Source organism: Mesorhizobium sp. SARCC-RB16n, from assembly GCF_008520305.1.
Lineage (GTDB): Bacteria > Pseudomonadota > Alphaproteobacteria > Rhizobiales > Rhizobiaceae > Mesorhizobium.
The window spans coordinates 114100-169062 of the sequence record NZ_ML703271.1 but is presented as its reverse complement, the minus strand read 5'-3'; the positions used below and the strand labels follow the sequence as shown (position 1 = coordinate 169062).

Here is a 54963-nt window from a genome sequence, read left to right as displayed (position 1 = left end):
ACCATGGCGCAATGATCCTCGCGGGGTCGATGATTTTCATCGGCGGCCGCTCGCAGACCGCCAGCACAATTGCCGCGTTCACGGCACCGAGCGGTTTTCAGTTCTCACTGACAATGGACTTCACCTGGCTGAACTGTCTGCTGGCGGTCATCGGGCTGACGGCGTGCGCCTATTGCCATTTTGCCTATATCCGTGAACTCGGCATGCGCGTCGAATCGCGGCGTGTCCGGATCATGGCGCTGCAGAGAGATTTCTAGCGCTGCGCGGCCGTGCCCGGGACCTGACCTAATTTATCTTGTGATAGGTGACCTTGCCTTCCGGGGATACGATCCGCTGGTAGTTGGAGCTTGGCACGGGAGGCACTGCCGGAGCCGGCCTCCTTCGCGTTATGCGCGGCATTTCCTCGATGGCAGGCTGGCTGCTCTCGGCTGCGCTGGCAACCGCCGTCGTATCTTCGGCGGGCGAGGGGACCTCCACGACGCGCGGCTCGTCGCCACCGTGATTTCCCGACACTTCAGGTGCCTGCCGTGCGATGGTGGCGTTGACCTCGCCGAAGCTCGCCCGCAACCGGTCGTCGAGCGCCTCGAACCGGCTTTGAAATCCGTTGTTGACGGTGTCCAGCCGCGCGCTCATTCGCTGCTCGAACTGGCCGAGGTCCTCCAGCCGCGCCTCGATCGCGCGCAGGTCGTTGATGCCACGGTAGAGATACACGGCCGCGGTGGCGTTCAGAAGGGCAAACAGCGCCAGGCCGACACAGATGGCAACGGCGAGCCTGAACCGGCTCTTCTCCTTGTCGAGCAATGGCGGTTCGACCGCCGCCACCAGTTCGTCGGGATCGCTGATCGTTGTCATTGGACCACCACCTTGGTGCCGACAGGCACGCGCCTGAAAAGATCGATGACATCGGTATTGGTCAGGCGAAAACAGCCCGACGTGCCGTCGAAACCCACGCCCGACGGATCGTTGGTGCCGTGGATGCGGTAGAGCGTGTCGCGGCCATCCCGAAGCAGATAGAGCGCCCTTGCGCCGAGCGGGTTGTACGGCCCCGAGGGCACCATGTCAGGCAATTCCGGCCGGCGGGCGCGCATTTCCCTGGGTGGGCGCCACGCCGGCCATTCCGTCTTTGCCCCCACCTGGACCGTGCCCGTCCAGCCAAATCCATCGCGCCCGACACTGATCTGGTAGCGCAGGGCCTCGCCCTTGCCGGTCACCAGATAGAGCGCCTTTTCCTGCTTGCGGATGATGATGGTTCCAATCTTCTCGGCCGTGGAAAACGCCACTGTCTTGCGCAGGCTGGGACCCATGGCCGGCAGAGGCGGGCGGCTGTCCGCCCACGCGGTCTGTGCGGCCGCGGGCGCCAGCGCCAGGCCGATGAGGCAGGCGGCCGTCAGTCGAAGGCGATGGCCGCTAGCGGGCCGCATCGTCGAGCCGCTCGCGGAACATCTTCTTCAGATCCTTGTTGAAGCGCGCCCGCCCATCCACTTCGGACGGCAGCATCGCGCGGTTCAGGGCGTCGGCCAGCAGGGCGTTGTCGAGGCTGACCGATTTGATGTGCGGCGCCTTGAAGATCTTCTCCAGCTCGCTGCGCGAGAAGTGGTTGCCGAACCATTTGCGCTTGTGCTTGTTGGCCACCAGTGTGATCGAGACGGCATTGCCGCGCAGCTCGCGGATCTTCTTGTAGAGCCGTTTGCCTTGCCGCAGCGAAGCGACGTTGAGCTCGAAGATGATGAAGATCTCGTCGCTCGTCGACAGCACGGAATTGTGCCAGGGCGTTTCGATGTTCGGCAGGTCGATGACGATGTCGTCGAAACGGTAGGCGACGAGGTCGAGCAGCCGGAAGACGAAATCGGCGCCCTGCGGCTCGAACGGCAGCTGCGGCCGCTCGAAGGCATAGAGCGTCAGGCCGGACGGCCGCGACAGCTTGATGACGTCCATCAGCTCGACATCGAGCCGTTCCGGCTGGCCGATGATGCCGGCAAGATCGAACTGGTTGAACAGGTTGAGATAGGCGCCGCAATTGGCGCTCTGGAAATCGAGATCGACCAGGCAGGTCGAAGCCGCGCGCTCAGTCGATTTCGAGGCCAGGAATTCAGCCGCCGACACCGCCAGCGTCGTGGCGCCGGCGCCGCCGCTGGCGCTGATGAAGGTGATGATGCGGCTTTTGGCGCCCTGGTTGCCGCTGTCGTGGAAGGTGACGGCGTTGAGCAGCTCCTTGCCGTCGAGCGGCTTGTGCAGCCAGTCCGAAGCATTCATGCGCACCAGGACGCGCGTCCGTTCCGACGTCAGCTCGTCCGAAACCGCGATCAGCGGCACGGTCGCCCACAGCGCGCGCGCCTCGACGATGCCCGGGCTGGCGAGCAATTCGCCGCTGCCGAGATCGAGAATGACGATGCCGGGGCGCGTGTCGGCGGGCGGCCCTTTGAGGAAATCACCTGTCTCCGAAATCCGCACATCATAGATCGCCAGCGCATCGAGCCGCGTCGCCACCTCGCGCTTGAAATTCGGATCGGAGGAAAACAGCGCGACCTGCTTTCGCTTGGTGGGCAGAACCTTGGTGTTGATGGCATTCATGGATACGTGCTCTTCATGTCTTCGCCCGTGACCGTGCTCAGCATGGAGGGCATGGTGATGTTCCCGAATCCGAGCAGTCCGCCCAGAAAGAAGAATTGGAAGGGATGATTGGTGATGCTGACCGTGACGGTCGGCACCGGCCCACTTGGGCGTGTCCAGTAGCCGAGGCCGGAGGCGGCGTATTCGATCCGCACCTCGGATTTCTGCAGCGTGGGCAGAAGAGAGACCATGCCGGCACGGCCGCCACTACCGTTATAGATGGCATCGAACGAGGTCTGGTCCGCGTTCGCCGGTTGGCACGTGCCTCCTCCGATACTGCAACAAGCGACACCTGCTGTGCTTGCGGTGCAGACATAGTCATACGTGCCGGCCGGCACGGCATTACCGACATCCAGAGAGTTGGCGGGGGTTTTTCCTTCGGAAGGCAGCCCGATGGCGATCGGTGTGGAAACCTGCGCCAGTCTGGCGCCCGTCTGCACTGCCTTGTTGCCGGCGTTCCACTGGTAGAAGAGGTAGCCGAAATCGACAAAGCCGAGCAGAAGGGTCAGTAGCAACGGCATGGCAACGGCCATTTCGACCATCGTAGCGCCGGACTGGTCCGCACAGAATTTTCGCTTTGCCGTCACCATCCGAAGACTCGCTCCTGATGTGACACGGTTATTGTGAGCGCTCCGAACCCCAGATAGCTCCAAAGCCCGAGATCGGCGTAGGGGAATGAGGTGCTGACCTCAACGACATCCACATTGGCGGTGCTGCTGAGATAGAGCTCAGTGCCGGTAACGGGGTCGACAGCAAGCGTATGGGTCGGGGTGACTGTGACCTGCGTAGTGAGCCAGCCCTTCACCCTCTGGCTTCCGCCGGTCACCGCGCCATTTACCGCCAGGTTCGTTCCAAGGGTAACGCAATTGTTCCAGTTGCTGTCGTTGCAGCGGGCGATGTAACGCGCGCCGTCCTCAACGCCGGCCTCAAGCAGCAAACGCGTGTTCAGGATGTTGGAGAGTTCGAACACACCCGCCGACAACAGCAGGAGGAAGGGGACGATAATTGCCACCTCGACCAGAGCCGCCCCATTCTCTTCACCTTTGAAACGCCGGATGATTTCGCTGAGCCTGATCATCGCTGCATCTACCGGTAGAGCTGGGCTTCATTGCGCTGAAGCTTCTTCAGCGTGTTTTGACCGACGACCGTACTGATGTCCTGCATCTCGCCGTAGATGTCGGCATTAGGTGGCCCACCCGCCGGTTCGGTCACGAACACGCTGGCGAAGGCCTGCACCGGCAAGGTCTGCCCGCCGCCCTTGACGGAGTTCGCAGTGCAGTCGATGATTGCGACGTAGAGCAGCCGCCTGTCGGCGGTTTGGGTCGTCGTGTTGCATTGCGGCGCCGTCGCTTCCGAACCGCTCGCCAAGCCTGGATTGTTGATCTCGAAGTTGTAGACGCAGTACCGGCTTGGATTTGCGCCACATGCGGTTTTGACGCCGGTGGTGCTGGCGCCCGGATGGTTGACGTTCCAGTAGCCCGTGAAGTTCCAGCTTCCGTCGCCAAGGACGCCGGCCTGTGTGCAGCCGCCCGAATAAAAGCAGTTGTCCCTCGGCAGTGCCATGTAGTTGCTTGCCTGACCGTTGCTGGGCGCCGAGTAGCTGCAATTGTTCTTGCCTGGGTTCTTCGCGACCATGCCCTTCCGCACATTCGGTGCGGGCGGATTGACGGACGGGTCGGTCTTGTAGGGGCCGCCATTCGAAAATATGTCGAAACGGGTGTTGATGCCGTCGTTGACCGGGGGAATGTTGCCCGGACGGGTGGTCACCCCGTTCTGACTATAGCAGGCGGGTGGACTGGTGACCGCGAACATTTCGGTAATCGCACCCGTATTCTTGTCCCCCTCCGGCGATGACAGGAAACCATAGTTTCCCGGGCCATACTGGGCGCTGGCCCCGCCCTGCTGCTCCTTCAGCCAGATCATCGGCTTCGTGGTTCCCGACAAGGCGGTCTGCAGCGCTCCGATAGACGCATAGGGGTTGCAGATGAACATCGGCGTGAATTGACAAAGCGCATTGTTGAACCCTGCCACCGACTGCGTCTGCAGGTTCATCGTGTCATTGCTTCCGACAAAGCTCGCCGGGAAGATCGTCGCAAACGCAGTGGAGTTGACCGTGACTTCTGCAAATTTCGCCACCTTCGGATCGGTGGTGCTCCAGTCGTGGCTGTTGGCGTCCATGCCGGCGGCGTTGAGTGCAATGCTGTCGGCGGCGGGAATGCCGGACAGATAGGTCACGGTCAGGTCGGCGGCGACCAGCGTATGGTAGCCCGAGGTCGAAAATTTCGTCGCGTTGGTCGTCAGAAGATTCGCAACCGCCCTGTTGGCCCTGCTGATCGCGTCCGTATTGCCATCCAATTCGGCCGCTGCCGCCAGCGCATAGGCGTCGGCGCCCTTCTGCATATCGTTGTGGAGGCCATTGGCCCGGCTCATATCGAGGGCCAGAAGCGACAAGCCGACGAGAACCGGCACCAAGATTGCGGCGAACAGCATCGCTACGCCGCGTTGATCGTTCCAGAAGGCACGAATGGTCCCCAACATGACCTTACTCTCTGCTCTCTTGCACGCCCAGGCCTCCTCGTATGACCGGCGCTCTCCGCATCCTTCCGTTCAATTCGACTGCGTTGTCACACCCGACCCGCCGACATTGACCGTGATGGCTGGTGGTGGCGGCGGTGGCGGCGGAAATTTGTAGTTGTGCGCAATGGCGGCGGCGCGCGTGCCGTCGCCTTCGATATGCGTGTTCCTGGATGCCGGATTGAGCGGGTCGACCGTCTGAAGCATCGAGTTGAACTTCTGCGTGTCGCCGGCGGCCAAGGTCACCGTGTCGTAATGGTTCAGATAATCGGCGGCACAGCCTGATAGCGCGCCGGCGCACAGAATGAGGATCAAGGCGCTATTTCTTGACATAGAGCATCTTGTCCTTCGATTTGAAGTCCAGCATGTGGCCGTAGGGGCCGGTGACGCCGTCGCCCGTTTCATATTTTCGGATCATGTCCTTGTTCACCTCGAGCTGCCCGAGCAGGAAGAGTTCCGGGTCGTTGGCCGGCCGCGTCTTGTCGAAGGGCGTCGCCAGTTGCTCGCCGGGCTTCACCGGCCGCACGAGGTGCGGCGTGACGATGACGACCAGTTCGGTCTCCTCCTTCTGGCTGCTCGAATTGCGGAACAGCGTGCCGATGACCGGCACCTGGCCGAGCCACGGCACCTGGTTCTGCAGCCTGGTGGTCTTGCTGGACAGCAGCCCGCCGACGGCAAAGCTCTGACCGTCGCGCAACTCGACCACGGTTGACAGTTTGCGGTTGGTGAAGATCGGATCGCCGGCGCTGGTGAAGCCGGTCAGGTCGCTGACCTCAGGCGCTAAGCTGATATGGATTTTGTCGTCGTCGAGCACGACCGGCGTGAACAGCAGGTTGACGCCGAATTGCTTGTACTCGATCTGGACCTCGCCATTCTTGTCGACACTGCGGATGGGGACCTGGCCGCCGGCGTTGAAGCTGGCCTGCTCACCGGAAAGCGTGGTGAGGTTCGGATTAGCGAGCGTCCTCACGACCCCCTTGGCTTCGAGCGCTTCAATGATCAGGTCGACCTTCAGGTGGCTGTCGATCACCTGGGTGATCAGGGCAGCGAAGGGATTCGACTTTGACAGAAGGCCACTGACCAAGCTGCCGGCTCCGAGTTCCTCTCCGTTCTTGTCGACCGTACCGATGCCAGTCCCAAGCCGAGTCGAGCCACTGCCGTTGGTGCCGCTGAAAGACACGCCGAGATCGCGGCCGGCGTTGCGCTTGGCCTCCAGCACACGCACTTCGAGATTGACCTGTTGGCTTTCATCCACGGTGACGGCATTGATGATGGCGTCGGGACCATATTGCTGGGCCACTTCCATGATCGCCGCCAGCGTGGCGCCGTCCTTGACATGGCCGCCAAGCCGCACCCTGCCGTTGACCGAGCCGATCTCGATGCGCGACCGTGGCGACACTTGACGGATCGCCGCCGCCATGTCGCTGACGTCGACGCCGACTTCGATCTGGATAACGCCGAGCGAACGCTTTTCAGGGGAGAACAGATTGACCGTGGTGGTGCCGGCGCCCTTGCCGATGACATAGAGCGTGCGGTCGGTCATCGGCTGGGCATCGGCTATCTTCTCGTCGCCAACGACAATGTCGCCGAGATTGGCATTCACCTGAATGGTCACCGATTGCGACATCGGCAGGAAAACACGATGGACGCTGGGATTCGACACGTCGATGAAGCGGTCGGTCGCCTCGGCCGCAAGGCTCGCTAGCAACAACGCCGCCAGACAGGACAACGCGGCCGCAGCTATCCTTACGCAAAACCCCTGCATCCCCGTCTCCCCACTGCTGCTACCGCTGGCAGCCCCACTTCATTAGCTGCATCTTATCATGGTTGTCGCGGCACGTCATATGTATCGAGCTTCACGCCACGAAATACGCCCACTGTTACAGTCTTCGTCGGTTCCGGCTGCACATATTTGACCACTTCCTTGACAACCTCGCGCACTTCCGGGGCCGACGCCACGGCCGGAGTGGGTTTGACCTTGCCCAACTCGTCAAGGCGGCTTCCCACCCTCTCCACAGCCTGGGCGAGACCGGCAATCTTGTCGTCGGCACGCTTCCGCTCAGCATCCGCCAATGCGTCCGCGGCCGCTTTCTTGTCGAGTTCGGCCTGTCGCTTGGCGACGTCTTCGGGCGTTTCGCCGGTCAGATCCGACAGCGTCACACGTTCGGTCGACTCGCCCTTGCTGGCCGCGGCCTGGCGAAGCGCCAGCGAGAGCTGGCCGGCGCCGGCGGCGAGTGTAAGCTTCTGTGCGTCCTTGGTGCTGGCCTCGAGCGTTACCGCCTTGACGACCGTCGGGCTGTCCTTGCTTTCGTCGGCAACCTGGTCGACGGCGAGCACCTTCATGCTTTGCAGCAGGACGTCGACGAAACTCTTGTCCGCGCCATCGCTGTCACGAACCGTGCGGGTCAAAAGTACGTCGACGCGATCGCCGGGGAAAACAAACCCCGCAACGCCCAGCACGTCATTGACTCGTATGGAAACGGCTTTCATCCCTTCGCCCAGCACTGCCGAAAGCGTGGCGCGCTGGCCAGGGCCGGTGATCTTGTTGGCAAGCACGGGTTCGTTGGGACCAATCGTCTGCAGCGCCTGCTTTGCCCCTTCACCGGCCAGTGCGTCCTTCGTTGTCTTGAAGGCGCCGGCCGGAACCGCGCCCGCCGGCCAGGCAATTTCACGCAGCTTTTCTGATGTCAGCGTGTCGCCGAACTTCAATGGCACCGCCGCCACCACGACCGTGTCGCGTTGGACGCCGTTGGCCTCGGCCATCGCATTACGCTGGCTGGCCAGCCAGATGTTGACAAGCACCACCGCGAGCACGCCGAACACGCCGGCGAGGACGATCATGATAAACGTATTGGCGCGCATTAGACCCAAGCCCCTAGGTCATACCGCGGGAACTCGCCCGCCGCGATTTAGGATCAGGCCCGGATTTTACGATCCGGGCCTGAGGTACTATTGATCAGGTCCCCACACCGGTGCCGGAGACGCAGGTTCCACCAGCCTTGCCATCGAGCAAACCGCAGAGACCGGTAAAGCGCCCTGTGACCCAGCCGCCTATTGCAAGGATAGCGAGGATCGCAGCGCCGGCGATGATGCCGACCAGAATGGAGTATTCTACCATGGCAGCGCCGTTTTCATCGTCGCGGAACTGCCGGGTCACGCCAAGAAGTTTTCTCATCCGAGCATTCCCTTCATTAGGGTGAGCAAAAAGAGATCGAAAAAATCGCACCCCTTCATGCCCAACTGGGTCAGGTGCCTACACCGGTACCGGCGACGCATGTTCCGCCAGCCTTGCCGTTCAAGGTCGTGCAGAGACCGGTGAAACGGCCGGAGACCCAGCCGCCGATGGCAAGGATTGCCAGGATGGCCGCGCCGGCGATGATGCCGACCAGGATAGAGTATTCGACCATGGCAGCGCCGTTTTCGTCGTCGCGGAACTGCCGGGTCATCGTCATGAGCTTCTTCATGTCAATTTCTCCCCTTGGAGGTTTGAACCCGACGAGACAGAGCCAAGGATGAACTCCATACCCAAGCATCCCCCGTCATCTCGATCCTAGGTCCCGAGAAATTGCAGAGTCAAACGGGATTAACGGTTCCTTAACTTCCCAATACATGAACTTTCACGTTGAGAGCGACCTTAAATTTGAGCAAGAGCTTGATTCGTCTAATTTTTCAAGCTTCCTTAACCATTCGTTCACAATTATGCGGTGGAGCTAATCAAGTCATACCTACTTTAGCGGTATGGCATATTCCTTTATATCTAAGGGGTTATAGCCAGATATGGGGCAGGCACCGACGCCAGAGCACGCAGGAGGCACGGATACCCCAAAGCTTAGTGTACCACTCATGTTTGGCAGCGCGGAGACCCAAAATAAAAACGATATTTTTCCGGTACACTCTTAACTATGTTGAAAGTATTGGCTTGGCGTGAGGCGTCCCGGCGCTTGTGCGTCGCTTGGTTAACGTTTAGTTTCCTCTAATATGCGCTGGAGGGGAGTATAGGGGATTATGCTGGGGCGGTTTATCAAGGGACCAAGCGAACAGCAGGTTGCGACAAAGGCGGAGCCGTTGGCTGTACCCCTGGCCGCACCGTCCCTTTCGCCTGCCGCTGATATTGAATCGAACGGCGACGATTTTCTGACACTCAAGGTCGAACTTCATCGCCACCTTATCGACCGGTTCAATCTGACCGCTCTGGAAAATGCCACGAAGGACGAAATCCTGAATGAGATCCGTCCGATCGTTCGCGAGTTCGTTCGAAATCGAAGTGTGCCGCTGAACGCCCGCGAGCTCGACCAACTGACCAGCGATACCGCTGACGAAATGCTGGGCCTTGGGCCTATCGAGCCCCTGCTCAAGGATGACTCGATCACAGACATCCTGATCAACACCCACAAGCGCGTCTTTATCGAACGGCGTGGCATCGTTGAAGAGACGGCAATCCGGTTTCGTGACGAGGCGCATCTGCTGCGAGTCGTCAACAAGATCGTCTCGAACATCGGCAGGCGCGTCGATGAATCGTCGCCGATGGTCGATGCCCGGCTCGATGACGGCTCCCGCGTCAACATCGCGGTGCGACCGATCTCCGTGGACGGGCCGCTGGTCTCGATCCGCAAATTCTCCAAGAATCCGTACTCGCTCGAACGCCTGATGGCCCTCAACTCGATCAGGCAGCCGATGATCGATCTGTTGCGGATCGCCGTGCAATCGCGCAAATCGATCCTGGTTTCCGGCGGCACCGGCAGCGGCAAGACAACCTTGCTCAACGCGCTGTCGAGCTACATTCCGTCGAGGGAGCGCCTGATCACCATCGAGGACGCGGCGGAACTGCAATTGCAGCAGCCGCATGTCGGCCGGCTGGAGACACGCCCGCCCAATGTCGAGGGCAAGGGCGAGGTACGCCAGCGCGAACTGGTCAAGAACGCGCTGCGCATGCGGCCCGACCGCATCATCGTCGGCGAGGTGCGTGGCGAGGAAGCCTTCGACATGCTGCAGGCCATGAACACCGGCCATGAAGGCTCGATGACCACCATCCATGCCAACACACCGCGAGACGCAATCTCGCGCCTTGAGCAGATGGTCGGTATGGCGGGCATGCCGATGACACACGACTCCATCAGAGCGCAGATTGCCTCCGCCATCGACATCATTGTGCAGACCCAGCGTCTTTCCGATGGGGGCAGGCGGGTCGTTTCGATATCGGAACTGACGGGCATGGAAGGCAACGTGGTGCAGCTTCAGGAAATTTATCACTTCGTCCGACGCGACGTCACTGCTGAAGGCACCATCATCGGCGAATTTCGCGCAACTGGTGTCCGTCCTCGTTTCTCATCTGAAGCGGCGACGCTCGGACATCATTTTGGCAAGGACGCCTTCAATCCGCAGGTTCCGCTCTGATGCTGTCCGGCCAATCCCTGCTTTATTTCATTTACACGGTGGCAGCGGCGTCTGTCATTCTTGCCGCCGAGGCCCTGTATCTTTCTTATGCCGGTCGCCGCTCGCGCGCCGGAGTGGTCAATCGCCGCTTGAAGCGCCTTGCTGACGAAGCTCCGGCCGAGCAGACCTTGCAACGACTGTTGCGCGAGCGCGGGCTGACAAACTCCGGTGACTTCCTTTTTGGTCTGGTGGGCCTGAATAGGCTCTACACGCAATCCGGCATTACGGGGAATCCCCTGACGTTCGCGGCGACATTTCTTGTCGTTGGGGTTGTCCTGGCAATGATTCTCTCATTCTTCATGGGTGTCTCGACCCTGGCGTCGCTCATCGTTTTCTTCGTGACCGGGTTTGTGCTGCCACTCCTCGTTCTACGACGCGCCCGCAACAAGCGCATCCGGAGATTTGCCAAGCAACTCCCCGATGCGCTGGACATGATCGTACGCTCGCTGCGGGCTGGACATCCCGCGACTGTGGCAGTTGGTCTCGTGGCTCGGGAGATGCCCGATCCTCTAGGCACCGAATTTGGCATCGTGTCCGACGAAATCACATTTGGCCTCAGCATGGAGCAGGCCGTGCGAAAACTATCACAACGAGTAGGTTTCGACGGCCTCAACCTTCTGTCCGTATCGCTGTCTATCCAGGCCAAGACAGGCGGAAATCTGACCGGCATCTTGCACAATCTTTCGTCGGTACTGCGTGAAAGACATAAGCTGGGGATGAAGATCAGAGCACTTTCAGCGGAAGGTAGAGTATCAGCGTGGATCATATCGCTATTCCCGATCGTGATGTTCTTGATTCTTCTGCTTCTTGCGCCGTCTTACTATGGAGCCGTTTGGGGAAATCCGATTATCATGCCCGTGTTTGTGATTTTCGGGACGTGGGCGCTTCTGGGTGACTTTATCATGTATAAAATGGTTAATTTCGACTTCTGACGGGAGGAAAGAATAAACGTACTCCTAAATATACAGGACTTAGGCCTCCTTGTTTCCGTCGCGGTCTTTATGGCGGCGGTAGCGATTTTCCTTTTCGGCGCTCTTGTTTTCTTGCCCGCGTTGCAGACACGAAAGCTGGTCGCGCAAACCCTGATAGCCGAGGGGAGCGCCGATCCCCGGTCAATGCTCGGCCTTGAGCAGCAGGCTAAAGTTTTGGCTCAGCGGCCGATCGAGGCATATTTTCGGTCCGTCGAGAAAGAGCGGGACGAGCCCAATGCCCTTGAGGCGAAACTTTTTCGCGCAGGTTTTTATCAAGCAAGCGCTCCCTTGATTTATACATTGTCACGATTTGGAGCGGTTTGTGCCGGCTTCTCGTTGATGTACGCGCTTCTGTCTCAAGTGCTGCCACCAGCTTTGCCCGCCTTCGTGACCCTTGCCGGATCCGCCTTGTTTGGGCTCGCTTGCATCGTCATTCCCAGTATTATGCTCGATCGGTTCGAAAATTCGCAGAAGCGAATTTATCGTCGTGGCTTCCCCGATTTCATGGACATGATGATTACCTGTGCCGATGCCGGTATGAGCCTGGAGGCTGCTGTCGAACGGGTAAGCCAGGAACTGGTCGCGACCCACAAATGGCTGGGGATACAGCTTTCGATCATGACTTTGCAGCTGCGCGCCGGCAAACCGTTGCGGGAGGCCTTGCGTGAACTAGCGGACCGCATCGGCCTGGATGAGGCGCGGGCGTTGGCCGTGTTATTCCGTCAATCGGAAGAACTCGGCACCAGCCTGACGGATGCGCTGCGCGTATACAGCGACGAAATGCGGTCTCAGAGAATTCTCCAAGCGGAAGAGCGTGCGAACGCGCTGCCGGTCAAGATGATGATCCCCCTGGGTATCTGTATTTTCCCGGTGGTGCTAATGATCGTCCTTTTACCGGTTGTCATTCGGATGCAGGCCATTTTCAACCACTAAGCAATATGCTTTGGTCCTAATGAAACGACTCGATGGAACCGTGGGGAACGAAATGACGGGGCCAATACGCCTCACCGCCGCAGCCAGCGTGCTGCTTTTCGTACTTGCTGGTTGCCAGTCGACCGATAGCGGCATGGGCGTCGTACGCACCAACGAACCCTCGAAAGGCGATGTAACGTCTTTTGGCGATGCTTTCGACGGGCTGAAGACGGTCAGCGACGTCGAATATTACGCCTCGGACCAGGCGGTGGCCGAAGCCAAAAACCAGTTTCGTGCAGAAAACTACGGCAATGCCGGCGCCTTGTTCTTCAAGGCGACGCAACTCGCACCCAATGATGGTGGCGCCTGGATGGGTTTGGCCGCCTCATGTGATCGTATCCACCGCTTCGACCTTGCTGACCGCGCCTATGGCCGCGCCTTCAAGCTGATGGGGCCGTCGCCCGAATATTACAACAATGTCGGCTATTCCGACCTGCTGCGCGGCAAGCTGCAGGATGCACGCAGCAATTTTCTCAAGGCTTACGAGCTGGCACCCAACGATCCGACGGTAGCCAACAATCTGAAGCTGCTGTCGTCGAGCGTGCAGAATATCGAGCGCTAGCATGCTGCTTGTCGAAGCGCTGCTGCTGAAGGCCCTCGCCATCCCTCTGCTCGCGTGGATTGCGTGGGTCGACTTCACCACCCAGAAGATAGCCAATCGCGATGTGTTGTTGTTGCTCTGCATGGGGGGAGGGTCGCTGCTGCTACTGTCGCTGCAGTCCGGATCGTGGTGGGATATGGGCCTCAGCGCGATCGGCGGCCTCGTGCTGTTCCTCGCGCTCTTTCCGTTCTGGGTCCTGCGCAAGATCGGCGCCGGGGACGTAAAGCTGTTGGCTGTCATGCCATTGCTGATCGGAGGAAACAGTCTCGTCGTTTTTACCGTGTTGCTCCTGTTTTTCGCCGTCGCTACCGCAGTGCTTGTGAAAAACCCGTTCATGCTGCCGGCGGGAGCGTTTCGCCTCTACGTGGAGCATATGGACCGGAAAGGCATCGTGCCATTCGGCGTACCGATAGCGGCAGCAGCGATCTGCGGAATAGTGTACCTGATCTACGAAAGTCTGGTGCTGGCCAACAGCTCTGGAATTCTCGGCCAGCTCAACTAGCCCGCTCGTCGCTGCGTAGATACCGCTCAGCGCAACGGTCTGACAATCCTGTATCAGCTCATCAGTCGACCGCCCACGGGCCCCGTCAACGTCCCTGCCCGAAGCAGACAGGACGGCACGAGCTGGGTCGGAAATCGGCGCGGTTCACGAAATATTACGTGAGGGAACGTCCGAGCCGCCAGTTTCTTTGACCTTCGAGGCGGCCGTTCGCCTCGATAACCTCAAAGGAGAAGAAGAATGCCCAATCAAGGTGGTAGCCATGAGCAACACGGGAAGGCAGGCCAGCAAAGCCACAAGAACATGGACGACAAGAACCGCCAGCAGCAAGCCGGTGACAACCAGCGCCAGCAAGGCGACAACTCCGGCAATACGCGCGGCGGGACCCATGAACAGCATGTGAAAGCTGGCGAGCAAAGCCACAAGAATCGTTAGCCAACCCGCGTGGCACGGAGCCCGTCCCGAGCGCTCGGGACGGGCTCTGCATGCACCCGGCGCTGCGGCAGCGCCAGGCCGCCCGTCCGCGAAAGCCCACCGAACGAGAGACAGATTTGATGCCCGATCCGAGAGAACCCGACCCCAACCGCGACGTGCCCATGCCTGCTCCCAACTGGAAGCCCAAGCCGATCGGCGAACCGGAGCCGGACAGGTTACCCGATGAGGCGCCGTTGCCCAATCCCGACGAGAATGAAGAGCCCCCGATGCATGCGGCCGGCTGACCGGACTTGGATCACTCCTCGTCGAAACGGCCGCCTTGCCTTGAAGGATCGCGTGAAATGACCGCCTCCTCGACATCGTCGGGCAATGCCTCGTCGCTTTCCTGGTAGGCGTTGTCGTCATCTTCCTCAGGCAAGTCGCCCTCAGCTTCGTCTTCCACCGCGACGCTGTCGGGAAGGACTTTCGCGCCTTCGAGCGCGTCCCAGTCCTGCTGCTCGATCGCGGGACCTTCGGTTTCAGCCGGGCCTTCGGCCGGCTCTGCGGGTTGCTTTGTCTTGCGGGGGTCCATCGTCATTCTCCGAAATCCTGTTGCCCCGGTCGCCTGCGCGCCGGGGCCAACAGTTCGCCAGCTAGGCGGCCTGTTCCAGGGCACGCTCGTTGACGCCGCTCTCGCCAAGGCTGGAAAGTGCCTCGTCGGTCGCCGTCTCTTCCTCGAGGGTCTCGTTGAGGAGTTTGACCACGTCGCTCTTGCCGAGCTGTTCGGCCCAGGCGATCAATGTGCCGTAGCGCGCGATCTCGTAGTGCTCCACGGCCTGCGCCGCCCCCACCAGCCCGGCGTCCAGCGCGGGGTCGCCCTTGTATTCCTGGAGGATTTCCGAACCCTCCTCGATGATGCCGTCGATGGCCGGACAGGTCTTGCCTCGGGCCGGTTTGTCGAGAAGCTCGAAGATCTGTTCGAGACGGTCGACCTGGCCCTCGGTCTCCTGCAGATGTTTCTCGAACGCCGCCGAAACATCTTCGGATTCGGCACCCTTTGCCATTTTCGGCAGTGCCTTCAGGATTTTCTTCTCGGCATAGTAAATGTCCTTCAGCCCGTCGAGGAACAGGGCTTCAAGGCCCTTCGTTGCCGCTTTCTTAGCAGTCGCCATGATTGTCATCTCCGATTGTCGTGAAGCCCACCGGCGGTGTAGCTGGGGCACAACTTGCTATGCTGGCGGTTGTTCCAGCCACTTCGCAAAGAGGCGCCCGTGGCGCGAAATCCGTCATTCGATCTGCCGCATGGTGCACTGGCGCGGCGCCTTGTCCGGCCGCCAGCGCAACAGTTTGGTGCCATGCCGGAACCTGTCGCCGGTGACGTGGTCGAAGCGGACCTCGACCACCAGTTCCGGCCGCAGTGGCTCCCATTCACTGCTGCGTTGCGTGCTCCAGCGGCTCGGACCGCCTGGCGCCTTGCCCGTGAAGCCGGGTCCGCCACGCAGCTTTTCCAGTTTTCGGGTGACGCTGGCCCGGTCATCCCTGCCGATGGTCGAGGTAAAGCCGACATGGTCGAGTTCGCCGCTCTCGTCGTAGAGGCCGAGCAGCAGCGAGCCGACCTCCTTGCTGCCGGTCAGATAGCGGAATCCTCCAACCACGCAGTCGGCCGTACGCAACCGTTTGACCTTGACCATCGCGCGTTCCCCCGGCCGGTAGGGGTCGGCGAGCAGTTTGGCGACCACGCCGTCGGTGGGACCATGGCCGGCGCCTTCCAGCCAGCGCCTGGCGGCGGCCGGATCGGTCGCGCTCGCCGAGAGCCGCAAGCCGGGCCTGGCGCAAGCCTGAACGAAGTCCTCGATCGCCCGGCGGCGTCGCGACAACGGCTCGCCAAGCAGGATCGTCCCGCCCGGCGCGGCCGGTATGTCGAACAGGATCAGCCGGGCAGGCGTTTGCACGCTCAGCTTGCGGATGCGGCTTTCGGCCGGGTGAAGCCGCATCTGCAGCGCATCGAAGGAAAGCTGGCCTTCGAGCTCGATGACGATCTCGCCATCGACGACAAAATTTCGGGCCTCGACCTGCTGCAGCATGGTGACGAGTTCCGGGAAGTAGCGGCCGAGAGGTTTGCCGGATTTGGCGCGCAACTCGACATCCCTATCGCCCTTGAAGGCGAGGCAGCGAAACCCGTCCCATTTGGGCTCGTATTGCCAAAGGCCTTCCCCTTCCGGCAGGGCATCGGCGGCCCTGGCCTCCATGGGAGGCGTGTCCAGGGGGAGGGCAAACCTGTCCGTCATTGCCTGTACCATCGCTCTCCGCGCGTTGCGCCGCCCGGGGCGAAGTGCCCGCGAGGGTACCCTCAGGCACCGAGATCGATCAAAGCCACGCCGAACTCGGCACGCTTGCGGCGGCACAGGTGACCCGGCGCTTTTGTCTGGTCAGTGGGCGTGGTGTTCGGCGTTCCTCTTGCGGGTCGCCGCCGCCTTCTTTGCCGATTCGGACCGGCTCGCGGCTGATCGGGAAGCGGACGCCTTTCCGCCGCTTTTGCCGCCCTTGTGCGCTGCTGGATGACCGGTGTGCTTGCCACGCCCGGAACCGCCTTCTTTCTTGCCGCCGCCATCGTCCTTGTTGACCGTCGCCCATGCGCGTCGCTCGGCTTCCTTGTCGGAGACGCCACGCTTCTCATAGCCTTCGGCAATATGGTCGGCCTTGCGTTCCTGCTTGTCGGTGTATTTGGATTTCTCGCCTCTTGGCATGATCGCTTCTCCTTCTCGATGGAGGTTGAACGTCAACTGGGTCACCCGGTTCCAACCGCGGTCGGCGAACCGGCCGGTCTCGACATCGCCCATGACCGCCTCCTGTCGGGCTGCTACTCCTCAGGCGCCGTCGCGGGTGCCGTGTAGCGCCGCCGGACGGCATCGAGCACCCGTTTGCGGCTCTCTTCGGCCGAAAGCTTCCTGTCCTTTTCCGCCTCGGCGGTTTCGCGGGCGAGGTCCTTGTCCCTGATCTGGTGGCGGAACCATTTCGAATAGTCGCCCGCGCGCAGATGGAACTCCCAGGTCTTGTCGTCTATGCCTTCGGCCATCTGAGCAAAGATCATCAGATTATGGGCCCTGAGGTTCATCGCGTCGTCGGGACCGCGGAAATAGAAGCTGCCGGTCTCATCGAGCTGGCCCTCGGCATATTTGCGGCTGTGGCGCCTGAGAGACTGGCGAGGTTCGATCACCTTGATAGTCGTGGCCTTTTTGCGCACCTGCGGCCGCCAGAACAGAACCCTGTCGCCCTTGGGTGTGGGAATGTCCTTCGGCGGCTCGATACCGGTCTCGCCGCAGAAGGCCTTCACCACGTCCCTCGCCGTCGGGCCAAGGGCGATGACGGCCGTAACCAGGCGCAGGGCGACGGTCGAGATCGCTTCGGGATGGACGGTGATCAGGATGGTGCCCGGCAGCTCCAGGGAGAGCACGGAGCGCGTGTCGTCGCGCCGCTTCGGAAGAAGATGGTGCGCTTCGTCGATGACCAGCCAATGCGGTCTTGCGGTGCGGCGGCGGAAGCTGCCAAGGCCAGGCAGCAGGTCGGCAAAGAAGTCGGGCCGTTCGTTGACACGCAGCGCCAGCCCGTTGACGACGACATTGCTGTCGGCCTTGGCGATGAGATCCAGCACCTGTGCCTTTGTCGGCGCGCTCGACCCGTCCCCCAGCCGAACGGCATCCTCGAGGCCATCATAGTCGCCCTCCGGGTCGAAGACGCAAAACTGGAATCGGCTCTCGACGAAGCGTTCGGTGAGCGCGGTGGCCAGGGTGGATTTGCCGATGCCCGAACTGCCGGCGATGAGCACGCTTTCGGTCGGCGACAGATAGATGTCGTCGCCACCTGCCGATCCCAGAACAATGCCGTCATGACGCTTCGGCACGATCCCGTGATCGTGTTTGATCAGCTTGGCGATCAGTTCCTCGACGCCTTTGCCGCGTGCGCCGCGCGTGACCAGGTTCGCGGTGCCTTTGACCGCGGGAATGGCATTGTCGACCGCAACGCTGCAGCCGCAGGCCTGCAGGAAGGCATGATCGTTCTCGGCGTCGCCGATACCCACCACATTGTGCGGCGACAGGCGAAGGTCATCGAGTGCGGCCGCCAGCCCGGTGGCTTTGTTGACGCCGCTCGGCAGGACCATCACCGCGCCCTTGTTGAAGATGATCTCGAGTTCGAGCCCCATTTTCTTGATGACTTCGAGCACGGTCGCCTGATGTGGCTCCCAGGTGGCGACGATCGACCGTCCCACCGAAAGTGGCTTCACTCCCTGCTTTTTCAGTCTGGTGACGAATTCGGGATCCGGCGATGGCGAGATCACCCGCTCCTCCTCGCTCGCCGGCGTGTAGATCAGGGCGCCGTTCTCGGCGACGACCTTGTCGAACAGGCCGACATCGGGAAACACGCGCTTGAGGTCGGGCAGTTCGCGTCCGGTGACCAGAAGCAGTTTGCGGCCACTTTTCTTGAACCGCTCCAGCGCGGCGAGCGTCTTCTTGGAGACCGTCCCCTCATGGGCGAGCGTCCCGTCATAGTCGGTCGCCAAGGCAATGAAATACATTGCGATGACCTCAGTAGCCGCCGACGATCGGCAGGATCTCGCCGGTGATGTAACTCGAGCAGTGTGGGGAGGCGAGGAACACATAGGCCGGAGCCAGTTCCTCCGGTTGTGCGGGCCGTTTCATCGGCGTGTCCGCGCCGAATTTCGAGACGTCGTCGGCTTCCTTGTCGGACGGATTGAGCGGCGTCCACACCGGGCCAGGCGCGACCGCGTTCACCCTGATGCCCTTGGCGATGAGGTTGCCCGAAAGCGCGCGCGTGAAGGCATGGATGCCGCCCTTGGTCATTGAATAGTCGACCAGCTGCTTCGAGCCGTCTATGCCGGTCACCGAACCGGTGTTGACGATCGCCGAGCCCGGTTTCATGTGCGGCACCGCTTCCTGCGCCATATGGAAATAGCCGTAGAGATTGGTCTTCAGCGTCGTGTCGAAATGTTCTTCGGTCAGGTCGCTGAAGTCGCTGGAATGGATCTGGAAGGCGGCGTTGTTGACCAGCACGTCGATGCGACCGAATTTTTCGACCACGGCCGCCACGGCGTCATGACAATCCTGCCGGTTGCTGACGTCGCCCTTTATCAGGATGCAGCGTCGGCCTTCTTTTTCGACAGCGGATTTCGTCTCTTCGGCGTCCCTGTCCTCGGCCAGGTAGACGATCGCGATATCGGCGCCTTCGCGGGCGAACAATACCGCAACGGCGCGACCGATGCCGGAATCGCCGCCTGTGATGAGAGCCACTTTCTCGTCGAGTTTCCTTGATCCGAGATAATAGGGTGCATCGTAGAGCGGGGCAGGTTCGATCGCCGCTTCATGTCCGGGCTTCGCCTGATGTTGCTTGGGGAAGGGCGGCTCGGGATAGGTGCGCGCGCCTGCCTGCATGGCGTGCTGCGCCTTGCCGTTGCGCTTCGATTTGTCCTTGGCATCGATGCCGCGCTGGATATGGCGCTGCTTGGCGGCTTCACCGCCGGTCTGGGATTTCGTCTCCATGGCTGTCTCCTCGGCTGAAGAAAATTCAACGCGCGGCAGACCAAAAGGTTTGCGCGACGCAAAAAGCTTGTCTAAGGTGTCGCCTTCCGTCCGCGTCAGTCCTTGACATAGGCGCCGGGTTGGCGACCCGATCTTGGAGATTTCGCGTCCTTCGAGTGTTCGGAGACCGCCGGGCCCGCGCCGGATGTCTTTTCGGTTGCGGGGCTGGGCGTTGCCTTGCCAAGCGGATTCTGGTCCTCGGACTGATGTGTTTCTTCATTTGTCTGATCAGCCGGCCGCGTAAGCCCCATTCCGCCTGTCGGCGGCTTGTTGCCGGCCGCATCGGGCGAGAAATCATCGCTCGGATCCGGGCCGGTCCTCGCGGGATACTTCCGCGCGCCGGTTTCATATTCGGTCCTGTCGCGTGCCATGGCTTCCTCCGTGTTTGCCTGAATGGAAAACCGTCGCTGGCCGATCAGGTTCCGAACAAACGGTGATGGTTGTCCCTTTTCGCCATGGGCGCATGGCGTTCGCGTGCGACGGCCGCAGCCTGTTACCTGACGCCAGCGGCGTTGCCGGGATGATGCGGGCTACCGATTTCCATGGCGAGGCGGACGCTTGATCCGACCTGGCGCGGGATTCAAACCCCAATCCGCCGAGGTTGCCGTGGTCCCGGCCGATGCCGCCGCTTCCCGGAGCTTTTCGTCGACCAAGGGACGTCGGATGGATTTCTCGATGACGGGTGAGGCTCTGGCTTCTGGAAGCGGCATGCGCCAAGGCCGGCATCGCGCCGACGCTGCGCATGCGGGACGGCTACGATCACTCCTATTTCTTCATCTCGAAATTCATGGACGACCATCTGAGATGGCACGCCCGAAGACTGTCCGACGCTGAAGCCGGAGCATAGCGGCGGGCCCTTCTCATCAAAGGCCGAACCGGTCCTTCACCCGGCCCGAAAGGATCGCCGCCTTGACACCAAGCGGCCAGAAGCGATGGAACCGTATCGGCTTCAGCGGCGATATCGGCATCGGGAAGGGAGTGGTCTCGTCGCCGCGAAGGCGATTTGCCAGCGCATTGCCTATCGCCGAGGCCATGGCAATACCGCGGCCGTTGTAGCCAAGGCAGATCAGCACGCCGTCTTCCGGCTCATGAACGTGCAGGAGATGATCCTTGGTGATTGCGACCCGGCCGTTCCAGCCATGTGTCCACCCGGTTCCAGCAAGCGCCGGCCAGAGCCGTAGCGCATAATCGGTGAGGTAGCGGATGGCGGAAGTATCGCCGATGGGGTTCATCGGTCCTCGCCCGCCCATGAGAAGCCGGTTCTGGGCGTCGATGCGATAGTACACGGTGATATTGCCGGCTTCGTAGACGACCGGCCTTTCGGGGAGGATTGTGGCGGCGACCGCTGGTGACAGCGGTTCGGTCGCCGCGATGGCGCTGAACACCGGAACGAGCGACCGCTCCAGGCCCGGCCACAGGGTTCCGGTATAGCCGTTGGTCGCGACAAGGACCTTCTCGGCGCTGACGGAGCCGCCTGCCGTCTTGAGGAGCCAGCGCCCGGCCTGTCTGCTCAGCGAGAGGACTTCACTGCCGCCGAATATCCGCGCGCCGGCTTTCTGCGCGGCGGCGGCAAGCCCAAGTGTATATTTCAAGGGGTGGAGGTCGCCGCCGCGGGCATCGAACATGCCGGCGATGTATCTGTCCGTGCCGGTTCGCGCCGCCATGGCCTTCGCGTCCAACATGTTGACCGGCATCCCCCGCCGCTCGCATTGCGCGGCCGTGGCCCGCACCGCGGCTGCCGGCTTCGGGCGGATGGCCGCGCGTAGGGTGCCGTTCTGTCGGGCCTCGCAATCGATCGACAGGCGCCTGATGAGACCGAAGGTGAAATCCGGCGCGCCGTAGGAGAACTCGATCATGCGCGACCCGAGATCGGGGCCGAACATCGCCTCGATCGTGTCGGGATCGTATTTGAGACCGGGATTGACCTGGCCGCCATTCCTGCCCGACGCTCCCCAGCCCGGCTGTTGGGCCTCGAGCACGCAGACGTCGTCGCCGGCTTCCGCCAGGTGCAAGGCGGTTGACAGCCCCGTGAAGCCGCCGCCAACGATGGCGACCCTTGCCCGCTGCGCGCCGGCAAGGGCGGGATAGTTGGCGGTGCCGCCGGCCGTTTCGCGATAGAGGCTGCTGGGCGGGCTGCTTTCGGGCATGGACGAGGCTCTTACGACCGATGATGGGCTTGGTGGGTGGAGTGACTACGCCCCGTGAGAAATTCCATGAGGGCAGACCCACGAATATCGAGCCGGTTGCGCGCCAGGCAATTCAGCATGGCTCTCGGGAAATCACAACAATTGCGTCAGAGTTGCCGTGAAGTGGCGTTTCATGATGGCGAACCGACGCTGGCGCCCAGATAGGTGTGGAGGCCTTTCGGCTACGCAATCGCGCGTGCGGCGGACGACGTCACCAGCATCGCACTTGTTTGTACGTGCTTGTATATGCAAGTCGATCTGATAGTCTCTCCGCCACGCAACCGGAGCGGCCAAGGAGGATCATATGCGCGACGCTTCTCTTTTTGACCTCTCGGGCAGGAAGGCGCTCGTCACTGGCGCCAGCCGTGGCATTGGGCGCAGCATCGCCGAGGCGCTGAGCGCCGCCGGCGCCGACGTCGCGGTCACGGCGCGCAGCCTGGCTTCCCTCGAGGAGACGATAGAGGCCATCCGCGCGGCCGGCGGGGTTGCGCATGCCGTTGCTCTCGACGTGACCGATGTCGGCCAGTGCCGCGCGGCTGCCGCCGAGGCAGCCCGCCTGCTTGGCGGCCTCGACATTCTCGTCAACAATGCCGGGGTGGAAGAGGTCCGGCCCTCACTCGAGGTCGACGAGGCGCTGTGGGACCGGATCGTCGACACCAACCTCAAAGGGGCGTTCTTCTGCGCCCAGGCGGCGGCGAGGCAGATGCGGGACGCCGGGCGTCCCGGCGCCATCATCAACCTCTGCTCGTTGACTTCAGAGGTCGGCATTCCAACGGCGGTGCCATATGGGTCGTCTAAGTCCGGACTTCTGGGCATGACGAGGGCGCTGGCAGCGGAGTGGGCGGAGCTTGGCATCCGGGTCAACGCCATCGCCCCGGGCTATTTCAGGACGGCGATGACGGAGGTGTTCTACGGCAACGAGGCGTGGCGGCAATCCATGCTGGCCAAGATCCCGCAGCACCGCTTCGGCGATCTCGGCGACCTGCACGGCATTGCTGTGTTCCTCGCCTCGGATGCCGCGGCCTACATAACCGGCCAGTCCATTCCAGTGGACGGCGGTTTCCTTGCATCGATCTGAGCCGGCTCGCTAGGTTCGAAAACAAAGTCTTCCGCAATGTGACCGGCTGGCACATTGCGTTCCAACCGAAGGGAATACCATGTCCGACATCAGCTTCCACGATCTGTCATCCCTCAATGCCACCCGGCGGGCCGGTCTGCTGAAACGGGCCGAGGGCGATCTGTCGGTCTTCGTCGAAAAGGTCCGTCCGATCATCCAGGCGGTGAGGGACGAGGGCGACGCCGCGCTGATCCGGTTTGCCAGGGACCTCGACAAGGCCAATGTTGCCGAAGGTGGGCTGAAGGTGTCGGAAGCGGAGTTCGATGCGGCATTCGACAAGGTCGAGAAGGATGTCGTGGAGAGCATCAGGTTCGGCATCGAAAACATCCGGCATTTTCATGAAGAGCAGAAACCGGAAACCATGTGGCTCAAGGAAGTCCGCCCGGGCGCCTATGCCGGCGACAGGTATACGCCGATCGCGTCGGTCGCGCTCTACGTGCCGCGCGGCAAGGGCGCCTTTCCGTCGGTGACCATGATGACGTCGGTACCAGCCGTCATTGCCGGCGTGCCGCAGGTTGCCATCGTGACGCCGCCAACCTCGGATGGCTCGGTGGACGCGGCCACGCTGGTCGCCGCTCGTCTCGCCGGGGTGAACACCGTCTACAAATGCGGCGGCGCCCAGGCCGTTGCCGCCGTTGCCTACGGCACTGAGACGGTGAAGCCGGCGCTCAAGATCGTCGGCCCGGGCAGCCCCTGGGTGGTGGCGGCCAAGAGCGTGCTGTCCTCGATCATCAACACGGGTCTGCCTGCCGGGCCTTCCGAAGCCATCATCTTTGCCGATGACAGCGTCGATGGAGGCCTTGCCGCGCTTGACCTTTTGATCGAGGCCGAGCACGGGCCGGATTCTTCGGCCTATCTGGTGACGCACAGCCGCGAGGTGGCGGAGGCCGCCCTGGCCGCGATCCCGCAGCACTGGTCGCGCATGACCGAGCAACGTGTGGAATTCTCGCGCGCGGTGCTGACGGGAGAGCGCGGCGGCATCGTGCTGACCGGATCGCTGGAGGAAAGCTATCGCTTCATCAACGACTATGCGCCCGAACATCTGGAAATCCTGTCGAAGGAGCCGTTCGCGCATCTCGGCCAAATCACCGAGGCGGCCGAAATCCTGATGGGTCCGCATACGCCGGTGACCCTTGCCAATTTCGTCCTCGGGCCGAATGCCGTGCTGCCGACCAGCCGCTGGGCGCGAACTTATGGGCCGCTCTCGGTGACGGATTTCGTCAAGCGCTCGTCGGTCGGCTACGTTACCTCTGCCGCCTATCCGGAACTGGCGCTGCACGCCCGCAGGCTCGCCCGCTACGAGGGCTTCAGCTCGCATGAAAATGCGGTTTCGGAGATCCGCGACCGCTATCTCGCTGGCTGAGCGGAGACGATCGCGATGAAGGCGGCACGACTTTATGGACCGGGCGATCTGCGCGTCGAGGACATCGCCGCGCCGGGCATTCCGGATGCCGGCTGGGTTAAGCTCAGGATCGATGCCGCCGGCATTTGCGGTTCGGACCTGCATAATTTCCGCACCGGCCAATGGATAAGCCGGTCGCCCTCGACGGCAGGCCATGAGCTGACCGGCACTGTGATCGCGCTGGGCGAAGGTGTCGATACCATCGCTGTCGGCGACAGGGTGGTTGCCGATTCCCGTTTCTGGTGCGGGCATTGCGCGCAATGCCGTGCCGGCAGGCGGCATCTTTGCGCCTCGCTGGGCTTCGTCGGCGAAATCTGCGACGGCGGCTTTGCCGAACAGGCAGTGTTGCCGGCACGGCTGCTGCATGTGATCGACGCCGGCCTTGACGAACGGGTCGCTGCCATGGCCGAGCCGCTCGCGGTGGCGTTGCACGCGGTGCGGCGCCTGCCGAAGACGGCGGGCGCGGTGCTTGTCGTCGGTTGCGGCCCGATCGGTGGTCTTGCCGCGCTGCTGCTCTCCCGAACCTTCTCCGGCACGGTCCTTGTCTGCGACCGTAACCAGGCGCGGTGTGCCCGCGTGGCGAGGGTGACGGGCGCTACGATCGTCGACCTCGACCGCGACGCCATTGCTGCCGCGACCGCCCATGCCCCGTTACTGGCGGCCGTCGAGGCGACCGGCAGCATCGCCGCGTTCAACCAGTTGCTCGACGTTCTCGATCCTGGTGGCGCGGTGGCGATGGTCGGCATCTTTCATGGCCGCCTCGACATCGATCCCAATCTTCTGGTCGAGCGCGAGATCGCATTGCTGGGATGTCATGCCTTCGCCGACGAATTGTCCGACGCCGTGCGGATGCTGGCTGAACTGAGTGAACCGCTCCTGGCCCTTGTCGATCGCGAGATCGGCCTCGACGACATTCCGGCCGCCTATGAGCGGCTGTTGGCCGGGCAGAGCGATGGCTTGAAAACAGTCATCCGCATGCGGCAACCTGCCGGGCATCGGTGACTTCCGATGGTTTGCCGGAAAGGATTTTGAAATGATCGATTTGCCCGATACGGCGAGCCCCCTTTACGAGAAGGTGAAGGATTACATCCTGACCAACATCGGAACGGGCAAATGGGGCAAGGATCGCAAGCTGCCGTCCGAGAACGAGCTGGTGGTTTCGCTGGGTGTGTCGCGGATGACGGTTCACCGGGCGTTGCGGGAACTGACCGCCGCGGGATTCCTGATCCGGCTGCAAGGCGTCGGCACATTCATCGCGCCACCCCGCCCGCAGTCGACGCTGATCGAGATCAACAACATCGCCGCCGAGATCGTCGAGCGCGGCAACAGGCATCGCTCCGAAGTCCTCGTCCTCGAAACCATCGTGCCGACGAAGGAACTCGCGCTGTCGTTCGAGTTTGCGAAGCGCACCTCGATCTATCACTCCGTCGTCGTCAATTTCGAGAACGACCTGCCGGTGCAACTGGAAGAGCGCTTCGTCAATCCGGGCCTGATCCCCGACTATGACAAGCAGGACTTCACCAAGACGGCGACCTACGACTACCTCATGCAGAAGACCCCGGTCACCGAGGTCGAGCACATCATCTCCGCCATCCCGGCCGACAAGGAGACGGCGCAGCATCTCGGCATCGATGTCGGCAGTTGCTGCCTCCTCCTGCATCGCAGGACATGGACGGGGGCAGTCGTGGCCACGATCAGCAGGCTGATCTATGCCGGTAGCCGCTACTCGCTCGGCAGCCGCTACTCGCCTTCCAAAGCAAGCTGAAGTCCACGAGCCAATGCAGGCCGAGATTTCACGGCGACAGGAAAAATCCTGATCGCAGCATTGCTCGCCAACCACCGGCAGCATGCCGCGACGCTTGAGTTCCAACAGCAAGAGATGGTCGGCAGCGAGCCCGATGGCGGAACCGACCGGATGACCGGTTTTCTCGATCGGATCGATCCTGAAAAAACGTGAGCAGTCGGGCTGGGGGACTCGCCGGATCAACGTAAAATTTGAGTCACTCCAACTTGTATATGCATGTATGTATTTCAGCCTTGACATCGGCTGCTGCTGACGCTGAAATGTGTCAGCACTTCAACCATGAAGTGGCGGGCAAGACGCCGAGGCACAGTGCCGCAAGAGCAGAACCCTGCAGTCTCACCAGACCGGATGCCTGGGTAAAAAAGCGGTCTGATCATCAAGGGGAACGAAAGATGACGCTTAACCTAGCAGGACAATTTCGCGCGTTGGTGATGGCCGTTGCCTTCGGGCTCACCGCCGCCCCGACAGCCCATGCGGCCGATGCGGCCATTCCCACGACGCCCGAGGCCGGTCCGTTCAAGATCGGCATCGAGCCCTGGCTTGGGTATGGCCAGTGGCATGTCGCCGACGCCAAGGGCCTGTTCAAGGCAAACGGCCTGTCGGACGTTCAGATCGTGAATTTCGCCGAGGACAAGGATATCAACGCAGCGCTCGCAAGCGGCCAGCTCGACGCCGCCAATATCGCTACCCACACGGCGATGGGCATGGTTGCGGCCGGCCTGCCGGTGAAGATCGTGCTGCTGCTCGATGTCTCCATGACGGCCGATGCCATCATCGCCGGCAAGGACGTCAGCTCCATCGCCGATCTCAAGGGCAAGCAGGTCGCTTTCGAGGAAGGCACGACGAGCGACATCCTGCTCAAATACGCGCTCGCAAAAAACGGCATGTCGGTCGCCGATGTCCAGCCGGTTCCGATGCCTGCCGCCGACGCGGGCGGCGCCTTGATCGCGGGTCGTGTGCCGGTCGCGGTCACCTACGAGCCGTATCTCACCGTTGCCATGGCGCAGAACAAGGACGTCAAGCTGTTGTTCACCGCCGGCGAGGATCCCGGCCTGATCAGCGACGTGCTGGTGGTGCGCGACGAGGTGATCAAGTCGCGGCCTGGCCAGGTGCTGGCCATGATCAAGAGCTGGGACGCCGCGCTCAAGGACTACAATTCCGATACACCGGGTGGTCGCGCCATCATTGCCAAGGCTGTTGGTTCCGACGTCAAGGACCTCAACACCGCCTTCGACGGCGTGCGCTACTACTCCCTGGCCGAAAACAAGACGGCGCTCACCGGCGATTTCAGCACCAAGACGTTCGCCGATGTCGAAGCGGCCGCCAAGAATGCCAAGTTGCTTCAGGCCGATGTGACACCGGAGCAGATGATCGACCCGTCCTTCGTCAAGGCGGCGCAATGACGAGATCCGGGACGCGGTGGTAACGCAGATGTCCGGGGAGCCTCCCGCGAAAACCGGTTTGGCCAGCCCGGCGCCGGCGCCCGCCGCAAAACCGGCGAGGCGACGCCGATCCTCCGGGATCGGCGTGCCCATCGCCCGGTCGCGTTTCCTGGCGATAGCGGTGGCCGTCTTTGTCGGCCTTGGTCTCGCCTGGTGGGCGGCGACCGGGCTGGAATGGGTGAAACCCATCTTCCTGCCGTCGCCGGGCAGCGTTGCGAGCCAGATCACCAAGCTCGCGGCCGACGGCACCTTGTGGCTGGACCTCAGGGCTTCGATGTACCGCATTTCCATCGGCTTTCTTCTCGCCTCGGCATTGTCCATCCCGATCGGCGTACTGATCGGCAGTTTCCGCTCCTGGGAGGCGGCGATCGAGCCGCTGGTGGATTTCATCCGCTATATGCCGGTCGTCGCTTTCGTGCCGCTCTCCATCCTGTGGGCAGGTACCGGAGATACCCAAAAATTCCTGATCATTTTCATCGGCACCTTCTTCCAGCAAGTGCTGATGGTCATGGACAATGTGAAACGGGTTCCTACCGACTTCATCGGCCTTGGGCGCACGCTCGGCCTGCCGGACCGCAAGATCCTGACGCGCATCGTCGTGCCCAGCGCCTTGCCGGGTATCTGGGACACGCTGCGCATCAGTCTCGGCTGGGCGTGGACCTGGCTGGTGCTGGCCGAGCTCGTCGCGGCGACATCAGGTCTGGGTTATCGCATCACCGTATCGCAGCGCTATTTCCAGACAAACACCATCATCGGCTACATCCTGCTGCTGGGCGTACTCGGCCTCATCACCGACCAGGTCATGAAGGCACTGGAGAAGGTGCTGTTCCGGCAGGAAGGCCACTCGCAATGAGGAACCGCCGATGACTGTTCCCAAATTGCGCATCGCCGGTCTCGACAAGAGCTTCGGCACCGGCGAGCGGCGCACGCTAGTGCTGCGGGACATCAATCTTGACCTCGCAGACAACGAGTTCGTTTCACTCGTCGGCACGTCGGGCTGCGGCAAGAGCACGTTGCTGTCGATCGTCGCCGGACTGCAGGATTTCGACGCCGGCGATCTCAGCATCGATGGCGCGCCGATCCTGCAACCGGGTCTCGACCGTGGTGTCGTCTTCCAGTCCTACACGCTGCTTCCCTGGCTGACGGCGCGGCAGAACATCGAGTTTGCCCTCAAGGCCGCCGGTTATGATCGCGCCGCCTGCCGCGAGATCGCGCTCGAGCATCTCGACCTCGTCAAGCTGTCGCAAAGTGCCGATCGCTTCCCTTCCGAACTGTCGGGCGGCATGAAACAGCGCGTCGCCATCGCGCGTGCGCTTTCCTATCGGCCGAAGATGCTGCTGATGGACGAGCCTTTCGGCGCACTCGATGCCTTGACGCGGCACCAGATGCAGGAACTCCTGACCCAGATTTGGGAAGAGCACCGGCTCACTGTGCTGTTCGTCACGCATGACGTCGAGGAGGCTGTCTATCTGTCGGACCGCATCGTCGTCATGGGGATCGGCCCGGGACGCATCGTGCAGACCTTTAACGTCGACATCGAGCGCCCGCGCCGTGAAGAGGTGATGGAGACCCCGACCTTCATGGATTTGCAGCGCGGCGTGCACAAGGCGATCCGCGAGGCGTCAAGACGTCCCGAAATCGCGTAAACGCAACCTTCGTCGGCTCCCACCGGCGGTCAGGAATCAGGGGCCGTGGGGACTGCATATGTCGAGCGTCCATGCGATGGTTCCGCAGAAGTCGTCGGCGCGGCCGCGGTAACTGCCGTAGCCATTGTAGTAGCTGTCCATCCAGTCGCTGTTGTCGGTCGAATTGTCGGCGGTCCAATCGTTACCGACCCAACGGTAACGGTGTCCGCGGTTCGCGGCGTGCGTGTGGCCATTAGGGGCGGTGGTGACGCGGACATAGTGGTGCCTGATGACGGCAGCATCGGCGACAGTGGCAAACGGCACAGCGCTCGTGGCCAGCAGCCACACACCGAAGCCGAGGAAGACGCTTCGCTTTTTCATCGTCATGTCTCCTTTTCATTCGAGACATATGGGAAAGAACGCGCACCTCGCTGCGCACGTTCCTTCACGAAATCGGGACGGCGCTCGCTGAAACGGCAGTGTCTTCGCGCGGTCTCGTGACACCATCGACTGTCTGCCGATGTCCCCGCCAATTCATGGCGCCGGTCAAGATTTGTTGATTTCCCGCGAGGTGGAAATGACTACCGCTCATCTATTTGTCGGACCATAAGACGGCCTGCGATCGGGCTCTGGCTGGCATAGAAAGCGCGATCTTGCCTTCGAACCGGGATGCGCCGCCTTGGCCAGGGGCCTGATTGCGGGGGAAGGCCACGTCCTGACGCCGGAACGCTTTCACCAGGTGTTCCTGCTGACCGCGATCATCCCGCTGCTCTCCATCCCCGGCTTTCTATACCTGCGCGCCGAAGACGGCGTTCAGGTCAGCGGTCACGTCAGGGGATCTCGCAAATAGTCTTCTGGAGAAAGGTATGGAAGCGTTCGAACCCGCCAGCACCCGGCTCACGTCGCTTTGCCGACCGAAGCGTCCATTCCCATCTCTTCCTCGGAAATATCGTCGAACGAAGCGTAGTTCATGTTGTAGAGGCGGGCGTAAAGGCCTTTCCTCTTCATGAGCTGCTCATGGTTGCCGCTTTCGACGATCTCGCCATTCTGCAGGACGATGATGCGATCGGCGCCGCGGATGGTGGCCAGGCGATGCGCGATGACCAGTCCGGTGCGTCCCTCCAGCAGTTTGATCAGCGCCTTCTGGATCAGCATCTCGGTGTAGGAATCGATGCTGGCCGTGGCTTCGTCGAGCACCAGGATCTTGGCGTCGGCCACCAGCGCCCGGGCGAAGCTGATCAGCTGGCGCTGGCCGAGCGAGAGATTGCCGCCGCGTTGTTCGAGCTCGGTGTCGTAACCGTCGGGTAGGTCCTCGATGAAGTCGTGCGCGCCGACGGCTTGTGCTGCACGCACCACCTCTTCGCGGCTGGCACCGGTCTTGTGATAGCGGATATTCTCCAGCACGGTGCCGGAAAACAGGAACGGTTCCTGCAGCACCATGGCCACCTGGTCGCCGAGCGAATCCTGCGTCAGGTCGCGCACGTCATGGCCGCCGACCAGGACCTCGCCCGACCAGACATCGTAGAAGCGGTGCACCAGCGCCATCGAGCTCGACTTGCCCGATCCGGTCGGGCCGACAAGCGCGACCGTTTCGCCCGGATTGACGCGGAAGGAGATGTTCTTCAGCACCGGCTGGTTCGGCCGGTAGCCGAAGGTGACGTTCCTGAACTCGACAGAACCATCCATGTCGCGCGACAGCGCGATGGCGCCGTCCTTGTCGCTGACATCCACTGGCACGTCGAGCACTTCGGAGATGCGCTGGCCAGAAGCCATGGCGCGCTGCATGACGCTGTACTGCATGGTGAGCGAGCGGATCGGGTCGAAGAAGCGCTGGATGTAGAACAGGAACGCCACCATGACGCCAATGTCGAGGCTATGCGACAGCACCATCGAGCCGCCGACGACGATAACCGTCGCCATGGCGATGCCGGTCAGCGTGTCGACGATCGGTACCATCACCTGCGCGTATTTCGCCGACCGCAGATGGGCATTGAGATTGGCAAGCACTTTCTCGTCGTAAAGGTCGAAATTCACATGCTGGCGTTCGAGGCTCTGAACCGTACGCACGCCGTGGATGCCTTCGGCAAGCGCGCCATTGGCGATGGAGTTGGTTTCGTGCGCCGCCATGAAGGCGACCTTGGCGCGCGGCAGCCAGAACAGGCGCACGATGAACAGCATCGGCATGGTCGACAGCGTCAGCAGGCCGAGCCGGAAGTCGAGCCATAGCAGAACGGTGACGATGCCGAACAACAGCACGATGTCGCCCACCGACATCACTGACGTTTCGAGGAATTCCTGCATCGAATTGACGTCGCCCTGCAGGCGCGACATCAGCCGGCCAACCTCGGTCCTGTCCATGAAGCTCAGCGAGACGCGCTGCAGGTGGCTGAACATGGCGCGGCGCAGGTCGGACAGCACGTTCTCTGCCACCTTGCCGACGACGCTCTCCTGCACATGGCTGGCGGCGTAGTTGATGAGGATGATCACCGTGAAAGCGGCGATCGCAGGGATCATCACCGATTGGTTGAACTTGCCTGGCGCCATGCCGTGGTCGATGGCGTAGCGGATGACCAGCGGGATCGCCAGTTGCGTCAGCGTGAACACCAGCACCGCGGCGACCGAGATGAAAATCCGGCCCTGATAGGGTCTGACGAAGCTCCAGATGCGCCTGACGATGCGCGGATCGTAGGCCTTGCCGAACACCTCTTCCTCGTCGCGGTGTGAACCCACGACCGCCTTCGTCGGCCGCCCGCTTTTGTCTTCCTTCTCGTCGTCGTCCTGCGTCGACATCAGGCGGCTCCCTCGAGCCGATCGTCGTCCGGCCGCAGCTGCAGGTCGTAAAGCGCGCGGTAGCGTCCACCGAGCGCCAGCAATTCCTCATGCGTGCCGCGTTCCACGATCCGGCCGCCCTCGACGAACAGGATCTGGTCGGCATGCATCAGCGAACTCAGCCGGTGCGAGATGATGAGCGTCACGCGATCCCTGGCAAAGCGCCTCATCGCCGCCCGGATCCGCTGCTCGGTGCCGGCGTCGACGGCCGCGGTGGAATCGTCGAAGACCAGCACCGACGGCCGCAGCATCAGGCTGCGCGCGATGGTCAGGCGCTGCCGCTGGCCGCCGGAAAGCGATGCACCGCGTTCGCCGACGACCGTGGTGTAGCCGGCCGGAAGGCCGATAATGTAATTGTGCAGCTGGGCATACTCGGCGGCTTGCCCGATGCGGGTCTCGCGCGCCCAGGGATTGCCATAGGCGATGTTGTTCTCGATCGAGGTGGTAAACAGGAACGCGTCCTGCTGCACGACGCCGACCGCCTTGCGAAGCGATTGCAGTGTGACCTTGCGAATGTCCTGGCCGTCTATGGTGATCGCGCCTGAGGTCACGTCGTAGAAGCGCGGGATCAGATGCGCGATGGTCGACTTGCCGCTGCCTGGCGGACCGACGATACCTACGGTCTCGCCCGGCCTGGCTTCGAAGGAAACGCCGGAAAGCGTCGGACGCTCGCCCGCGCCCTCATAGCGGAAGCCGACATTGTCGAAGCGCAGCACGCCCTCGGTGATGACGAGCTCACTGGCGTCGGGCGCGTCCTTGATGTCGAGTTCGGTGTCGAGCAGTTCGAACAGCCGGGTGCCGCAGGTTGAGGCGCGCGCGAAGGAGTTGACCATCAGGCCGAGCTGGCGCACCGGCATCTGCAATATGGTCATGAAGGTGAGGAACTGGGCCAACGTGCCGACGCTGATCTGGCCCGCGATCACCTTCTGGCCGCCGAACCAGAGCACCAGGCCCATGGCGGCCAGGAACGAGAAGTTCATGGCGCTGGTGTTGGAGACGCGGATGTCGACGCGCTGATTGGCGAGGTCCAGCGCATCCTGTTTGGCGCGATCGAATTTTGCGAGCTCATGCCGCTGAGCCGCGAAGGCGCGCACCACGCGAATGCCGCCGAGATTCTCATCCATCACCCGGCTCAGCACCGACAGCCGCTCCTGCAGCGTCAGCCAGGTGCTGCGCAGCCTCAACCGCGTGACCGAGGACCGCCAGGCGACGAAGGGCACGAAACTCAGGCTGAGCAGCCCGAGCACGAGATCGGTGCTGATCAAAAGATAGGCGCCGACGCCGATCAGCACGCCGAGCAGCACCACGCGCAGAATGCCGGTGGAAAAGAACATGCGCACGCCGTCGAGATCGAGCAGCCCGAGCGTGATGAGATCGCCGGTATGGACCTTGTCGTGGAAGGAAAAGCTCAGCCGCTGGATTTTTTCGTAGAAGGCGAGCCGCAGCTCATAGCCGGTCTGATGGCCGACGGCCTCGCCATAGTAGTTCTGCGCCATGGTGAAGAGGCCGCGCAGGATGCTGACGACTAGCAGCGTCAGCGCGGTATTCCACAGCGCCTGCTCGGCCGCGGTGCCGGCACCCGTGGCCATTACGCCTTGCGCCTGATCGATGGCGCGCCCCAGGAGGCGCGGAATAAAGAGCTGCAGCGTCGCGGCGATGAAGGTCGAGATGAGGGTGATGGCAACCTGCCAGGGATGGCGCAGGGTCATGCGCACGATGCGCAGCAAGGTGCTGAGGCCCTTGCCCCAGGAGGCTTCCGCCACATGGGCAAATGATTTGCCGCGCTTGGCCGCGCTGGTCGCATCCGTGTGCAAGGAAATACCCAGACCAATTCGGACATTAGCCCGAACGAATGTAGCAGACTCAATCAGATAGCGTGATTTTACGCGCGTCCGGCTGGCCCGTTCAAGGGCCAATGGCGGCATCGCACTGTACCTGAAAGGTGATGCCGTCTGCCGTCTCGGTCGGTCATCAGCGTTTGATCGGCAGTGCGGTCGCCGGCAAGATGGTGTCGCAACTCGCCGCTGGTCTGCCGCCGATGATCGATCCCACGCCGTTCCGGGCGGATAGGCTCTGATTATTCAGCGCCTGCTTTGTCAGTAGGCCTGCGTCCTGCATGAGGGGAACGACGTGACCGCGACCACAGACACACACGCCGTGGAGCCCATTGACCCGCAACGCGCCTACGCCGTGCTGGTCTGCGATCTGATCGGCCTGCGCTTCGACGCTGACGGAAAGCCTGACCCTTCGGAGGTGCGTGCCCATATCGAAGCCAAGGGCGGCCGCTTTCATGCGACCGGACTTGGCGACAAGACCGCCCTCGAACCTGGCCGAGTGCATTTCTTCTACCAGCCGGATCTCAGCACCCGCGAAGAGCTCATCGAAGCCGCCGGCGACGGACGCTACGACGCCGTCATTGCCGCCGCCACCTTCCTGCCCGCCGAAACCGTCTTTCCGCTGGCCGGCGTGCGCATTGGCGCCGGCACCGGCAATATGGGCTCGCGCTCGTGGGGTGGCGGCAGTGGCGAGGGCGGCTCGGCGGTGCTGATGAACACGCCCGGCATCAACAGCCGCGCCACGGCGCAAATGGTGATGAAGGCGATCCTGAAAGTGCTGCCGGATCTCCCGGTCGACACGCTTCATGAGCGGGTGGCGCGGGGCGCCTTCGACACCGGCAGGGAGCTGCGCGATTTCCCCACCGAAAAGCTCGAAGGCAAGACGATCGCGATCATCGGCTACGGCAATATCGGCAGGGAGGTGGCCAAGCTTGCCCGCACCTTCGGCATGCGCGTTGTGATCCATGCGCGGCCTCGGCATCGGGACTGGATAGAAGCCGAGGGATTTACCTATGCGGCGGACCTCGTCGACGCGGCTGAAGGCGCCGACGTGCTCAGCGTTCATGTCGGCCTGGGCAAGCAGGATGCGCAGACCGGCCGCTACGCCAATGCGGGGCTCATCGGCGCGGACATTTTGTCTCGCATGAAAAGCGGCGCGGTGCTGGTCAACTACGATCGCGGCGAGCTCGTCGACATCGAGGCCCTGGGCGACGCCCTGAATACAGGGCAGGTGCGCCACGCCGCCATCGATGCCGATCTGTTCAGGGATGCCTCGACCGGCAGCTTGTCTGGCCCGATGCTGCCTTATCTCGACCTCGTCGAGACGCATGGCGCCAGGCTCGAACTCCTGCCGCACGCCGCCGCCGATACCGACCATCCTTCACGCGTCGCCGGCGCCAAGCAAGCCGTCGACCAGATATTCGATGTCATCTGCCGAAAATCGGTGACCAACGCAAAAGGCACCGTGCCGCCGGGTTACCTATCGCTGGGCGCAACTACGCCCCCCGGCATTGGGCCGGTGACCGCCGACCAGCTTCTGAAACTGGCTGCCGTCGAATGCTCCGAACTGGCGGATCTCTGCGATCGGCAAAGCCGGTTGTGGAAGGCTCTCTCCGATACCCCGCCTGCCGAGCGAGACGCGATCGTCGCCGAACAAGGCGAAGAACTTGTCCGGCTGATCGACCGCTTCTGCCTTCTGGCCGAGAATCTCAATCTCAGGGGACCTTTCGAGAAATAGGCCGGAGTTCTCAGTCCCGGGGACCGGCCACCATGCGGGCGACCCGTATCATGTCGGTGCTCATCTCACGGTCGTCGTCGAGCGGGCTGACGAGCGCACGCACGGCGGCGAAGGTCCGCTGCGGTCCTTCGCCCATGCTGTCGATGACGCCGCGCAACTCCACGCCCGTCGCCGCGAAGATCAGTTCCATCGCAACGAGGTAGCGCAGGCGCTCGACGATCTCGGCGGTCTTGGCCACCACGCGCGGCGCCATCGACGATTGGTCCTCGATGCCGTCCGAAACAGCAAGCGGACTGAGCGACATCGGGTTGGCCAGATGCCGGATCTCGGCTTCCAGCGCGGCGAGCGGCTTCTGCAGTTCCGCGTAGCCCTGCCGGCTGCCGCCCCTGGCCGACAGGAAGCGCGGCAGCTCCGCAATGGTTGGCGACATCAGCTTCATGCAGCGGTTGGCGGTGCCGACCGCGCAATGCGCAAGCGCCTGGCCGAGCTGCTCCCAGGCAAGCGTCATCGCCGTGAGGTCGAAATTGCCGTTCGAGACGACGCGTCCGTCTCCGGGCAGGATCACCGGGTTGTCGCCGGAATGGGTGAGTTCGATCTCGGTCGCCAGCTTCGCCTGTTCGAACGCATGCAGCAGGCCGCCCCAGACCTGGGGCACACAGCGATAGCTGAGCGGATCCTGAAGCCGCCGCGCCGCTTTGTCCTTCCACAGGCCGCTTCCCGCCAGTTCCGCACGCAGCCGCGCGCCGATCTCGCGCTGGCCGAAGGCCGGCCGGGCGGCTAGGGCATCCTCATCGATCGCGGTCAGGGAAGAACGGAACGCCTCGTAGTTGAGCGCCACCGCGGCCAGCGCCCAGTCGATGAGATAGGCGACGTCTTCGAGACACAGGCACGCCGTGCCGGTCGACAGGCTGTTGGCGACGATGATGGCGTGGCCGTCCTTCTCGCGCAGGTCGAGCGGTTCGAGCCCGGCGAGCGCGAGCGCCTCGGCCGACGGCATGATCCTGCCCTGGTATTCCGTCTCGCCGTCGCCGCGCAGCGCTCGCGCCATGTGGCCAAGATGTGCAAGGTCGGCCGCGCCAATCGATCCCCAGGTGGGGATCACCGGATGGACGCCGGCGTTGAGCGCCGCCACAAGGCCCATGACCACGCGTTCGGAAGTGCCGGTGCCGCCGGCGGCCATGCCCGAAATGCGGGCGGTCATCAGCGCGCGCACCGCCTCGGTCGGAAGCGCCGGGCCGATGCCCATGCTGTGGCTGAGCGGCACGCTGTGCTGGAAGGCGATCAGATCGGCCTGCGCGAGCGGCGTGTCGACACAGGCGCCGAGGCCCGTGGTGACACCGTACATCGGTTTTCCGAGTTGCGTCAGCTGCTCGATCAGCGCGCGGCTCGCCCGGATGCGGCGCATCGCCTCCTCGCCCAGCATCAGCCGCGCATTGCGCCGCGCGATCTCGGCGACGTTGGCCGCGCTGAGCGGCTTGGCGTCGAGCAATATCATTCGGGCTGTCATGTCTCGCCTGTATCCCGTGACCGGATGCCCGGGCTGGTGGCGCGGCGGGCGTCACCGTTTGTGGCGGCATGCCGGCTGGACTGCAAGCCATTCCTATTATGGCAGCGATGAGAAGGCAGGCGGAGGGACCAGGATTTTGCGATTACGCCGATCGCTCCGCGACGGCGTCCGGCACCACCACCAGCTTGCCGACAAAATCCTTTGCGACGAAATCGGCCTGCGCGTGGTGGAAATCGGAGAGCTTGTAGACGCCACCGACCAACGGTCTGATCTTGCCCTCCTCGATGTAGCGAACGATGCGGCGGAAATCGGCGCGCGTGCCCTGGCTCGAACCATGTAGTTGCAGCTGCTTGAGATACATGGTCCTGAGGTCGAGCTGGACGACCGGGCCGGCAATCGCGCCGGCGGTGGTGTAGCGGCCTTCGGGCCTCAGGATGCGCAACAGGTCGTTGAAGATCGCGCCGCCGACGAGATCGGCCACCACGTCGATCGGCTGGCCGCCGGTCGCCTCAGTCACGGCCTGTGGCAGGTCGGCGATGCCACGGGTGATCGCAGCCTCTGCGCCGATGTCGAGCACCGCCTGTTCCTTGCCCTTGCCGACGATTGCATAGGGGATGGCGCCGCGCGCCCGCGCCAGCTGCACGATGCCCGAACCGACGCCGCCCGAGGCGCCGGTGACCAGCACTCGTTCCCCGGCTTTAAGTGCGGCGCGTTCCAGCATTTGCTCGCCAGTAAGGTAGGCGCAGCAGAAGGTCGCGAGTTCGACGTCGCTCAAGGTGGTGTCGACGACATGCGCGTTGTCGGCGGGCACGGCTTGATACTCGGCATAACCGCCATCGCGGCCGTGGCCCATATAGTCGATATCGGCGAGTGAATCGTCGTCGCGGTTGTAGATGGAGAAATCGACCATCACCCGTTCGCCGATCCGGTCCGGCGATACGCCTTCGCCGACGGCAGCGATGGTGCCGACAGTGTCGGTGCCCTGGATGCGCGGGAAAGTCAGCGTATTGCCCTGCCTTCGCCAGGTCGACACCGCGGCGGCATCCTCCTCCGTGCCATAGGCGCCCTGGCGCACCCAGACATCGGTGTTGTTCATGCCGCAAGCGGTGACCTTGACCAGGACTTCACCCGCGGCAGGCGCGGGCACTTTCACGTCGGTACGGTAGACGAGCTTTTCTGGTCCGCCGTGCCCGGTGAGCAGCACGGCGGCCATGGTGGCGGGAAGGGTTTTGGTCATGGCATTCATGGGTCGGTCTCAGAGATTGGCAAATACGCTGTTCACGGCATCGGCGGTCTTGGCCACCACGATGTCGGCTTCCTCGCGGGTCAGGCACAGCGGCGGCGCGAAGCCGAGTATATCGCCCTGCGGCATGGCGCGGCCGATGACGCCGCTGGCGGCAAGGGCCGTGGCGACCTGCGGTCCGATCTTCTGCGAAGCGTCGAAGAATAGCCGGTCATCCCGATCGGCGACGAACTCGACCGCCGCCAGCATGCCGTCGCCGCGTACGTCGCCGACATTTTTATGGCCGCCGACCGCCTTGGCCAGCTCCGCGCGGAAATAGGCGCCGATCTCACCGGCATTTGTCACCAGGTCCATCTCGTCGATCAGTTCGAGATTGGCGACACCCGCGGCAACGCAGATCGGATGCGCCGAATAGGTCCAGCCATGGCCGAGCGAACCGAGCTTGTCCGAACCCTGCACCAGCACCTGCCACATCTTGTCGGCGACGATGACGCCCGACAGCGGCGCATAGGCCGAGGTCAGGCCCTTGGCGATGGTGATCAGGTCGGGCTTGATGCCGTAATGGTCGGAGCCGAACATGGTGCCCAGCCGGCCGAAGCCCGTCACCACCTCGTCGGCGACCAAAAGCACGTCGTACTTTTTCAGCACGGCCTGGATTTTCTGCCAATAGCCGGCGGGCGGCGGCACGATGCCGCCAGTGCCGAGGATTGGCTCGCCGATGAAGGCGGCGACCGTGTCGGGACCTTCAGCCAGGATCATCTCCTCCAGCCTGTCGGCGCAATGCTGCGAGAACTGTTCCTCGCTCATCGAGCGGTCAGCGCGGCGGAAGTAATAGGGAGCTTCGGTGTGCAGGATCGGCGCGCGCGGCAGGTCGAAGGCATTGTGGAAGAGGTCCAGCCCGGTCAGCGATCCCGTCATCACGCCCGAGCCGTGATAGCCGCGCCAGCGCGAGATGATCTTCTTCTTCTCCGGCCGGCCCAGCACATTGTTATAGTACCAGATCAGCTTGATGTTGGTTTCGTTGGCATCCGAACCGGAGAGGCCGAAATAGACCCTCGACATGCCCTTCGGCGCGCGGTCGATGATCATCTTCGCCAATGTGATCGAGGCCTCGGTGCCGTGCCCGACATAGGCGTGGTAATAGGCGAGGTTCTTCGCCTGCGTGGCGATCGCGTCAGCGATCTTCTGGCGGCCATAGCCGACATTGACGCAATAGAGACCGGCGAAGGCATCGATGCTCTTCCTGCCATTGTTGTCCCAGACGGTGACGCCTTCGCCTCCAGCCATGATCCTTGTCGGCGATTCACCGCGAGCGTGCGTGCCCATGTGGGTCGAGGGATGGAAGAAATGGTCGCGATCCCAGGCGGCGAGTTCGTTGGACTGGTCGAGCATTTTTTTACTCCTTGAAAATTCCGGTGTGGCCTAAGCGACGTCGAGGCATAGATATTTGAGATCAGTGAAGGCCTCCAAGCCGTGGCGCGAGCCTTCGCGGCCGCTTCCGGACTGCTTGACGCCGCCAAAGGGGATCGGCGCGCCGGTGATCTTCACACGGTTGATGGCGACCATGCCATAGTCGAGCGCGCGACCCATGCGCTGCTGACGCGCGCCATTCTCGGTCACGACATAGGCGACCAGCCCGTACTCGGTCGCATTGGCGCGGGCGATCACCTCGTCCTCGTCGTCGAAGGATGTGACGGCGGCGACCGGACCAAAGGTCTCCTCGCGCATGATCAGCGCTTCGTCGGCGACATCGGTGAGCAGTGTCGGCTGGTAGAACAGCGGCCCGGCCTGATGCCGCTTGCCGCCGGCAAGGCAGCGCGCGCCAAGAGCCACGGCGTCAGCGACCTGCTCCTCGACCTTCTTGACGGCTCGCTCATGCATCAGCGGCCCAATGTCGATGTCATCGGCGAGGCCATTGCCGGCCCGCAGTGTCTCGATGCGCTTGGCGAAAGCGGCGCAGAAGCGGTCGTAGAGCGGACGCTGGACATAGATGCGGTTGGCGGCGAGGCAGTCCTGGCCTGATGTGGCGAATTTGGCGTCGACGGCAATGGTCACCGCTTTGTCGATATCGGCATCGGCAAAGACGATCAGCGGCGCGTGGCCGCCGAGTTCCATGACCAGCCGCTTCATCGTCGGCGCAGTTTGCGCGGCGATCAGCCGGCCGATCTCGGTCGAGCCCGTGAAACTCATGGCGCGGACGCGCGGATCTTCGCACATGCGTCCAACGATCGTCGCGGCCTTGCCTGTGACGATGTTGAAGACGCCGGCCGGCAACCCGGCGCGCTCGCCGAGTTCGGCCAGCGCCAGCGCCGACAGCGGCGTTTCCGAGGAGGGATGCGCGACGATGGTGCAGCCGGCGGCAAGCGCGGCAGCCGCCTTGCGGGTCAGCATGGCCGACGGGAAATTCCACGGCGTGACCACGCCGACGACACCGAGCGGTTCGCGTCGCACCATCATTTCCGCGTTCGGCAGATGGCTGGTGACGCTCTCGGCGTTGAGACGCTTCGCTTCCTCCGCATACCATTCGACGAAGGAGGCGGCGTAGTCCATCTCGCCGAGCGACTCTTTGAGCGGCTTGCCCTGCTCAAGCGTCATCAGCAGAGCCAGATCAGCCCTGGCGGTGACGATCAGCTCGAACCATTTTCGCAGAATTTTCGAGCGCTCCTGCGGCAACAGCGCCCGCCACGCCGGAAAGGCGCGCGCGGCGGCGTCGATGGCTTTTGTCGTCTGACGGCTGTCGAGTGCTGCGACGAAGGCGACGGTGGTGCCAGTCGCCGGATCGGTGACCTCGAAACTCTCGGCCGCGTCGCTCGCCGTCCAATGGCCGTCGACGTAAGCGAGTTCGCGCAGCAGCCGGCGATCGGCGAGCCGGTCGAGCGCTTCGTGGCGATGCGAGCGGGCGAAATGCGCGGACATGGTCGAAGCCTCCCGGTTCGGTTTGATGCGGGGAGACTATCCTTCACAGGCAGACAGAGAGGCTGTTTGGGCGCCTGATCGTAGAGAGAATCTCTCTATTGCGCCGTGAGGGCAGCCTGTTTCTCCGGCGCTATGCCGATGCCGGCAGCAGGTCGGCTATCGGCAGCGCGATATCATCCTTCACCGTCTTGATGACGATGTAGGTGAAGTAGCGGTCGATGCCGATCTCACGATCGAGCAAGCCGTCGACCAGCCGCTGATAGGCGTCGATGTCGCGCGCCATCACCTTCAGCACATAGTCGACGCCGCCACCCACCGACCAGCAGGCGACGATCTCGGGGATGTCGCGGATGACGCGCTCGAAGCGGTCGAAATCGGCCTGACGGTGGCTGGCCAGCGTCACCTCCATCAGCACTGTGGCGACAGGCGCCACGATGCGCATGGCGATGCGGGCGTGATAACCCGAGACGATGCCAGCCTTTTCCAGCTTGCGCAGCCGCATCCAGCACGGTGTCGGCGACAGCCCGACCTGCTCGGCCAGCGCCAACTTGGTGATACGTCCGTCACGCTGGACGGCATCTAGGATCTTGAGGTCGATCGGGTCGAGTTTCGCAGCAGTCATCAGGCCCCACTTTTTCGTCCATCGTACCATGAGGGCGCATTATTTCGATTGTCAATTGCACTGATTTCGATCTCTAATAAGTCATGACATTGTGGCAACCCGATCCCACGCTCATCCGGCGGCCAGCCTACCAATCTTTGGCCGATCAGTTCGCGCGTGCCATCCATGACGGACGCCTTGCCAATGGCGCGCGGCTGCCGACGCATCGCAGGCTGGCGGACGATCTGAAGCTCTCGGTGCAGACGGTCAGCCGCGCCTACGAGGAATTGATCCGGCGCGGCCTGATTTCGGGCGAGATCGGCCGTGGCAGCTTCGTCCAGACGCAGCGCCGCGAACCGGAGCCGCCTTATCTGCCCGAGCGCCTCGGTGAGGTCATCGACCTCTCCATCCTGAAACCGGTCTGCGAGCCGATGCACCTGGAGCGGATGAAGCAGGCGCTGGGCTGGCTCGCCGAAAACCTGCCGTCGAGTTCGGCACTGTCGTTCCGGCCAAATATGGTGTTCCCGCGCCACCGCGCCGTGGCGGTCGAATGGCTGAAACTTTGCGGCCTCGATGCCTCCGCGCAGAACATCAGCCTGACCAACGGCGCCACCGCCGGCATGACGGTGGCGTTGATGAGCGTGGCGCCGCCGGGTTCTACCGTCGCCACCGAGGCGATCGGCCACCACACGCTGGTGCCGCTCGCGCGCTATCTCGGCTTCAACCTTCAAGGCCTGCCGATCGACGGCAACGGCCTGATTCCGGAAGCGCTGGAAGAGGCCTGCCGGCTTTCCGACATCCGTGCCGTGTTCGTGCAGCCTTCGGTGATCAATCCCACGGCAACCCTGATGGATGCGGCGCGCCGTCAGCAGATCGCGGCGGTGGCGCGCAAGCACGACATCGCCATTATCGAGAACGACGTGCTAGGCCCGCTGGTCGAGGATCGACCGCCGCCGGTCGCCGCTTTCGCGCCGGAGCGGACGCTTTACGTCACCTCCTTCACCAAGATCACCGTGCCCGGCCTGCGCATCGGCTATCTCGCCGCGCCCGATCGTTACGTCGCGGCCGTCGCCAACCGGCATCTTGTCTCGAACTGGATGGCGACGCCAATGGTGGCCGAGATCGCCACCAAATGGGTGACCGACGGTACGGCCATCGACCTTGTCCACTGGCAGCGCGCAGCGCTGGCGCGGCGGCAAGACATCGCGGCAGAGGTACTGGCCGGCGTCGACTACCGTGCCCGACGCGACGGCTTGCATATCTGGCTGCCACTGCCGGCCGACCGTTCCGAAGAGAGCTTTGTCGCCCAGGCCCGGTTGCAAGGCGTGGCCATTGCACCGGGCACCTCCTTCCGCATTTCGGATGCGCCTTGGCATCCGGCGGTACGCATCTCGCTGGGTTCGACCACCGAGGGGGAACTGCGGGCCGGTCTCGGCGTTGTCACCAAACTCTTGCTTGGCAATCCGGAGCATTTGCTGCTCGCAATCTGAGCACGGCGTCCAAAAGTACCAGGCGGCTCTGGGGCAACGGCATGCCCAAAAAGCCGGCTGCGATTGACTGGAAAATGTGCGCAATCAGAATAATTGTCATGATATTATTTTCCCAATTGACATGATTTGGCCCGTTCCGCATCGTTAAGGGCACCAGGCTTCTCCAGACGGGGAAATTCATTTGTCCGCATCCGCATCCATCATCAAGGTCGACAGCATCTCGAAGAGCTTTGGCAGCTTCAAGGTGCTGGACGGCCTCTCGATGCAGGTCATGCCGCGCGAGAAACTGGCGCTGATCGGCCCTTCCGGTTCGGGCAAGACGACGATCCTGCGCATCCTGATGACGCTGGAGCGCATCGACGGCGGTCACATCCAGATCGACGGCGAGCAGCTTTACCACATGGAGCGCAACGGCCAGCTGCTGCCGGCCGACGAGCGCCATCTGGCGCGGATGCGCCAGAAGACCGGCATGGTCTTCCAGCTGTTCAACCTGTTCCCGCACAAGAGCGTCATCGACAATGTGACGCTGGCGCCGATGCTGACCAAGGGCACGCCGCGCGCGGCCGCCGAGAAGCGGGCCATGGAGCTGCTCGACATGGTCGGCATGGCCGACAAGGCGAAGGCGATGCCGGCCCAATTGTCCGGCGGCCAGAAGCAGCGGGTGGCGATCGCCCGCGCGCTCGCTTTGCAGCCAAAGATCATGTTGTTCGACGAGGTGACGTCGGCGCTCGACCCGGAACTGGTCGAGGAAGTGCTCAACGTCTTGTGGCGGCTCTGCGCCGAGACCGACATGACCATGCTGCTGGTCACGCACGAGATGGGGTTCGCCCACGATTTCGCCGACCGGGTGCTGTTCTTCGATCGCGGCCGAATAGTCGAGGAAGGCAAGCCCGACGAGATTTTCCGCAATCCCAAGCAGGAACGCACGCAAGGGTTCCTGAAGAAGATCATCGCGGCCGGACACCGTGTCTGACCGCATGCCAAGGGCGGCCAAGCCGTCCTGAAATCACGCAAACCAAGACAAGAACAAGGAGTTGGGAACAATGAAGAAACTTGGCATTCTGGCCGGCGTCGCGGGTCTTGCAGTTACGGCGGTGCTCGCGACATCAAGCATGGGCTCGGCCGCGGACAAGAAGCTCGAACAACTCAAGGCGCAAGGGTTCGCACGCGTCGCTATTGCCAACGAGCCGCCCTATACGGCGGTGGCTGCCGACGGCAAGGTTTCGGGCGCCGCGCCCGACGTGGCGCGCGAGATTTTCAAGCGTCTCGGAGTGGCGGATATCGTCGCCTCGATCTCGGAATATGGCGCCATGATCCCCGGCCTGCAGGCCGGCCGCTTCGACGTCGTCACCGCCGGCCTGTTCATGAAGCCAGAGCGTTGCGCCGCGGTTGCCTATTCGGAGCCGGTTCTGTGCGACGCCGAGGCGATGCTGGTGAAGAAGGGAAATCCGAAAGGCTTCAAGAGCTACGAGGATGTCGCCAAGGACACGTCCGCCACCATCGGCGCGCCGGGCGGCGGCACCGAGGAGAAGCTCGCACTCACCGCCGGTGTCCCTCGTGAACGTGTCATCGTCGTGCCGGATGGCCAGAGCGGCCTGAAGATGGTGCAGGACGGCCGCATCGATGCCTATTCGCTGCCCGTCCTGTCGATCAATGATCTGATGAAGAAGGCCGCCGATCCGAACCTCGAAGTCATCGCCCCGGTGCAGGGCGCGCCGGTTTATTGCGACGGCGCTGCCTTCAAGAAAGGCGACGAGGCGCTGCGCGATGCCTTCGACGTCGAGCTCGCCAAGATGAAGAAGTCGGGTGAGTTCGCCAAGATCATCGAGCCCTATGGCTTCTCGGCGGCGGCGGCAATGTCGACCACGCGCGACAAGCTCTGCGCAGCGAAGTAGCGCGCGCTTTTCTTGCCTTCTCCCCGTTCACGGGGAGAAGGTGTCACGAAGTGACGGATGAGGGGCGGCGCCAGGTTTTGCCGAGCTAGCGCTGCCCCTCATCTGCCTGCCGGCATCTTCTCCCCGTAAACGGGGAGAAGGGGCTAGAATCACAACGTTGGAACCTCAATGACCCAGTGGTCCGGCTATTTCGGCCTGATATTGCAGGGAGCGCTTGTCACCATCGAGCTGACGCTGATGGGGTCGGTGCTGGCCCTGATCATGGCCTTTCTCGCCGGCTTGGGGCGCCTGTCGCGCTTCTTCGCGCTGCGGGCCTTGGCGACGGCCTATATCGAATTCTTCCGCGGCACATCGATCTTCGTGCAGCTGTTCTTCGCTTATTTCGTGTTGCCCCTGCTGGGTCTCGAACTGACCCCGTTGCAGGCCGGCGTATTGGCGCTGGGCTTGAATGTCGGCGCCTACGCCGCCGAGGTGGTGCGCGGCGCCGTGCAATCGATCGGCCGCGAACAGCATGAGGCCTGCATCGCGCTCAATCTGGGCCGCTGGCAAGGCATGCGCCATGTTATCCTGCCGCAGGCGTTTCTGGTGATGCTGCCGACCTTCGGCAACAATGCCATCGAGCTGCTCAAGGCGACATCGGTCGTCTCGCTGATCTCGCTCGCCGATCTCACTTTCCAGGCACAGGTGGTGCGCGCCCAGACCGGCAACACCATGGTGCCGTTCACCACCATTCTCGTCATCTATTTCATCCTGGCGCTGCTCATCTCATGGGCCGTGCGCTCGCTGGAACGCCACATGGCGCGCGGCCTCGACGGAGTGCGCGTCTGATGGCAAGGGCATTCCCGATGAATTGGGCTCGCTGATGGATTGGGATTGGGATTTTGTCCGGCAGATCCTGCCGACGCTGATCCAGGGGGTGAAGATCACCATCCTGGCGACGCTGCTCGGCTCGGTGCTGGCGGCGATCGTCGGCTTGGGCATCGCGCTGGCGCGCCGCTCGCCCAACAAGGCGCTGTCGCGTACCGTCGGCTGGGTGGCCGAATTCATCCGCGGCACACCGCTCCTGGTACAGCTCTATTTCATCTTCTACGTGCTGCCCGACATCGGCATCCTGCTGCCGCCGCTGGTCGCTGGGGTCATTGGGCTCGGCCTGCATTACGGCACCTACACGGCGGAGGTCTACCGCGCCGGCATCGACAATGTACCGCGTGGCCAGTGGGAAGCCGCCAAGGCCTGCAATCTCAGCACCCGGCAGACCTGGTCCCACATCATCATCCCGCAGGCCATTCCGCCGATGATCCCGGCATTGGCCAACTACTTCATCGCCATGTTCAAGGAGACGCCGCTGCTCTCGGCGATCACCGTACTGGAATTGATGAACCAGGCAAAAAGCGTCGCCAACACCTACTATCGCTACCTCGAGCCGATCACGTTGGTCGGTGCCTTCTTCCTCGCCATCAGCCTGATTTCGGTCGTGCTGCTGCGCTGGCTGGAACGCCGCTACGGCAAGATCGAAAGATAAAAGATGAAGCCCTTGCCCGAGATCAAGCTTGTGCCCAACCGGCCAGCGCTCGATGAACGACCGTTGGAGCGGCGCGTCGGCCTCATCATCCTTGCCACCGACCATACGACCGAGCCGGATTTTCGCCGCATGGTGGCGAGCGAACGGATCGGCGTCTATGTCGCGCGCATTCCCTATGCCAATCCGACGACGCCTGAGAACTTGCGCAAGATGCAGCCGGCGCTGACGGCGGGCGCTGCCTTGATCCTGCCGGACGAGCCGCTCGACGCAATCTGCTATTCCTGCACGTCGGCATCGGTGGTGATTGGCGACGCCGAGATCGAGACGGCGATCCAGGCCGCCAAGCCAGGCGTACCTGTTGTCACTCCGCCGATGGCTGGCGTGCGCGGGCTGAACGCCTTCGGCGTGCGCAGGATCAGCATCCTCACGCCCTATACGCTCGAAACCTCCAGGCCGATGGCGACCTATTTCGCCGAACGTGGCTTCGAAATCCTAAGCTTTACTTGCCTCGGCTTCGAGGACGACCGCGAGATGGCGCGCATTGCTCCGGCAGCGCTTGTCGATGTCGCGCGCCGGGCGATGCATCCGCAGGCGGACGCGCTGTTCGTCTCCTGCACGGCGCTACGCGGTGCGCTCGCGGTCACCGGCATGGAACAGGCGATCGGCCGCCCGGTGGTGACCAGCAACCAGGCTACCGCCTGGAACTGCCTGCGCCTTTGCAGCGACGAGACGGCCCATCCCGAATTCGGCCGTCTGATGACGCTGCCCTTGCCGCGCGATTGACGATCATGGCAACAGTGACCCTTGGCGATATCCGTGCCGCGCGCGAGCGAATTGCAGACAAGGTCGAGCGTACATCGACCGTACTTTCGGCGGGTCTCTCCGAGCGAATGGACGTGCCGATCCATCTCAAGCTCGAGCACCGCCAGATCACCGGCAGCTTCAAGCTGCGCGGCGCTTCGAACGCCGTCGCTTCGCTTGATGCCGAGGAGAAGGCGCGCGGCGTCGTTGCGGCATCGACCGGCAATCATGGCCGTGCGCTCGCCCACGCGGCGAAGCTCGAGGACATGCGTGCGGTGATCTGCATGTCTCGACTGGTACCCAAGAATAAACTCGACGAAATCCGCCGCCTCGGCGCGGAAATCCGTATCGTCGGCAACAGCCAGGACGATGCCCAGCAAGAGGTCGAGCGGCTGGTGGCGGAGGAGGGACTTGTCATGCTGCCGCCCTTCGACCATCCGGCCATCATTGCCGGTCAAGGCACGCTTGGGTTGGAAATCATCGAGCAGGTGCCTAACGCCGCTCTGGTATTGGTGCAACTGTCTGGAGGTGGATTGGCCTCGGGTGTAGCGGCCGCCGTCAAGGGCATCCGCCCCGGGACAAAAGTGGTCGGCATCTCGATGGCGCGCGGAGCGGCAATGAAGGCCAGCCTCGATGCGGGCCGTCCCGTGCTGGTCGAGGAACTGCCGACGCTGGCGGATTCGCTCGGCGGCGGCATTGGCCTTGACAACCGACTGACCTTCACCATGTGCCGCGACCTGCTCGATGACGTCGTCCTGCTCAGTGAGGACGAGATCGCCGCCGGCATTCGCCATGCCTATGAACAGGAACGCGAGATCGTCGAAGGAGCCGGTGCGGTAGGCATCGCGGCGCTGCTCGCCGGCAAGGTCAAGGCGGAGGGGCCGGTGGTGGTTCTGCTTTCCGGCCGCAACATCGACATGCAACTGCACCGGAAGATAGTCTGCGGGGAGATACCATCGATTTCGGAGTGTGCCGCATGAGCAGGATGACGATCCTCACCGAAGCTGAACTGCGCACGATCGTGATGCTCGATCTCGATGCCGTCGCCTGCGTCGAAAATGCTTTCCGTGCGCTTGCCACCCTGCCGGTGGCGATGCCGCCGATCCTGCGGCTCGACATCCCCGAGCATCGCGGCGAGGTCGACGTGAAGACGGCCTATGTCCCCGGTATCGATGGCTTCGCCATCAAGATCAGTCCCGGCTTCTTCGACAATCCCAAGCTCGGTCTGCCCAGCGTCAACGGCATGATGGTGCTTTTGTCAGCCAGAACCGGCCTGGTCGAAGCCTTGCTGCTCGACAATGGCTATCTCACCGACGTCCGCACCGCTGCCGCCGGAGCCGTTGCGGCCAAGCATCTGTCACGACCGGACTCCTCCGTCGCCGCGATCTTCGGTGCCGGCATCCAGGCCGGGCTGCAGCTCGAAGCCCTGAAGCTGGTGCGGCCGATAACGCAGGCCCGCATCTGGGCACGCGATGCCGCCAAGGCGGAGACGGCCGCTGCTACCTTGCGCGAAAGGCTCGGCATCGACGTGCGCGCCGAACCCGAAGCGGCCGACGCTGTTGCCGGCGCCGACATTATCGTCACCACCACGCCATCGACCGAACCGCTGATCAAAGCGGGGTTTGTCTCGACCGGCCAGCACATCACCGCCATGGGGTCCGACGCCGAGCACAAGAACGAGATCGCGCCGGCAATCCTGCGCATGGCCGATCTCTATGTCGCCGACAGCGCGAAACAGACGCGGCGGCTGGGCGAACTGCACCATGCCATCGCGGCGGGCGTGATGGCTGCCGAGACGGATGTGACCGAGTTGGGCCAGATCATCGCCGGCGCGAAACATGGCCGGCGCTCGGCCAGCGACATCACCATCGCCGATCTTACCGGCACCGGTGTGCAGGATACGGCGATCGCCACGCTCGCCCGCGACCGCGCGCTGGCCGCGAAAGCCGGAACCATGTTTGAAAGCTGATGCCGGCCGCGGGAGCATGATCCCGAACAGTGGCAACCGGTTTTCCCGGTGGATCATGCTCCCACAAAAAAACTACCTGGAGCCGGATTCAACGGAGTTGAACCGGCTCCAGTCCCAACAAACGAGGACCAACAAATGCAGCCGAACCTGAAATTCTCGCGAAGCGAATATGCGGAGCGCCTCGCCAAGACACGGAAAGCCATGGAGGCGAAGGGCGTCGATCTTTTGATCGTCAGCGATCCCTCCAACATGGCCTGGCTGACCGGTTATGATGGCTGGTCGTTCTATGTGCACCAGGCCGTCATCGTGCCCCCGTCGGGCGAGCCGGTCTGGTATGGTCGTGGCCAGGACGCCAACGGCGCCAAGCGCACTGCCTATCTCGCCCACGACAACATCGTCGGCTACGCTGACCACTATGTGCAGTCGACCGAACGCCACCCGATGGACTTCCTGTCGAGCGTGCTGAGCGATCGCGGCTGGGGCAAGCTCACCGTCGGCGTCGAGATGGACAATTACTGGTTCTCCGCCGCCGCCTTCGCCGCCCTGCAGAAGCATCTGCCCAATGCCCGCTTCGTCGACGCCACCGCGCTGGTCAACTGGCAGCGCGCGGTAAAGAGCCCGACCGAGATCGACTATATGCGCAAGGCCGCCCGTATCGTCGAGGCGATGCACCAGCGCATCGTCGACAAGATCGAAGTCGGCATGCGCAAATGCGATCTCGTCGCCGAGATCTACGATGCCGGCACGCGCGGCGTGGACGGCATCGGCGGCGATTACCCAGCGATCGTTCCGCTGCTGCCGTCAGGCGCGGACGCCTCGGCGCCGCATCTGACCTGGGACGACCAGCCGATGAAGCGGGGCGAGGGCACGTTCTTCGAGATCGCCGGCTGCTACAACAGGTATCATTGCCCGCTGTCGCGCACCGTCTTCCTCGGCAAACCGACGCAGGAATTCCTCGATGCCGAGAAGGCGACGCTGGAAGGCATGGAGGCGGGCTTGGCGGCCGCGAAACCAGGCAATGCCTGCGAGGACATCGCCAATGCCTTCTTTGCCGTGCTGAAGAAATACGGTATCGTCAAGGACAACCGCACCGGCTATTCGATCGGGCTTTCCTATCCGCCGGACTGGGGCGAACGCACGATGAGCCTGCGCCCCGGCGATCGGACCGAGCTCAAGCCCGGCATGACTTTCCATTTCATGACCGGTCTCTGGCTGGAGACAATGGGGCTGGAGATCACCGAGTCCATCCTGATCACCGAAACCGGTGTGGAGTGCCTGGCCAATGTGCCGCGCAAGCTGGTGGTGAAGGATTGAGCCCGATGTCCAGTCTTCGCCCGTCGCCGGTCGCGCCGACCGTCGATTTCGATCGTGACGGCATCCAGCATGGCTTCCTGCGCCTGCCCTATAGCCGCGACGACTCGGCCTGGGGCTCGGTGATGATTCCGATCTGCGTCATCCGCAATGGCAAGGGGCCGGCGGCGCTGCTGACCGGCGGCAACCATGGCGACGAGTATGAAGGGCCGCTGGCGCTCTACGAACTCGCCCGCACGCTCGATCCCGGCCAGGTCAGCGGCACGGTGATCATCGTGCCGGCGATGAACTATCCGGCTTTCCGGGCGGGCACCCGCACCTCGCCGATCGACAAGGGCAACATGAACCGCAGCTTTCCCGGCCGGCCCGACGGCACGGTGACGCAGAAGATCGCCGACTATTTCCAACGCGAGTTGCTCCCCCGCGCGGACATCGTCTTCGACTTCCATTCCGGCGGCAAAACGCTGGATTTCGTGCCGTTCTGCGCCGCCCACACTTTGCCCGACAAGGCGCTGGAGCAGAAAGCCTTTGCCGCGGTGGCGGCATTCTCGGCACCGTTCTCGATGCGCATGACCGAGATCGATGCGATCGGCATGTATGACACGGCGGCCGAAGAGATGGGCAAGGTCTTCGTCACCACCGAGCTCGGCGGCGGCGGCACATCGCGAGCCGAGACGGTGCGGATCGCCCGGCGCGGCATCCTCAACGTGCTGCGTCATGCAGGTATCGTCGCCGGGGCGGTCGAAACGGGCAGAACCCAGTGGCTGGACATGCCGTCGGGAGATTGCTTCTGCTTCGCCGAAGACGACGGCATGATAGAAACCATGGTCGATCTTGGCGGGCCTGTCGAAGAAGGCGCGGTGCTGGCGCGCATCCATTCCACCGGCCGCACCGGCGTTGCTCCGCAGGACATCCGGGCGAAAATGTCTGGCATGCTGGCGGCGCGGCATTTCCCAGGCCTGGTCAAGGCCGGCGACTGCGCCGCGGTGGTCGCCGTAAAGGTCGATTGAGCAAAGCAGTCTGTGCATAGGCAGGGAAGAGACGTCGACGCTCCGCTCATCGCATGAGGCTGGGTCGTACCCCTTTTTCGCGACGATTGCGCTTGGGACGCTATATGGTCGCTGGGGTGTGCCGGAAGTAAACTTTCACAATAAATAGAAGTCTAAATTAACGAGAGGCGCGGCAAAGTGGGAGATGTAGGCGAGTTATCCTCGCTGCGGTGCCGTTGCTGACGCAACTACAAACGACGCAGCGCGGCAACCGTCGTCCAAAGGGCGGGCATTTGGTCTGAATCATGAAGTCTTCGACTGGAAAACATTATCCGGCGCTTGACCATGTTCGGGGCCTTGCGGCTTTCCTGGTCTTCACCTGGCATTTCCTTCATCAGTCTCCCGATGGCCCCGTCCCCTATGGGTTCGTACCGGCTCTGCCAGTCTTCAGCCTTCTGGACGAAGGACACACCGGCGTTTCGCTGTTCATGGCGCTCTCGGGCTATCTTTTTGCCAAGCTGCTTGACGGAAGACAGGTCAACTATTTGCCGTTCTTTGCCAACCGGGCGCTGAGGCTGCTGCCGCTTCTGCTGGCCGTCATCGTCATCGAGGCCTGCCGCAGGCATCTCGCTGGCCAGCCTCTGGACGAGTATTTCACCGATGTCGGCAAGGGCCTCGTCTTTCCCACTCTTCCGAACGGTGGCTGGTCCATAACCGTCGAAGCGCATTTCTACGTTCTGCTTCCATTCCTGCTGATGGCGTCCAGGCGATTTCCGTTCGCCCCTCTGCTGTTCATCGCGGCAACCATTTTGCTAAGATCTGCACTCTATACCGACCTCGGCGAGGTGCAGTTGGCGGCGTCCACGACCATCATCGGCCATGCCGATCAGTTTGTGGCCGGCATTCTTGCCTTTCATCTCCGTGCGAAGGATCGGCATTGGCTGGCGCTGGCTGTTCTCATCGCATTTTCAGGGTTCTTCTGGTGGTTCGATGCCGCTGGCGGATTTTACCAACTTGGCGGTTATCCCTCGCCCCATTGGATATGGATCATCTTGCCGACCTTGGAGGCGGCGGCCTACGCATTCGGCATCGCCTATTACGACACCAGCTTTTCAAGAACGCGGACAAGCCTGCCGTTCAAGATCCTGGAGAAAGCGGGAGCTTACAGCTATTCGATCTATCTCCTGCACCTGTTCTTCGTCATGCAATTGGCGGCGTTCATCGACGCGAACATCATGAGTATCAGCAATTTCTACGTTGCTTGCCTTTGGTCCGCCTTGTGCTTTCTTGCGACAATCCCGATCGGCTACCTCAGCTACACCTGTATCGAGGCACCGTTCTTGCGCATGCGCATGAGATATGCGGTGCCGCGAATTGCTGATCTGAACCCGGTCGGGGATAGGCTGGCCACGTCGGCATAGGAGCACGTGCGCAGACGGAGCATCGCGGCCTGCTGGCCGCTTGCCGTCAGCGCGACGGCAAGAAGGCCGTGGGCGTTCTGAGACAGCATCTTCGTGAAGGCAGCGACACACTCGTCAATGCGATAGAGGGCGGCGGGTTGTCGCGAAAATCCTGAGCGCGAGGGCAGGGCCGCGCACGGTTGCCAGCGGACCGGTTCGCTGCCACATATTGCAACATCAATGCTCGACATAAGGGATCGCCATGTCTCCCGTCTCCCGCCTGCCGGTGCGCGCCCTTGCCCCGCGCCGCCACGACGAGATCCTGAGGCGGCTGAGCGCCCAGGGTTCCGTCAGTGTCGCCGAGTTGGCCGAGTTCTTCGACGTGTCGCGCGAAACCATCCGCCGTGATCTGAAGCTGCTGTCGGACCAGGGCAGGCTCGGCATCGTACATGGCGGGGCTGCCAGCTTCGAGCCGAGTGAACCGGCGATGAGCCTGCGAAGCCAGGAAAATGCCGCCGGCAAGGCGGCGATCGGCAGGACGGCGGCCGGCTTGGTCAGGGATGGCATGGTGGTCTTTCTCGATTCCGGCACCACCACTTTGGCCGTCGCGCATGCCCTGACGGAACTGCGCGATCTGACGATCTGCACGGCCAGCCTGAAAATAGCGCTGCATCTGTGCCATGTCCCCGGCATGCGCGTGCACGTGCTGGGCGGCGAGATCGACCCGGGCGAGGAAGCGGCTTCCGGCATCGACACGCTCGATGCGATGGCCCGCTTTCGCGTCGACGTCGCCTTTCTCGGCGGCGGGGCACTGTCTCCGGACGGGGAGGTCACCGACTTCACCCGTGCCGGCGCCGAACAGCGCGGCCGCATGATCGCCCTTGCCGGCAAGGCCTATTTCGTCCTCGATAGCAGCAAGTTCGGCAAGCTGACGCCGCTCAGGATTCCGAATTTCGAACGTGCCGCAGGCGTAATCGTCGATGCCGACCCCGACCTCGCGCTTGTCGAAGCGCTCTCGCAAAAGGGTCCCGAACTCATCGTTGCATCTTGATGTGATTTTTTGTGACTTTATGAGTTGATATTTGGTTTTTCCATGATAGTGTCTCGGCCATCCCTCGACTGGCGGAACGCTCATGGCACATGAATTTCCCACCCAGGCTCGGATCGTCATTGTCGGCGGCGGCATCATCGGCTGTTCGGTCGCTTATCATCTGACCAAACTGGGCTGGAGCGATGTGGTGCTGCTCGAGCAGGGGCAACTCAGCGGCGGCACCACGTGGCACGCGGCTGGTCTTGTCGGCCAGCTGCGCAGCCATTCCAACATGACCAGCCTGATCAGATACTCCACGCAGCTCTACAGCGAACTGGAGGCCGAGACCGGTCTTGCCACCGGCTGGAAGAATTGCGGCTCGTTGTCTGTTGCGCGCACCGCCGACCGCATGACGGTGCTCAAACGCACGGCTGCGTCGGCCCGTGCCCAAGGGGTTGAGATCGACGTCATCTCGCCTCGCGAGGCCGCCGAGCTCTGGCCGGTCATGGCTGTCGACGACCTCGTCGGCGCTGTCTGGCTGCCTGGAGACGGCAAGGCCAATCCGACTGATCTGACGCAGTCTCTGGCCAAGGGCGCGCGCAATGGTGGCGCCAAAATATTCGAGCGGGTCAAGGTCACTGGT

The 54963-nt window shown here is 62.7% G+C and carries 59 protein-coding genes and 1 pseudogene (2 of these 60 cut by a window edge); 33 read left to right on the top strand and 27 right to left on the bottom strand.

Translation table 11 applies throughout. The features are described from left to right. On the top strand, nt 1-257 hold the 3' portion of the coding sequence (locus tag C7I87_RS20515; RefSeq protein WP_246696326.1) for a hypothetical protein. It extends 211 nt beyond the left edge of the window; only the last 257 of its 468 coding nucleotides appear in the window; its start codon lies beyond the left edge, outside the window; the stop codon is at nt 255-257. Between the two features lie 28 nt (nt 258-285). Here C7I87_RS20515 and C7I87_RS20510 read toward each other — a convergent pair whose 3' ends face one another. From C7I87_RS20510 to C7I87_RS20460, 11 genes are all read right to left on the bottom strand, one after another. After that, nucleotides 286-852 carry a hypothetical protein gene (locus tag C7I87_RS20510; RefSeq protein ID WP_149905925.1) on the bottom strand — a complete coding sequence of 189 codons (567 nt, stop codon included), beginning with the start codon at nt 850-852 and terminating at the stop codon, nt 286-288. After that, the gene (locus C7I87_RS20505) at nt 849-1421 is read right to left on the bottom strand and encodes a L,D-transpeptidase (protein WP_149905924.1); all 573 of its coding nucleotides are present in this window, start codon (nt 1419-1421) and stop codon (nt 849-851) included. The genes C7I87_RS20510 and C7I87_RS20505 overlap by 4 nt, the downstream gene beginning before the upstream one ends. Beyond that, nucleotides 1408-2571 (bottom strand): CpaE/TadZ family protein, encoded by a 1164-nt coding sequence (locus tag C7I87_RS20500; protein WP_149905923.1) that lies wholly within the window; start codon nt 2569-2571, stop codon nt 1408-1410. Before C7I87_RS20500 ends, C7I87_RS20505 begins: the two co-directional genes overlap by 14 nt. Beyond that, nucleotides 2568-3200, bottom strand: coding sequence for a TadE/TadG family type IV pilus assembly protein (locus C7I87_RS20495; protein WP_149905922.1), 633 nt, complete (start codon nt 3198-3200; stop codon nt 2568-2570). Before C7I87_RS20495 ends, C7I87_RS20500 begins: the two co-directional genes overlap by 4 nt. Then, entirely contained in the window at nt 3194-3688 is a 495-nt protein-coding gene (locus C7I87_RS20490; protein WP_149905921.1) for a TadE/TadG family type IV pilus assembly protein, read from the bottom strand. The genes C7I87_RS20495 and C7I87_RS20490 overlap by 7 nt, the downstream gene beginning before the upstream one ends. Before the next feature lie 8 nt (nt 3689-3696). Continuing rightward, nucleotides 3697-5148, bottom strand: a complete 1452-nt coding sequence (locus tag C7I87_RS20485) for a TadE/TadG family type IV pilus assembly protein (protein WP_149905920.1) — start codon at nt 5146-5148, stop codon at nt 3697-3699. Between the two features lie 69 nt (nt 5149-5217). Further along, nucleotides 5218-5499, bottom strand: coding sequence for a hypothetical protein (locus C7I87_RS20480; protein WP_246696325.1), 282 nt, complete (start codon nt 5497-5499; stop codon nt 5218-5220). Nucleotides 5500-5503: 4 nt separating this feature from the next. Continuing rightward, nucleotides 5504-6949, bottom strand: coding sequence for a type II and III secretion system protein family protein (locus C7I87_RS20475; RefSeq protein WP_149905918.1), 1446 nt, complete (start codon nt 6947-6949; stop codon nt 5504-5506). Between the two features lie 56 nt (nt 6950-7005). Continuing rightward, complete coding sequence (gene cpaB / locus C7I87_RS20470; protein ID WP_149905917.1) at nt 7006-8046, bottom strand: Flp pilus assembly protein CpaB; 1041 nt, start codon at nt 8044-8046, stop codon at nt 7006-7008. Nucleotides 8047-8140: 94 nt separating this feature from the next. Further along, nucleotides 8141-8359, bottom strand: a complete 219-nt coding sequence (locus tag C7I87_RS20465) for a Flp family type IVb pilin (RefSeq protein WP_149905916.1) — start codon at nt 8357-8359, stop codon at nt 8141-8143. A 70-nt stretch (nt 8360-8429) separates the two neighbouring features. Next, nucleotides 8430-8648: a Flp family type IVb pilin gene (locus C7I87_RS20460; RefSeq protein ID WP_149905915.1), complete on the bottom strand. Its 219-nt coding sequence runs from the start codon at nt 8646-8648 to the stop codon at nt 8430-8432. 541 nt (nt 8649-9189) lie between these two features. On the opposite strand from C7I87_RS20460, the gene C7I87_RS20455 reads away from it, so the two are divergent. From C7I87_RS20455 to C7I87_RS20425, 7 genes are all read left to right on the top strand, one after another. Beyond that, nucleotides 9190-10578 carry a TadA family conjugal transfer-associated ATPase gene (locus C7I87_RS20455; protein ID WP_149905914.1) on the top strand — a complete coding sequence of 463 codons (1389 nt, stop codon included), beginning with the start codon at nt 9190-9192 and terminating at the stop codon, nt 10576-10578. Next, a complete protein-coding gene (locus C7I87_RS20450) occupies nt 10578-11549 on the top strand; it encodes a type II secretion system F family protein (protein WP_149905913.1) in 972 nt (323 codons plus the stop codon). The genes C7I87_RS20455 and C7I87_RS20450 overlap by 1 nt, the downstream gene beginning before the upstream one ends. A 69-nt stretch (nt 11550-11618) precedes the next feature. Next, the gene (locus tag C7I87_RS20445) at nt 11619-12521 is read left to right on the top strand and encodes a type II secretion system F family protein (protein WP_149905912.1); all 903 of its coding nucleotides are present in this window, start codon (nt 11619-11621) and stop codon (nt 12519-12521) included. A gap of 52 nt (nt 12522-12573) precedes the next feature. Next, nucleotides 12574-13122 (top strand): tetratricopeptide repeat protein, encoded by a 549-nt coding sequence (locus C7I87_RS20440; protein WP_149905911.1) that lies wholly within the window; start codon nt 12574-12576, stop codon nt 13120-13122. 1 nt (nt 13123) lies between these two features. Continuing rightward, on the top strand, nt 13124-13663 hold the full coding sequence (locus C7I87_RS20435; protein ID WP_149905910.1) for a prepilin peptidase: 540 nt from the start codon (nt 13124-13126) through the stop codon (nt 13661-13663). A 237-nt stretch (nt 13664-13900) separates the two neighbouring features. After that, the gene (locus tag C7I87_RS20430; RefSeq protein WP_149905909.1) at nt 13901-14095 is read left to right on the top strand and encodes a hypothetical protein; all 195 of its coding nucleotides are present in this window, start codon (nt 13901-13903) and stop codon (nt 14093-14095) included. A 119-nt stretch (nt 14096-14214) separates the two neighbouring features. Further along, complete coding sequence (locus C7I87_RS20425; RefSeq protein ID WP_149905908.1) at nt 14215-14379, top strand: hypothetical protein; 165 nt, start codon at nt 14215-14217, stop codon at nt 14377-14379. An 11-nt stretch (nt 14380-14390) separates the two neighbouring features. Here the strand turns inward: C7I87_RS20425 and C7I87_RS20420 are convergent, their stop codons facing one another. From C7I87_RS20420 to C7I87_RS20385, 7 genes are all read right to left on the bottom strand, one after another. Further along, nucleotides 14391-14672, bottom strand: coding sequence for a hypothetical protein (locus C7I87_RS20420; RefSeq protein ID WP_373424747.1), 282 nt, complete (start codon nt 14670-14672; stop codon nt 14391-14393). Nucleotides 14673-14727: 55 nt separating this feature from the next. Then, nucleotides 14728-15246, bottom strand: a complete 519-nt coding sequence (locus C7I87_RS20415; RefSeq protein ID WP_149905907.1) for a YciE/YciF ferroxidase family protein — start codon at nt 15244-15246, stop codon at nt 14728-14730. A 114-nt stretch (nt 15247-15360) separates the two neighbouring features. Further along, on the bottom strand, nt 15361-16374 hold the full coding sequence (locus tag C7I87_RS20410) for an ATP-dependent DNA ligase (RefSeq protein WP_373424746.1): 1014 nt from the start codon (nt 16372-16374) through the stop codon (nt 15361-15363). Between the two features lie 129 nt (nt 16375-16503). Beyond that, nucleotides 16504-16821, bottom strand: coding sequence for a hypothetical protein (locus tag C7I87_RS20400; protein WP_023771230.1), 318 nt, complete (start codon nt 16819-16821; stop codon nt 16504-16506). A gap of 113 nt (nt 16822-16934) precedes the next feature. Further along, a complete protein-coding gene (locus C7I87_RS20395; RefSeq protein WP_149905905.1) occupies nt 16935-18647 on the bottom strand; it encodes an HAD family hydrolase in 1713 nt (570 codons plus the stop codon). A 10-nt stretch (nt 18648-18657) separates the two neighbouring features. Further along, the gene (locus tag C7I87_RS20390) at nt 18658-19629 is read right to left on the bottom strand and encodes an SDR family oxidoreductase (RefSeq protein WP_149905904.1); all 972 of its coding nucleotides are present in this window, start codon (nt 19627-19629) and stop codon (nt 18658-18660) included. A 95-nt stretch (nt 19630-19724) separates the two neighbouring features. Next, a complete protein-coding gene (locus C7I87_RS20385) occupies nt 19725-20039 on the bottom strand; it encodes a hypothetical protein (RefSeq protein WP_149905903.1) in 315 nt (104 codons plus the stop codon). A 255-nt stretch (nt 20040-20294) separates the two neighbouring features. On the opposite strand from C7I87_RS20385, the pseudogene C7I87_RS20380 reads away from it, so the two are divergent. Further along, a pseudogene (locus C7I87_RS20380) lies at nt 20295-20515 on the top strand (S-formylglutathione hydrolase); the annotation flags it as partial. 16 nt (nt 20516-20531) lie between these two features. Here the strand turns inward: C7I87_RS20380 and C7I87_RS20375 are convergent. Next, complete coding sequence (locus C7I87_RS20375) at nt 20532-21815, bottom strand: NAD(P)/FAD-dependent oxidoreductase (RefSeq protein ID WP_149905902.1); 1284 nt, start codon at nt 21813-21815, stop codon at nt 20532-20534. Between the two features lie 343 nt (nt 21816-22158). Between C7I87_RS20375 and C7I87_RS20370 the strand changes: the two genes are divergently transcribed. The 8 genes from C7I87_RS20370 (at nt 22159) to C7I87_RS20340 (ending at nt 29265) form a co-directional block, all read left to right on the top strand. Then, nucleotides 22159-22932, top strand: a complete 774-nt coding sequence (locus C7I87_RS20370) for an SDR family NAD(P)-dependent oxidoreductase (protein WP_149905901.1) — start codon at nt 22159-22161, stop codon at nt 22930-22932. 79 nt (nt 22933-23011) lie between these two features. Continuing rightward, nucleotides 23012-24334 (top strand): histidinol dehydrogenase, encoded by a 1323-nt coding sequence (gene hisD / locus C7I87_RS20365; protein ID WP_149905900.1) that lies wholly within the window; start codon nt 23012-23014, stop codon nt 24332-24334. Nucleotides 24335-24349: 15 nt separating this feature from the next. Beyond that, the gene (locus C7I87_RS20360; RefSeq protein WP_149905899.1) at nt 24350-25375 is read left to right on the top strand and encodes a zinc-dependent alcohol dehydrogenase; all 1026 of its coding nucleotides are present in this window, start codon (nt 24350-24352) and stop codon (nt 25373-25375) included. 31 nt (nt 25376-25406) lie between these two features. Next, nucleotides 25407-26138, top strand: coding sequence for a histidine utilization repressor (gene hutC / locus C7I87_RS20355; protein ID WP_149905898.1), 732 nt, complete (start codon nt 25407-25409; stop codon nt 26136-26138). Nucleotides 26139-26198: 60 nt separating this feature from the next. Beyond that, nucleotides 26199-26330, top strand: coding sequence for a hypothetical protein (locus C7I87_RS36500; RefSeq protein ID WP_281409065.1), 132 nt, complete (start codon nt 26199-26201; stop codon nt 26328-26330). 239 nt (nt 26331-26569) lie between these two features. Beyond that, nucleotides 26570-27580 (top strand): ABC transporter substrate-binding protein, encoded by a 1011-nt coding sequence (locus C7I87_RS20350; protein WP_149905897.1) that lies wholly within the window; start codon nt 26570-26572, stop codon nt 27578-27580. A gap of 124 nt (nt 27581-27704) precedes the next feature. After that, nucleotides 27705-28472 carry an ABC transporter permease gene (locus tag C7I87_RS20345; RefSeq protein WP_188393914.1) on the top strand — a complete coding sequence of 256 codons (768 nt, stop codon included), beginning with the start codon at nt 27705-27707 and terminating at the stop codon, nt 28470-28472. Between the two features lie 10 nt (nt 28473-28482). Then, nucleotides 28483-29265 (top strand): ABC transporter ATP-binding protein, encoded by a 783-nt coding sequence (locus C7I87_RS20340; protein WP_149905895.1) that lies wholly within the window; start codon nt 28483-28485, stop codon nt 29263-29265. A gap of 36 nt (nt 29266-29301) precedes the next feature. On the opposite strand, the gene C7I87_RS20335 is transcribed toward C7I87_RS20340, so the two are convergent. Then, the gene (locus C7I87_RS20335) at nt 29302-29625 is read right to left on the bottom strand and encodes a hypothetical protein (protein ID WP_149905894.1); all 324 of its coding nucleotides are present in this window, start codon (nt 29623-29625) and stop codon (nt 29302-29304) included. Nucleotides 29626-29923: 298 nt separating this feature from the next. Between C7I87_RS20335 and C7I87_RS20330 the strand changes: the two genes are divergently transcribed. Continuing rightward, nucleotides 29924-30094 (top strand): hypothetical protein, encoded by a 171-nt coding sequence (locus C7I87_RS20330; protein WP_246696322.1) that lies wholly within the window; start codon nt 29924-29926, stop codon nt 30092-30094. A 47-nt stretch (nt 30095-30141) separates the two neighbouring features. Here C7I87_RS20330 and C7I87_RS20325 read toward each other — a convergent pair whose 3' ends face one another. Beyond that, nucleotides 30142-32034 (bottom strand): ABC transporter ATP-binding protein, encoded by a 1893-nt coding sequence (locus C7I87_RS20325; RefSeq protein ID WP_149905893.1) that lies wholly within the window; start codon nt 32032-32034, stop codon nt 30142-30144. Continuing rightward, entirely contained in the window at nt 32034-33887 is a 1854-nt protein-coding gene (locus tag C7I87_RS20320; RefSeq protein WP_149905892.1) for an ABC transporter ATP-binding protein, read from the bottom strand. The genes C7I87_RS20325 and C7I87_RS20320 overlap by 1 nt, the downstream gene beginning before the upstream one ends. A 131-nt stretch (nt 33888-34018) precedes the next feature. Here C7I87_RS20320 and C7I87_RS36495 point away from each other — a divergent pair, with 131 nt between their 5' ends. Next, nucleotides 34019-34150 carry a hypothetical protein gene (locus C7I87_RS36495; RefSeq protein ID WP_281409064.1) on the top strand — a complete coding sequence of 44 codons (132 nt, stop codon included), beginning with the start codon at nt 34019-34021 and terminating at the stop codon, nt 34148-34150. Between the two features lie 53 nt (nt 34151-34203). After that, a complete protein-coding gene (locus tag C7I87_RS20315) occupies nt 34204-35646 on the top strand; it encodes an NAD(P)-dependent oxidoreductase (protein ID WP_149905891.1) in 1443 nt (480 codons plus the stop codon). A gap of 10 nt (nt 35647-35656) precedes the next feature. Here C7I87_RS20315 and hutH read toward each other — a convergent pair whose 3' ends face one another. The 5 genes from hutH to C7I87_RS20290 all read right to left on the bottom strand — a co-directional run bounded on the left by hutH (nt 35657) and on the right by C7I87_RS20290 (nt 41934). Continuing rightward, complete coding sequence (gene hutH / locus C7I87_RS20310) at nt 35657-37153, bottom strand: HAL/PAL/TAL family ammonia-lyase (protein ID WP_149905890.1); 1497 nt, start codon at nt 37151-37153, stop codon at nt 35657-35659. A 142-nt stretch (nt 37154-37295) separates the two neighbouring features. Beyond that, nucleotides 37296-38399, bottom strand: a complete 1104-nt coding sequence (locus C7I87_RS20305; protein WP_149905889.1) for an alcohol dehydrogenase family protein — start codon at nt 38397-38399, stop codon at nt 37296-37298. 9 nt (nt 38400-38408) lie between these two features. Continuing rightward, on the bottom strand, nt 38409-39788 hold the full coding sequence (locus C7I87_RS20300) for an aspartate aminotransferase family protein (protein WP_149905888.1): 1380 nt from the start codon (nt 39786-39788) through the stop codon (nt 38409-38411). Between the two features lie 30 nt (nt 39789-39818). Continuing rightward, complete coding sequence (locus C7I87_RS20295) at nt 39819-41312, bottom strand: NAD-dependent succinate-semialdehyde dehydrogenase (RefSeq protein WP_149905887.1); 1494 nt, start codon at nt 41310-41312, stop codon at nt 39819-39821. 130 nt (nt 41313-41442) lie between these two features. Beyond that, entirely contained in the window at nt 41443-41934 is a 492-nt protein-coding gene (locus C7I87_RS20290; RefSeq protein ID WP_149905886.1) for an Lrp/AsnC family transcriptional regulator, read from the bottom strand. Between the two features lie 83 nt (nt 41935-42017). Here C7I87_RS20290 and C7I87_RS20285 point away from each other — a divergent pair, with 83 nt between their 5' ends. From C7I87_RS20285 to C7I87_RS20220, 13 genes are all read left to right on the top strand, one after another. Continuing rightward, on the top strand, nt 42018-43403 hold the full coding sequence (locus tag C7I87_RS20285; RefSeq protein WP_149905885.1) for a MocR-like ectoine utilization transcription factor EhuR: 1386 nt from the start codon (nt 42018-42020) through the stop codon (nt 43401-43403). 181 nt (nt 43404-43584) lie between these two features. Further along, complete coding sequence (gene ehuA, locus C7I87_RS20280; RefSeq protein WP_149905884.1) at nt 43585-44376, top strand: ectoine/hydroxyectoine ABC transporter ATP-binding protein EhuA; 792 nt, start codon at nt 43585-43587, stop codon at nt 44374-44376. A gap of 70 nt (nt 44377-44446) precedes the next feature. Then, nucleotides 44447-45298: an ectoine/hydroxyectoine ABC transporter substrate-binding protein EhuB gene (gene ehuB / locus C7I87_RS20275; protein WP_149905883.1), complete on the top strand. Its 852-nt coding sequence runs from the start codon at nt 44447-44449 to the stop codon at nt 45296-45298. Nucleotides 45299-45466: 168 nt separating this feature from the next. Next, nucleotides 45467-46126, top strand: a complete 660-nt coding sequence (gene ehuC / locus C7I87_RS20270) for an ectoine/hydroxyectoine ABC transporter permease subunit EhuC (RefSeq protein WP_149905882.1) — start codon at nt 45467-45469, stop codon at nt 46124-46126. 34 nt (nt 46127-46160) lie between these two features. Next, nucleotides 46161-46820, top strand: coding sequence for an ectoine/hydroxyectoine ABC transporter permease subunit EhuD (gene ehuD / locus C7I87_RS20265; RefSeq protein ID WP_149905881.1), 660 nt, complete (start codon nt 46161-46163; stop codon nt 46818-46820). A 3-nt stretch (nt 46821-46823) separates the two neighbouring features. Continuing rightward, the gene (gene eutA, locus C7I87_RS20260; protein WP_149905880.1) at nt 46824-47603 is read left to right on the top strand and encodes an ectoine utilization protein EutA; all 780 of its coding nucleotides are present in this window, start codon (nt 46824-46826) and stop codon (nt 47601-47603) included. A gap of 5 nt (nt 47604-47608) precedes the next feature. Beyond that, nucleotides 47609-48601 carry a hydroxyectoine utilization dehydratase EutB gene (eutB, locus tag C7I87_RS20255; RefSeq protein WP_149905879.1) on the top strand — a complete coding sequence of 331 codons (993 nt, stop codon included), beginning with the start codon at nt 47609-47611 and terminating at the stop codon, nt 48599-48601. Beyond that, complete coding sequence (gene eutC / locus C7I87_RS20250; RefSeq protein WP_149905878.1) at nt 48598-49590, top strand: ectoine utilization protein EutC; 993 nt, start codon at nt 48598-48600, stop codon at nt 49588-49590. The genes eutB and eutC overlap by 4 nt, the downstream gene beginning before the upstream one ends. Nucleotides 49591-49725: 135 nt before the next feature. After that, nucleotides 49726-50904 (top strand): ectoine hydrolase DoeA, encoded by a 1179-nt coding sequence (doeA, locus tag C7I87_RS20245; RefSeq protein WP_149905877.1) that lies wholly within the window; start codon nt 49726-49728, stop codon nt 50902-50904. 5 nt (nt 50905-50909) lie between these two features. Next, nucleotides 50910-51911, top strand: coding sequence for a N(2)-acetyl-L-2,4-diaminobutanoate deacetylase DoeB (doeB, locus tag C7I87_RS20240; protein ID WP_149905876.1), 1002 nt, complete (start codon nt 50910-50912; stop codon nt 51909-51911). A gap of 284 nt (nt 51912-52195) precedes the next feature. Next, complete coding sequence (locus C7I87_RS20235; protein WP_149905875.1) at nt 52196-53311, top strand: acyltransferase family protein; 1116 nt, start codon at nt 52196-52198, stop codon at nt 53309-53311. Between the two features lie 241 nt (nt 53312-53552). After that, complete coding sequence (locus tag C7I87_RS20225; RefSeq protein WP_149905874.1) at nt 53553-54341, top strand: DeoR/GlpR family DNA-binding transcription regulator; 789 nt, start codon at nt 53553-53555, stop codon at nt 54339-54341. An 82-nt stretch (nt 54342-54423) separates the two neighbouring features. Further along, a protein-coding gene (locus C7I87_RS20220) for a GcvT family protein (protein WP_149905873.1) crosses the window boundary here: on the top strand, nt 54424-54963 show its start. The gene runs 1917 nt beyond the window's last position; only the first 540 of its 2457 coding nucleotides appear in the window; the start codon lies at nt 54424-54426; its stop codon lies off the right edge, out of view.

Bases quoted from the DNA above. Each gene is read 5' to 3' on its own strand.
- C7I87_RS20510 (WP_149905925.1), bottom strand. From the start codon at position 852: ATGACAACGATCAGCGATCCCGACGAACTGGTGGCGGCGGTCGAACCG.
- C7I87_RS20505 (WP_149905924.1), bottom strand. From the start codon at position 1,421: ATGCGGCCCGCTAGCGGCCATCGCCTTCGACTGACGGCCGCCTGCCTC.
- C7I87_RS20500 (WP_149905923.1), bottom strand. From the start codon at position 2,571: ATGAATGCCATCAACACCAAGGTTCTGCCCACCAAGCGAAAGCAGGTC.
- C7I87_RS20495 (WP_149905922.1), bottom strand. From the start codon at position 3,200: ATGGTGACGGCAAAGCGAAAATTCTGTGCGGACCAGTCCGGCGCTACG.
- C7I87_RS20490 (WP_149905921.1), bottom strand. From the start codon at position 3,688: ATGATCAGGCTCAGCGAAATCATCCGGCGTTTCAAAGGTGAAGAGAAT.
- C7I87_RS20485 (WP_149905920.1), bottom strand. From the start codon at position 5,148: ATGTTGGGGACCATTCGTGCCTTCTGGAACGATCAACGCGGCGTAGCG.
- C7I87_RS20475 (WP_149905918.1), bottom strand. From the start codon at position 6,949: ATGCAGGGGTTTTGCGTAAGGATAGCTGCGGCCGCGTTGTCCTGTCTG.
- cpaB (WP_149905917.1), bottom strand. From the start codon at position 8,046: ATGCGCGCCAATACGTTTATCATGATCGTCCTCGCCGGCGTGTTCGGC.
- C7I87_RS20465 (WP_149905916.1), bottom strand. From the start codon at position 8,359: ATGAGAAAACTTCTTGGCGTGACCCGGCAGTTCCGCGACGATGAAAAC.
- C7I87_RS20460 (WP_149905915.1), bottom strand. From the start codon at position 8,648: ATGAAGAAGCTCATGACGATGACCCGGCAGTTCCGCGACGACGAAAAC.
- C7I87_RS20455 (WP_149905914.1), top strand. From the start codon at position 9,190: ATGCTGGGGCGGTTTATCAAGGGACCAAGCGAACAGCAGGTTGCGACA.
- C7I87_RS20450 (WP_149905913.1), top strand. From the start codon at position 10,578: ATGCTGTCCGGCCAATCCCTGCTTTATTTCATTTACACGGTGGCAGCG.
- C7I87_RS20445 (WP_149905912.1), top strand. From the start codon at position 11,619: ATGGCGGCGGTAGCGATTTTCCTTTTCGGCGCTCTTGTTTTCTTGCCC.
- C7I87_RS20440 (WP_149905911.1), top strand. From the start codon at position 12,574: ATGACGGGGCCAATACGCCTCACCGCCGCAGCCAGCGTGCTGCTTTTC.
- C7I87_RS20435 (WP_149905910.1), top strand. From the start codon at position 13,124: ATGCTGCTTGTCGAAGCGCTGCTGCTGAAGGCCCTCGCCATCCCTCTG.
- C7I87_RS20430 (WP_149905909.1), top strand. From the start codon at position 13,901: ATGCCCAATCAAGGTGGTAGCCATGAGCAACACGGGAAGGCAGGCCAG.
- C7I87_RS20425 (WP_149905908.1), top strand. From the start codon at position 14,215: ATGCCCGATCCGAGAGAACCCGACCCCAACCGCGACGTGCCCATGCCT.
- C7I87_RS20420 (WP_373424747.1), bottom strand. From the start codon at position 14,672: ATGACGATGGACCCCCGCAAGACAAAGCAACCCGCAGAGCCGGCCGAA.
- C7I87_RS20415 (WP_149905907.1), bottom strand. From the start codon at position 15,246: ATGGCGACTGCTAAGAAAGCGGCAACGAAGGGCCTTGAAGCCCTGTTC.
- C7I87_RS20410 (WP_373424746.1), bottom strand. From the start codon at position 16,374: ATGGTACAGGCAATGACGGACAGGTTTGCCCTCCCCCTGGACACGCCT.
- C7I87_RS20400 (WP_023771230.1), bottom strand. From the start codon at position 16,821: ATGCCAAGAGGCGAGAAATCCAAATACACCGACAAGCAGGAACGCAAG.
- C7I87_RS20395 (WP_149905905.1), bottom strand. From the start codon at position 18,647: ATGTATTTCATTGCCTTGGCGACCGACTATGACGGGACGCTCGCCCAT.
- C7I87_RS20390 (WP_149905904.1), bottom strand. From the start codon at position 19,629: ATGGAGACGAAATCCCAGACCGGCGGTGAAGCCGCCAAGCAGCGCCAT.
- C7I87_RS20385 (WP_149905903.1), bottom strand. From the start codon at position 20,039: ATGGCACGCGACAGGACCGAATATGAAACCGGCGCGCGGAAGTATCCC.
- C7I87_RS20375 (WP_149905902.1), bottom strand. From the start codon at position 21,815: ATGCCCGAAAGCAGCCCGCCCAGCAGCCTCTATCGCGAAACGGCCGGC.
- C7I87_RS20370 (WP_149905901.1), top strand. From the start codon at position 22,159: ATGCGCGACGCTTCTCTTTTTGACCTCTCGGGCAGGAAGGCGCTCGTC.
- hisD (WP_149905900.1), top strand. From the start codon at position 23,012: ATGTCCGACATCAGCTTCCACGATCTGTCATCCCTCAATGCCACCCGG.
- C7I87_RS20360 (WP_149905899.1), top strand. From the start codon at position 24,350: ATGAAGGCGGCACGACTTTATGGACCGGGCGATCTGCGCGTCGAGGAC.
- hutC (WP_149905898.1), top strand. From the start codon at position 25,407: ATGATCGATTTGCCCGATACGGCGAGCCCCCTTTACGAGAAGGTGAAG.
- C7I87_RS20350 (WP_149905897.1), top strand. From the start codon at position 26,570: ATGACGCTTAACCTAGCAGGACAATTTCGCGCGTTGGTGATGGCCGTT.
- C7I87_RS20340 (WP_149905895.1), top strand. From the start codon at position 28,483: ATGACTGTTCCCAAATTGCGCATCGCCGGTCTCGACAAGAGCTTCGGC.
- C7I87_RS20335 (WP_149905894.1), bottom strand. From the start codon at position 29,625: ATGAAAAAGCGAAGCGTCTTCCTCGGCTTCGGTGTGTGGCTGCTGGCC.
- C7I87_RS20325 (WP_149905893.1), bottom strand. From the start codon at position 32,034: ATGTCGACGCAGGACGACGACGAGAAGGAAGACAAAAGCGGGCGGCCG.
- C7I87_RS36495 (WP_281409064.1), top strand. From the start codon at position 34,019: ATGCCGTCTGCCGTCTCGGTCGGTCATCAGCGTTTGATCGGCAGTGCG.
- hutH (WP_149905890.1), bottom strand. From the start codon at position 37,153: ATGACAGCCCGAATGATATTGCTCGACGCCAAGCCGCTCAGCGCGGCC.
- C7I87_RS20305 (WP_149905889.1), bottom strand. From the start codon at position 38,399: ATGAATGCCATGACCAAAACCCTTCCCGCCACCATGGCCGCCGTGCTG.
- C7I87_RS20300 (WP_149905888.1), bottom strand. From the start codon at position 39,788: ATGCTCGACCAGTCCAACGAACTCGCCGCCTGGGATCGCGACCATTTC.
- C7I87_RS20295 (WP_149905887.1), bottom strand. From the start codon at position 41,312: ATGTCCGCGCATTTCGCCCGCTCGCATCGCCACGAAGCGCTCGACCGG.
- C7I87_RS20290 (WP_149905886.1), bottom strand. From the start codon at position 41,934: ATGACTGCTGCGAAACTCGACCCGATCGACCTCAAGATCCTAGATGCC.
- C7I87_RS20285 (WP_149905885.1), top strand. From the start codon at position 42,018: ATGACATTGTGGCAACCCGATCCCACGCTCATCCGGCGGCCAGCCTAC.
- ehuB (WP_149905883.1), top strand. From the start codon at position 44,447: ATGAAGAAACTTGGCATTCTGGCCGGCGTCGCGGGTCTTGCAGTTACG.
- ehuC (WP_149905882.1), top strand. From the start codon at position 45,467: ATGACCCAGTGGTCCGGCTATTTCGGCCTGATATTGCAGGGAGCGCTT.
- ehuD (WP_149905881.1), top strand. From the start codon at position 46,161: ATGGATTGGGATTGGGATTTTGTCCGGCAGATCCTGCCGACGCTGATC.
- eutA (WP_149905880.1), top strand. From the start codon at position 46,824: ATGAAGCCCTTGCCCGAGATCAAGCTTGTGCCCAACCGGCCAGCGCTC.
- eutB (WP_149905879.1), top strand. From the start codon at position 47,609: ATGGCAACAGTGACCCTTGGCGATATCCGTGCCGCGCGCGAGCGAATT.
- eutC (WP_149905878.1), top strand. From the start codon at position 48,598: ATGAGCAGGATGACGATCCTCACCGAAGCTGAACTGCGCACGATCGTG.
- doeA (WP_149905877.1), top strand. From the start codon at position 49,726: ATGCAGCCGAACCTGAAATTCTCGCGAAGCGAATATGCGGAGCGCCTC.
- doeB (WP_149905876.1), top strand. From the start codon at position 50,910: ATGTCCAGTCTTCGCCCGTCGCCGGTCGCGCCGACCGTCGATTTCGAT.
- C7I87_RS20235 (WP_149905875.1), top strand. From the start codon at position 52,196: ATGAAGTCTTCGACTGGAAAACATTATCCGGCGCTTGACCATGTTCGG.
- C7I87_RS20225 (WP_149905874.1), top strand. From the start codon at position 53,553: ATGTCTCCCGTCTCCCGCCTGCCGGTGCGCGCCCTTGCCCCGCGCCGC.